Below are 55709 nucleotides of genomic sequence, written 5' to 3' on the forward strand. Positions count from 1 at the left end.
ACCGTCGGCGCCGGCGTCGTCTCGAAAATCATCGAGTAATTCGCGCAAGCGAATAGCCAAAGAAAGGGCGTCCTTCGGGACGCCCTTTTTCTATGCGTGCCCTCCATCGGATTAATCCGGACTTCATCAATCGATAAAGAAGCGACCCCATGTAAGCCTTGAGACAAAGAGCGTCGGTCCCGAACCACACCATTTGTTCTCATGTTGCAATCATATCCGCTTGAACGCATCAAATGCCCGCCCCGCGCGGGTCGATACGCCAACGGGTCAAAAGATGGGGAACACCATGTTTGGACTTCGATTCGTACAATACGGCACACGCATCCTGCACAGCAGAGACCTGGATGACATGCAGACGGCGATCCTTGGTGATGAGGAATTCGAAAGCCGCACGGGCGGATCGAAACCCCAGAAAATGGTCAAGTTGACAGCCTGCTACTCGGGCCACCCGAAAAAGCCCGCCCTCCAGCAGCGTTTGTCTTCCAAGTAGACCTTCGCCTTTTTCGATATTTGTCTCCCGGTTGGGAGAAGCACAGAAATCTTTCATGCCGGGTGACGGCACGGCTAAACTCATCATACTCCTTTAAAGGCGCGCTGCAATTTGTAGCGCGCATAACAAACGAGGCATGGTATGGTGGGTTTGGACTTGTTGGTGAACGCGGCGAATGTCTTTTACCTGATTTCCTATTCGGTCAGAGATATCTTCTGGCTGCGTGTTCTATCGGTGATCGGGGCGATGATCCTGTTGCCCTATTACTATCTGCAGCCCGCTCCACTTTGGGCTCCAATCGGTTGGAACCTGTTTTTCACAGGTATCAACTTCTTTTGGATTATTCGGCTGTTGCTTGAACGCCGCCCGGTGCCATTTACCGATACAGAACGTCATCTGTACGAAACTGCGTTGCGCACTTTCAGCGAACGTGACGCGTATAACCTTCTTAAGTCGGGCGTCTGGAAAACCGTTCCCGCCGGAACAAGGCTGTTGACGCAGGGCGACCCCGTTCCACGCCTGTCGCTGATCGTGGAGGGTGAAGTCAGCGTTGAAATGAACGGCAATCCTGTCGACACGCTGGGCGAGGGGCGTTTCCTCGGCGGCACGGCATTTCTGAGCAGGGATCAGGATTTTTCGGCACCGGTGACCGTGACGGCGCTTGGGCCGTCACGTGTCATAAGCTGGGACATGCCCGAGCTGAATGCAGAACTCCGGAAACAACCGGATCTGGCGATTTCGATAGAAGCCAGCCTCGGGCTTGAGATTTCGCGCTTTCTGCAAACGGCGCGTGTGCAGATGGCCTAGAGCGCGCTTTCTGCCGCAGCCCGAACTGCGCGGATGTTTTCGCCGTAGACTTTGGGATCGGAAACCGATCCGCCTTTGAAAACCGCAGACCCTGCGACCAGAACATCGGCGCCTGCGGCTGCCACCAGTGGCGCGGTCTGCGGATCAACGCCACCGTCGATTTCGATATGCACCAGGCGGTCGCCGATCATCTGGCGCAGCTTGCGGACCTTGCTGGTCATGTCGATGAACTTCTGGCCGCCAAAACCGGGGTTCACGGTCATCACACAGACCAGATCGGTCAGGTCCAGAAGATGTTCGACCGACTCTGCTGGTGTGCCGGGGTTCAGCGCTACACCCGCCTTCATACCTGCTGCCCGGATGGCCTGCAACGTGCGGTGCGTGTGCGGCCCTGCCTCGACATGCGCAGTCAGAATATCGGCACCTGCGTCGGCGTAAGCCTGGATATAGGGGTCGACCGGCGTGATCATCAGATGCACATCCATCACCGTCTTTACATGCGGACGAAAGGCTTTGACGGCCGGTGGGCCGAAGGTCAGGTTCGGGACGAAATGGCCATCCATCACGTCCACATGAACCCAGTCGGCGCCCTGCGCTTCGATGGCCTGAATCTCTTGCCCGAAATTGGCGAAATCGGCGGACAGGATCGACGGAGCGATCTTGATGGTGCGGTCAAAGCTCATGTTGGCCTCGTATCAGCTGAAGAGTCGCGGATGCGTATACCTGTGGGGCAGAGGGATGGATAGCCCCTGCAACCGCAGGGTCGTTACAAAACTTTCACTGCGCTGACACATATCCGTTGAATGGCATCTGTAGCTGACCGCCAACACGAATTGGGGGTAGCCTGTGCTTCGGATCAAGAAACTAACCAAACGTTTTGGCGACAATACTGCTGTGGACTCCGCGACGTTGGACGTGGACAAGCCCTGCATGATCGGGATTATCGGGCGGTCTGGTGCAGGCAAATCAACCTTGCTGCGGATGATCAACCGTCTGACGGATGCCAGCGACGGTGAAATCCTGTTCGAAGGCCGCGATGTGACCCAATTGAAGGGTCGTGACAAACGCGCGTGGCAGGCCGACTGCGCGATGATCTTCCAACAGTTCAATCTGGTGCCGCGCTTGGATGTGGTGTCGAACGTGCTGCACGGGACGCTGAACCGTCATTCGACACTGGCGACCATGTTCAACCTGTTCCCGATGGATGAAATCCATCGCGCCATCGACATTCTGGACCGTCTGGGCATCGCCGAGCACGCGCCGAAACGGGCCGAGGCCCTATCGGGCGGTCAGCAACAGCGCGTCGCCATCGCGCGGGCCCTGATGCAGGACCCCAAGATCATTCTGGCGGACGAACCCATCGCCTCGCTGGACCCGATGAACGCTCAGGTGGTGATGCAGGCGCTGCGTCGTATCCACGAAGAGGATGGCCGCACCGTCATCGCCAACTTGCACACGCTGGATACCGCGCGCCGCTACTGCGACCGCGTGGTCGGGATGCGTGACGGGCGCATCGTGTTCGACGGCCTGCCCGAGCAACTGACGACCGGCGTGGCCCGCGAAATCTATGGTGCCGATGCCAGCTTCTCGGAAGAGGCGACATCGACCGAGATCGAAACTCTGGACGCCACCCAGAAGGCCCTGATGGAAGCGGAAGCGACCGTCTGAGCCACCAACCCCCTTTCATCGCCCGGTCCGATGAAAGACCGGGGTAATCAAACTGGAGAGAGACAGATGAAAAAACTGATTGCTGTTTTGGCAGCCACCACTACGCTTGCGGCCCCGGTCATGGCTCAGGACATCAGCGAATTCCGTATCGGCATTCTGGGCGGCGAGAACGCTCAGGACCGTTTGAACAACAACGAGTGCCTGCGCGTCTACACCGAAGAGGCTCTGGGCGTTCCGGCCAAACTGTTTGCGCCTGCCGACTATAACGGTGTGATCCAAGGCCTGCTGGGCGGCACCATCGACGTGGCATGGCTGGGTGCCTCGGGTTACGCGAAAACTTACCTGAGCGATCCCGAAGCGGTCGAGCCGGTTCTGGTCAAGGTCAATACCGATGGTGGCTATGGCTACTATTCGGTTGGATTTGCCCGCAAGGACAGCGGCATCAGCTCGCTGGAAGACATGAAGGGCAAGACCTTTGGTTTTGGCGACCCGAACTCGACCTCGGGCTACCTGATCCCGTCGATTGAAATCCCTGCGGCCACCGGTGCCACCATGGATTCGGGCGACTACTTTGGTGAAGTTAAGTTCACCGGCGGTCACGAGCAGACCATCGTCGCAGTCAACAACGGCGACGTCGATGGCGGTGTGACATGGGCCGACGGTCTGGGCGAATGGGAAGACGGTTACCAGTCGGGCGCTCTGCGCCGTGCCGTGGATGCCGGTCTGGTCGATATGAACGACATGGTCGAGATCTGGAAATCCAAGCCGATCCCGGAAGGTCCGGTCGTGGTTCGCAAAGCCCTGCCTGAAGACGTCAAAGCCAAAGTGACCGAGCTGTGGGACACTCTGAGCGAGAAAGATCAGGAGTGCTTCTACGGTGTGGCCGCGGGCGAAGCCAAAAGCTTCGACCCGATCACACATGACGCCTACGAAGTCATCATCGAAGCACGCAAGCTGAAGTCCAACTAAATCAGGACGATACGCGGGGTCCGGGACAAAGCCGGACCCCGTTTTACCACTCAGGAGCATTCCATGACAGACCTGACTGCAGGGTCCTCGACCGTCGATCAGATCCGCGACGACTATACCGCGATGGCGCGACGCAAGAGGGTCTATGGTGGTATCCTTCTGATCCTGTTCGTGGCCATGATGGCCGCAGGGTTCCGCACAGCCGACAGCCGCAATGCGGGCAGTTTCATCGACGGCTGGCACCGGATTTTTGATTATCCGGCCGAGGTTTTGTCAGAGGCGTGGGAAAAGATCGCCGAGATGCCGGCGAATCTTGTCGAGTTCTTCCCGGCTCTTGTTGAGACTCTGAACATTGCGGCTGCGGCAACACTGGTCGGGACGATTCTGGGCACGTTTCTGTCACTGATGTCCACGCGGGGCATGGCCTATTGGCCGTCGCTGATCCCTCTGTTCCGCCGTATCTCGGATGTCTTCCGGGCGATCCCCGAGATCGTTATCGCGCTGGTTCTGATTTTCATTCTGGGCGGTGGCCCGGTGCCTGCAATGATCGCAATTGCGATCCACACAGCGGGCGCGTTGGGCAAGCTGTTTTCCGAGGTCAACGAAAACGTCTCGCTCAAGCCGGTCGAAGGGTTGCAATCCGTCGGTGCCAACTGGTCTCAGCGCATGTATCTGGGCGTGATCCCGCAGGTCGGACCGAACTACGTCAGCTATGCGCTGCTGCGGTTCGAGATCAATATCCGCGCTTCGGCCATCCTTGGGTTCGTGGGCGCCGGCGGTCTGGGCTATGAGTTGCGCAACGCCATGTCCTGGGGGCAGGGGCGTTATGATGAGGCTGCTGCCATCTTCATCCTTCTCTTCGTTACGATCGTGGTCGTCGACCAGCTGTCTGGCTATCTGCGCGACCGTCTGACCCACGGGTCGGAAAAAGGAGCCTCGGCATGAGCACTTTCGCTACCAATCTGACTGTCGATCAGCTCAAGGCCGAAGCAGACCGTCTGTTCAGCCGCAAACGTATTACGAATTTCGGCCTGCCCGTTTTGGTGCTTGCCTATCTGGTCTACGTTTTCTTTGCCTTCGACGTGCCAGGGCTCGCTGCGCGGGCCAATTGGGAAAATGGCAAGACGCTGGTTTCCGACAGCTACAGCTACAAAACCCATATCGAGCGGGACAACCGCTCCGGCGAAGTCTCAGCCGCGATTGAGGGCGAGCGCAAAGGCACATATCCCGAAGGTCAGGCCCCGGATTGGGTAACGCTGAGCGAGACAACGGTGATTGACCTCGAAAATGGTCATGTTGTGCGCTTTGGTCCTGAGGAGGTGGAATATGACATTCCCGGCTACGGCACTATCCGTGCGACGCCCACGCGCACCGCAGGCGTGCAGGCGGAATTACCCGACGGAGAGGTGCCGGACTGGATCAATGTGTCCAAGAACCGGCTGGCTGTGACCACTGACGCAGGGCGTTTGACTGTCACCCGGAACCGGTCGGAAGTGTTCCGCTATTTCACAGGGTGGGAGCTGTTCTGGTTCACGCTCGACAGTCCTTATTACGGACAGTCATTCCCGGATCTTGTCGGGCGCGCCGCGTCGGGTGAAGCGGGCGAAATCTTCAATGATTTCTGGACCAACAAGATGTGGCGGCATCAAGACGTGGCATGGGCAATCTTTGAAACGATCCTGATGGCGTTTCTGGGCACGCTGGGCGCGGCCATGGTCGCCCTGCCACTGGCCTTCCTTGCAACACGCAATTTCAACCCGATGAAATCCGTCCGCTTTGCGACGCGTCGTGTATTCGATTTCGTGCGCGGCGTGGATGCGTTGATCTGGACTGTCGTACTGGCCCGTGCCTTTGGTCCCGGACCGCTGACCGGCGCATTGGCTATCCTCGTGACGGATACGGGTACGTTCGGCAAGATCTTTTCGGAGGCGCTGGAAAATGTGGATCAGAAGCAGATCGAAGGTGTGCAATCGACCGGGGCCAACGCGCCGCAGCGCTATCGCTTTGGCGTGATCCCGCAGATCACGCCGGTTCTGCTCAGCCAGCTTCTCTATTTCCTCGAATCCAACACGCGCAGCGCCACTGTGATCGGCGCGATCACTGGCGGCGGTATAGGTCTGCTGCTGACGCAGGCGATCATTACGCAGAAGGACTGGGAAGAGGTCGCCTATTACATTGTCCTGATCATCCTGATGGTGATGCTGATGGACTGGCTCTCGGGCTGGTTGCGCAAGCGCCTGATTCAGGGCGAGACCGGCAAAAAGCGCAAACCGCGCGATCTGCAGGCCAAGCCGTTGCTGCTGCCGTGATTTAAAAACAAGGACGATCAAGACCATGGCGCGCCTCCGTTCCGATCAGCCGTTCATCCATCCCGATTGCCAGATCACCGACAGCACGTTCGGAGAATATGTTGAGATCGGCGCGGGCAGCCGCCTCGCCAATACCGCTTGGGGAGACTATTCCTATTGCGACCGGACCTGCGACATCGCCAACGCGCAGATCGGCAAATTCGCCAATATCGCCAGCTTTACCCGGATCGGGGCCACGGATCACCCGATGGAGAAAGCCTCGCTGCATCATTTCCTGTATCGGTCTGCTAGCTATTGGGAGGGTGAGCCGGACGACGCCGACTGGTTCGCGCATCGCGCCAGCCGGATGGCTTGTATCGGCCACGATACCTGGATCGGCCACGCCGCGCTGATCAAACCCGAAGTGACGATTGGCCATGGCGCGATCGTGGCCTCAGGCGCGGTGGTGACCAAGGACGTGCCGCCCTATACAATTGTTGGAGGGGTCACGGCCCAACCGATCCGTCGCCGCTTTCCCCAAGGTGTTGCAGACCGGATGATGGCGCTGGCTTGGTGGGATTGGGATAACGCCCGCCTGCGCAAAGCCCTGCCGGATTTTCGCGCGCTGAGCGCCGAGACCTTTCTGGAGAAATACGAATAAACCCGTCGCTTTTGTCGGCAGGGCGGCCTCCCGCACCCGCAAGTGCATCGGCTGCGCCGACCCCCTCTGGCGGCTTTGGGCCCGGCGCCGCGCAAGGCGCGGCGCTACGCCCAACGGGATGAGACCTCCGCAAGGAGGTTGAAGATGGGCGGGAGAGCCTGCGGTTTCAGTCCTCGTTCAGGGTCAGGGTGACGCGTTCCCCGGCAAAAACGGTTCTGCCATATTCCACCGGCTGCCCCTCGGGGTCGGCGTTGATGCCGACCGAGCACAGAACAGGCGCGCCTTCGGTCAGTTGCAGGTGCAGCGCCTGCACGGCGGTCGCTGCGCGGGCGGTCAGCCGAGTCGAGATACGGGTATAATCCGCAACACCGCAGCCTTGCAGCGCCTTGGTGACCGATTGGGTGTCCGACAGGACCTCAAGCAGATCGGGGAAGCGAACCGCGGGAAAGACGCTCTGGAACAGGCCAATGGGCTGCCCGTCGGCCAGCGAAAGACCGTCATAGACATGCACCGGGTCACCAGAGGCCAGGCCTAATGCCTCGGCCTCGGCCTCATCGGCGGCGCGGGTGGTCAGGGCCAGGATCTTCTTGCCGGGGATCTTGCCGCTGGCCGAGATGTTCTTGTGATACCTCACCCGCTTGCCAATCGGGTAATCGGTGGGCCGTGCGGCGACGAATACGCCTGCCCCGCGCCGGGCGTGAACAAGTCCCTGTTCGGCCATCTCTGACAGGGCACGCCGGACCGTGTGGCGATTGACGCCATGCGCGGCGGCCAACGTGGCCTCGGTCGGCAGGCGGTCTCCGGTCTGATACCGGCCTTCGGCGATGTCCGAGGTCAGGCTCAGGGCGATACTTTTCCAGATCGGCGTTTTGCTCATGTCATTAAATCTTCACGAAGTTGCAGATTGCGACTCGGAAGCCTTAAGGTTAATATTTGTCTAGTTGTATAGTTCATGTAGACAACCCGGCCAAGAGGCTTTGATGACAAATCAGACAGAAACCGCGACCGCTGCGCGCAAGGAATGGATGGGCCTGCTGGCCCGTGCGCCCGAGGATGCCGTGATGAAACTTTGGGAAGGTGTTGCAGACCGCCCGAAATTCGAATGGCTCCGTAGCCCCGAGGTGGGTGGTGTGATGGTGCGGGGGCGCACTGGCGGCACCGGCGTGTCCTTCAATCTGGGCGAAATGTCCGTCACCCGCTGTTCGCTGCTGCTTGAGGACGGCACCGTCGGGCATGGCTATGTGCAGGGCCGCTCGAAACCCAAGGCCGAGGCGGCGGCGCTGATCGACGCGCTGATGCAGACGCCAGCGGCAGACGTGATCCGGGCGCAGGTGATCAACCCGCTGATACAGCAGATGCACGCGGTTAAATCCGCCCGCGCAGCCAAAGCGGCAGCCACCAAGGTCGAGTTTTTCACTATGGTCCGGGGAGAGGATTGATGAACGCGCAAACTCAATTTTCTGGCGGGTTCCGCAATGCACCGATCGATGCCGCCCATGCTTTCCGCGCGGCCATGACTGTCATGGCGCGCCCGGGTGAAATCCGCGACTTAACGGGCAGTGAACCACCTGCGCCCCTGTCCGTGTCGGCCGGCACGCTGCTGCTGACGCTGTGCGATCCCGAAACAAAGGTGCATCTGGCTGGCGTCACCGACTCCGATGCTGTGCGTAAATGGCTGACCTTTCACACAGGTGCGCCGATTGTGTCTGCCGACCAAGCTGATTTCGCGGTTGGTACGTGGGACGCGCTGGGTCCGCTCAACGCTTATCGTATCGGAACGCCGGAATACCCGGATCGTTCAGCGACCCTGATTGTCGAGTGTGAGCAGCTTGAGCAACGCGGCGCGGTTCTGAGTGGCCCGGGGATCAAGGGCACTGCGCGGTTGTCTCTGCCGGATATCTTGGCGCTTCAGGGCAATGCGACGCTCTATCCGTTGGGGTGTGATTTCTTCTTTACCTGCGGTGACAAGGTCGCGGCCCTGCCGCGCAGCACGCAGATCAGGGCAGAGGACTAAGCGATGTATGTTGCTGTCAAAGGGGGCGAAAAAGCCATCGAGAATGCCCATGCGTGGCTGGCCGAAGAACGCCGGGGCGCGACAGATGTGGCGGAGCTGAGTCTTGCACAGATCCGCGAACAGCTGAGCCTGGCGGTGAACCGGGTCATGGCCGAAGGGTCCTTATACGACCCCGATCTTGCCGCGCTGGCCATCAAGCAGGCACGTGGTGATCTGATCGAAGCGATCTTTCTGATCCGCGCCTATCGCACGACACTGCCGCGTTTTGGCTATTCCAACCCGGTTGAAACCGGTGAGATGGCGTGCGACCGCCGGATCTCGGCCACGTTTAAGGATGCGCCCGGGGGGCAGGTTCTGGGGCCGACCTTCGATTACACACACCGTTTGCTGGACTTCAAACTGGCTGCAGATGGTGAAACACCCAAGGCACCCGAAGGCCCCGCGCGGCAGGAGCCCACGCCGCACATTACCGAATTCCTGAAGGGCGATGACATCATTCAGGATGAACCATTCAGCGATGAAACCCCGGGCGATCTGACTCGTGAACCGATGGAATTTCCGGCCAACCGGCCCCTGCGCCTGCAATCGCTGACCCGTGGGGACGAAGGCTTTGTGCTGGGCATGGCCTATTCCACCCAGCGGGGTTACGCCCGTAACCACGCCTTTGTAGGTGAACTGCGCATCGGCAAGGTCGCGGTTGAAATGGACGTCCCCGAACTGGGCTTTGCCATTGATATCGGTGAGGTTGAACTGACCGAGTGTGAGACGGTGAACCAGTTCACGGGCTCCAAGACTGAACCGCCGCAGTTTACGCGCGGCTATGGTCTGGTCTTTGGTCAATCCGAACGAAAGTCCATCGCGATGGCCCTGGTCGATCGGGCGCTGCGGTGGGAAGAGCTGGGCGAAGACAATCTGGGCGCGCCTGCGCAGGATGAAGAATTTGTTCTAAGCCACGCGGACAACATTCAGGCCACAGGTTTCCTCGAACATATCAAACTGCCCCATTACGTCGATTTCCAATCCGAGCTGGAACTGGTCCGCAAACTGCGTAGCGAGGCCGAAGAGCGCATTACCCTAAAGGAGGCCGCAGAATGAAGGCCGTTGTTTTTGATATCGGAAACGTTCTGATCCGGTGGGATCCGCATCTGGCCTGGTTGGACGAGATGGGCAGCCGCGAGGCCGTGGCCGAGTTTCTGACCCGCATCGATTTCCAGGATCGCAACCTGCGCGCCGACGGCGGCGAGATGTTCGCTGATCTGGCAGCTGAACTGGAGGACGCCGAAGACCGACGGCGTCTAAATGTTTACGTTGAACGCTATGCCACGACCGTCCCGCACAAGATCGAGGGGACCTGGCAGGTGCTCTATCGTTTGAAAGAGCAGGGCAATCCGGTTCACGCGATCACCAACTGGTCTGCCGAAACTTGGCCTGTTGGCGTAGGCGCGCATCCGGAATTGGGCGACGTTTTCGGCGTGACGGTCGTGTCCGGGCAGGAAAAGTTGTTGAAACCGCAGCCAGAGATTTTCCATCGCTTGTGTGAACGGGCCGATCTTCCCCCCGAGAACTGTATTTTCATCGACGACGGGTTGCACAACGTCGAAGGCGCGCGCGCCGTTGGCATGGATGGCATCCATTTCACCGATCCGGAAGCCTTTGAGGCCGCGCTGATTGCGCGGGGGGTGTTATGATTGAGCGCAGCGTATCTCAATCAGCTCTGTCACAGGAAAAGAATTGTCCTGAAACGTATATGATTGAAGCAAAGTATTTGCCTGAAATCAGAAATATGACCGACGGCTTAGTCGCCACCACCTCCACAATCTCCGCCTCCGGAATCACTGTCACCTCCGACCCAAATGCCTGTCGAGGTGTTGTGAGATTCCTGTCTTGGCCGGTTCAGCCGTTTTCGCGATGGCAGTCGCCAAATGTAAAAAACGAACGCGAGTGCGCCTAGGATGACAATGATTTCGCCAGTGGAAACATCAGACATAAAACAGGTCTCCGTTTGAGTTACTATGAGGAAAAACACGTCATGAGCGAGTATAACTTCGCCTATCTGGACGAGCAAACCAAGCGGATGATCCGTCGGGCGATCCTCAAAGGATTGGCCGTGCCGGGGTATCAGGTGCCCTTTGCCAGCCGCGAGATGCCGATGCCGTATGGTTGGGGTACGGGCGGCGTTCAGGTCTCGGCGGCGACGCTGACGCCCGAGGATACGTTTAAGGTGATCGATCAGGGCGCAGACGACACCACCAACGCAGTGTCGATCCGCAAGTTCTTTGAGAACACCGCGGGGGTCGCGACCACGGAAGAGACGGAAAAGGCTACGGTCATTCAGACCCGCCATCGCATCCCCGAGGCAAAGCTGCGTGAAGACCAGATCATCGTCTATCAGGTGCCGATCCCGGAACCTTTGCGCTTTCTGGAGCCGCGCGAGACCGAGACGCGCAAAATGCACAGCCTCGAGGAATATGGTCTGATGCATGTGAAACTGTATGAGGACATCAGCCAGCATGGGGCGATCTCGACCGCCTATGCCTATCCGGTGAAAGTGTCTGGCCGGTATGTGATGGACCCGTCTCCGATCCCGAAATTCGACAATCCAAAGCTTGAGATGGATGCGATTCAGCTTTTCGGTGCCGGACGTGAGCAGCGTATCTATGCGGTGCCCCCGCATACCAAGGTCGTGAGCCTCGATTTTGAGGATTACCCGTTTGAGGCCACCAAGGCCAATCATCCCTGCGACCTGTGCGGGGCCGAGGACAGCTATCTGGATGAGGTGATCATGGATGACGCAGGCAACCGGATGTTTGTCTGCTCTGACACCGATTATTGCCGGTCACGCCGCGAGGCGGGCCATGTGGGCCGACTGGCCGAGGAGGACGCGGCATGACCCCCCTGTTGCAGGTCAAAGGCATCGAAAAGCGCTATGGTGCGCAGATCGGATGCGCGGATGTGAATTTCGATCTCTACCCCGGAGAAGTGATGGGGATCGTCGGTGAAAGTGGTTCGGGCAAGTCGACCTTGCTGAACTGTTTGGCAGGACATCAGGAGCCTGATGCCGGGCAGGTGATCTTTGATACCCGCGTCGACGGGCCGGTGGATACGGTCACCATGTCCGAGCCCGAACGCCGGATGCTGAGCCGCACTGATTGGGCGTTCGTGCATCAGCACGCGCGCGACGGGCTGCGAATGTCAGTCAGCGCAGGCGGCAATATCGGTGAGCGGCTGATGGCGGTGGGCGACCGGCACTATGGCGACATTCGGGACAAGGCGATCGACTGGCTGGGCCGGGTCGAGATTGACGCCTCCCGTGTCGATGATCGCCCCAGTGCGTTTTCAGGTGGGATGCAGCAGCGCCTGCAAATCGCGCGCAATCTGGTGACAGGCCCTCGGCTGGTGTTCATGGATGAGCCGACCGGAGGACTTGACGTTTCTGTTCAGGCGCGCCTGCTGGATTTGCTGCGCGGGCTGGTGCGCGAGATGGGGCTGAGCGCCATCATCGTGACGCACGATCTGGCGGTGGTGCGTCTGTTGGCGGACCGCTTGATGGTGATGAAGAGCGGCCATGTGGTCGAGGCCGGGCTGACCGATCAGGTGCTGGACGACCCGCAACACGCCTATACGCAGTTGCTGGTGTCCAGCGTTCTGCAGGTTTGAGTATTTGGGAAAAGATGAAGCGATGATTGAACTGATCGATGTAAGCAAATGCTTCACCCTGCATAATCAGGGCAGCGCCGTGATCCCGGTAATGGAAGGTGCGTCGCTGAAGGTTGAACCGGGGGAGTGTGTTGCTTTGACGGGGGCGTCCGGTGCAGGCAAGTCGACGCTGATGCGGGTGATCTACGGCAACTATCTGGTGGCCTCTGGTCAGGTGCTGGTCGGGGGGTTGGACGTGGCCAAGGCTGAGCCGCGTCAAATCCTGTCACTGCGTCGCGACACGTTAGGCTATGTCAGTCAGTTCCTGCGGGTTGTCCCTCGGGTGCCGACGCTGGAGGTTGTGGCGGAACCTCTGCTGGCGGTGGGTTGTGACAAGGACGCGGCTCTGGGCAAGGCAGCCGGGTTGTTGAGACGGTTGAACATTCCAGAGCGTTTGTGGACTTTGAGCCCGACGACTTTTTCTGGTGGTGAACAGCAACGGGTCAATATTGCGCGCGGCTTTGCGCATGAGTATCCGGCGATGTTGCTGGATGAGCCGACGGCAAGTCTGGATGCGCAGAACCGGGAAACCGTTCTATCGCTGATCGAAGAGGCAAAGCACCGAGGCGCGGCGATTGTTGGGATTTTCCACGATCTCGACGCACGTGAGCGGATCTGTGACCGCGAGGTCAATGTCTCGGACTTCACACCGGTGTTGGTTGCATGACGCTAGCTCCGGTCATAGCTGTTGTCGGCCCCTCGGGTGTTGGCAAAGACAGCGTTATGCAAGCGTTGGTTGACGTGTCCCCGGGCGTCCAGCGCCTGCGGCGTGTGATCACCCGCCCCGAAGGCGAAGAGGGTGAGGATTTCGACCGGGTCTCGGTTGAGCAGTTCCAGCAGATGGAACGTGAAGGGGCCTTTGCGCTGAGTTGGTCTGCGCATGGGCTGTTCTACGGTGTGCCGAACACGATTGCGCAGCAGCGGCAGAAGGCCGACGCCGTTCTGGTCAACCTTTCTCGCGCGATGTTGGTGCAGGCACAGGAGGTGTTTGGCGACCTGATCGTGATTTCCCTGACTGCGGAGGCCGAGGTTCTGGCGCAGCGCCTGTCATCAAGGGGGCGGGAAAGCGCAGCGGAACAAGCACGGCGGATGGGTCGTGCCAAAGCGCCTTTACCTGACGGTTTGAACCGGGTCATCGAAGTCGACAACTCTGGCGCACTGGAAGGCACGGTTGCCGAGATTCTGTCGCAACTTCAACCGGAAAGCGCGTAGCGATGGATCAGGTGAAACCGTCCATCCTCGGCCTCACCCATCAGGGCCAGATCGGTGATCTGGAAGGGTCGCGGCAGCAACGGGGCCAGATGGGTTTGCAGCGCTTTCTGAGTCGCCCTGAGCGTTGGCTTGTCCAGCTTGCCGCTGAGCGTGATGTGAAAGCGAAACGCATCCAACACATAAGGATAGCCCCATTGGACCAGATTGGCGTCCTGTTCCGGGGTCAACCCGGCGGCGCGACGGCGGGTCAGTTCAGCTTCGGTCGCTGGGCTGCGAAAACTGTCCAATTCCTGAACGCATGCAGTGGCCAGACCATTCAATGCTTGCGTCTCGCCCAGTGGCCGCAGGGCCAGAAAGCGGCCGAGCCGGGCAATTTCGAGACCATCCAGCGTGACAATGGGTTGGTTGGTGGCAAGAGAACCGCAAGCCGCGTGCAAGGCGTGGAATGTTTGGCCCTCGCTAAGTCTGAAGGGCGGTTTAAGTGTCGCGTGCAGCCCGTATTTGCGCGGCACCTCCGTGACGGCAGCAACGTCGATGTCCCGGATCAGCGGATGCGCCACCGGCGTTCCGGTCTCCATGTCCCAACCCAGCCAACTGGTTGCAAATTTCGTCCACTCTGCCCCCGTGGGTGGCGCAAAATAGATCGCGTATCGCGTGAATGTCACTTTGGCCTCCTATTGCGTGGCCTACCACTACCTCAAACTGCGTGAAGTTCAGATGACAGAAGACTTGATCCTTGCCAATGCCACGCTTGTGTTGCCGAATGAAACCGTAACCGGCAGTGTCCGGATTGTCGGAGAGACCATCGCCGAGATCGATACCGGGAACACGGTTCCGTCTGGTGCGATTGATTGTGAGGGCGATTATGTCAGCCCCGGCCTGGTCGAGTTGCACACGGATAATCTTGAGCGTCACATTCAACCCCGTCCCAAGGTGGACTGGCCCCATGCTGCCGCGATCCTTGCGCATGATGCGGAACTTGCCAGCACAGGGATCACGACCGTGTTTGACGCCATGCGGGTGGGGTCTATCCCGTCAGGCGCGGCGCGCTATGGCAAATATGCCCGTGGTCTGTCGCAGGAACTGTGGGACCTGCGTGAACAGGATGCACTCAAGATCAGTCACTTCCTGCATCTGCGGGCCGAGGTGTGTTCCGAGACCCTGGTCGAAGAATTGGACGAGTTCGGGCCCGAGGACAGGGTTGGCCTTGTGTCCATCATGGATCACACCCCTGGCCAACGGCAGTTCCGCGATCTGGCCAAGCTTGAGGCGTATATGAAAGGCAAACATGCGATGGACGATGATACATTCCTGCAGCATGTGGCCAAGCTAAAGGGGCTTCGGGATCGAAATGGCGATGTCCACGAGGTTGAAACCGTGAAAGCCGCTCGCCGATTTGGGGCTGTTTTGGCGAGCCATGACGACACGACCGAGGATCAGGTGAAAGTGTCCGCAGGCCACGGTATTCGATTGGCAGAATTCCCGACCACGGTCGAGGCTGCGCGAGCCTGTCACGATCACGACATCATGGTCATGATGGGCGCGCCCAACATTATTCGCGGGGGTTCGCATTCGGGCAATGTTGCGGCGCGCGAGCTGGCCGAGCTTGGGCATCTGGACATCATGTCCTCGGACTATGTGCCGTCGGCGCTGTTGTTGTCGGCGGCCAAGTTGGGTGAGATGTGGGGCGATATGGCGCGCGGGATGAAGACGGTGACGCTGGCCCCGGCGCAAGCGGCCGGTTTGGAGGATCGGGGCGAGTTGCGCGCCGACGCTCGTGCTGATGTCATCCGGTTTCGGATGCGGGCGGGTGTTCCGGCCCTGAACTCGGTCTGGGCGCGTGGTCGGCGTGTGGCGTGATCAGGCGGTGTAGAACAGGTAGCGGTCCGGGGCGATTGTCTCGGGACCTTTGATCTGCTCGAAGCCGACAAGGGGCTGGCCGGAGATCAGCAGCCCGCCGGGTTGCATCACTTGCGCGATCAGCGGGCTCAGGCGCGCAGCCTCGGCAACATCTTCATGCTTGATCCCGCGCCCGAAATCGTAATGCGCCAGTGCGATCCTGTGTCCTTCAGCCGCCAGTTTCTTCAGCATCGGCTCGGCCTCGCCTTGCAAAAAATCCTCGGCCGGAGGGGTGCTGTCCGGATGGCATTGCAGGACCCGGTCCATCACCCAGATCCGACGCTCTGGCAGGATTTCACGCAGGTGATCATAGGTGCGGCCATTGCCCAGCCCCATGTCTAGCACGTCGCCTGGCTGACCGATGATCCGTTCGGCGGCCCAGTTCAGCCCGTCGCGTTGAGCCGTCAGTCGGCGCAGCATGGAATCCAGTCTGCTCATGGTTATGTCCTTATTCGTTCTTCGGTGCGACCCAGGCTGTGGCAGGTCCGTTCAGCAGTTTGCGCAGCAAGGCCTCGGTAAAGGTCCAGATCTCCTGATCATGGACCAGATGATGGGTCAATACGCCAAATGGCTCGGTATTGTCTGAACGGCCTTCGCGACGGTCCCGCAACAGATCAACTGTTTGTGCGATCAATGTGTTGGACGAGATCAGACCCCGCGTGCCGCGCCAGTCAATCGGGTCGAGATGGGTGTTGATCTGCTCGAGCCTAGGTGCGGCAAGCGGAGTTTTGCGCGGGGTCGCAGTGGACAGGATACGATACCCCACCGTCGGCAATTGTTCGACCATTTCCGGCGCGATGCGGTTCCACGGGGGCACGAACATGGGGCGCACGTTGTCCCCAAACAGGGCATCAAGGCGCTTCTTCCCCGCCTGCGCATCCCTGACCATCTCGTCCAACGGACGGTTTAGGCGAAACTCGGCTTTTTTCTCGCCGTTGGGGGCATGGTTCGTGTGCGCCCATCCATGCACCACGGGGATGAGAGATGGTTGCGTCTCGGCATATTGGGCAAGGGCTTGGCTCGCGTCGTGGGGAATGACGGCCAGATGCACGGGCAGGCCCAATCGCGCAGACAGATCAGCCAGTTGATTCAACTGCGGCGTTGGGTCGGTGGCGTCGTCGTCGCGCCACCACAGAGGCAGGGTCAGACCTGCCGCGCGCCAGTGATCCAGCTCGGTGTCCAAAGAGTGCCAGTTGGGGGTCATGCACGTTGCTCCAACAGTCGCTTGGCGATGCGTACGGTTTGGGCGGCCCCGTCAAACCCGAAATCCTGTTGTGCGCGGGGTCCATCGGCAACGACGCGCTCGACCGCTTGTGCCAAAGCGTCCCCGCTCAGGGCCTGACTTTCCAGCACTTCGATTGCGGACAGGTCTGACAGGCTCTGCCCGCGCAGACCTTGCTCGACCTCCTTGCCGTCGTCGAAGGGGACAAACACGGCAGGTGTTCCACTTTGCAGGATATCCATCGCCGTGTTGTAGCCGCACATGCTGACCGAGGCCGCCGCGTGTGGCAGCATCTGGCGAAAATCCGGTCGGACAGGTTCCAGAATGACCGAGGTTCCTTGTGCTTGCTCGGACAGCTCAGCGATGCGCGCCTTCGCATCCGTCCCGCCAACCAACAGGCGCCAGCGCCTGTTGGGCATCTGGCGGGCGGCCTCGATGGCCGCGCGAAAGATCGGTTGCCCAACGGACCCGCCACCTGCGCTGACCAGGATTTCGCCTTGACCCACCGCATCTGGGTGAGGTTGCGGCAGTGCAGGCGCGACAAAGCCGGTATAGTGCAACCGTTCCGCCAGTTGGTCTGAAACTGGCCAACTCACCGATAAGGGTGTCACGCTTTCGGTCGAATGAACCAGTATGCCGTCGTAGTACCGGTTCACGATGTCATCGGTACGCTCCGCCTTGGCGGGTTTCGAGGGCGGAGCCAGAATGTCCCGGATCGATCCGAGAAAGATTGGACGCTTGGATAGAGTCCTTGCTGTATCCAAGGCCGCATCAAACTCGGTCGACAGGGACCGACGGCCAAAGGGGTAAAGCTCGGTGATCAGGACTTCGGGTTGAAAACTCTCGACCGCTTGCACCAAGGCTGAGATACGCGCAGCGTGATCGGCCGCATCCGCTTCCAAGCCGGTTTCAGCCAGCAAACGGGTAAAGTTGGTCCCGTCCGACCGTAGGGGTGGCAGGCCAAACAACGTGATGCCAGTGCTGTCCAGTTGAGGCGCGGGCATACCGCCCGTGACGACCATCACGTCGTGGCCGTCATCCCGGAACGCTCGCCCCAGTGTCAGAGCCCGGCTGAGATGCCCTGTCCCCAGCAGGTGCGTGACGATGATCATCACTTTCATTGGGGTGCCTCGTGCTTGATCAGGCGAACGGGGTCGGGATCGGGGGTCAAGGTGTTCATATCGACGACATACAGTCGATTGCGTTTGATCTTGAAAGGGGCGGGGCCATCAAAATTCCAACCCCAAGCCTGAGCCAGAATGACGCGCATGATACCGATATGACAGACCGCGACCGTATCGCGCTTCAACTCTGACAGCCACGGGCGCAACCGGTCCCTGACATCAGCTGGGCTTTCCCCGTTTGGCGGACGAAACTCCCAACTCCAATCTTCTATATGTTTATAACCGCTTGTTGCGTCTGCGATCAGATCGACGCCACGCTGACCCTCCCAATCGCCCCAGTTCATTTCGGTCAGCGCTGCCGACGTCTGCGGGCAGCGGCCCGAGACGATCTGCGCCGTTTCGCTGGCACGCTGTAACGGGCTGGACCAGATATCAGCATCTGCCCACCCATCCGGCAGGCTATAGCCAGCCAACTCGGATCGCGCGTCATCATCCAGCGGAATGTCGCTGCGGCCCTGAATTCGTCCCGCACGGTTCCAATGAGTGTGTCCGTGGCGAAGTAGTGCAAGTCGGGTCATGACGTTTCCTTCAACAAGGGGCGGAGGCTTGTCCACAACCGCTCGGTCGCCTGCGGTAGAAGGTGACGCGTCTCCACATAGCTGCGCGCAGCGGCGCCAAGGGTGCGACGCAAGGATGAATCCGTCAGCAGGGTCTGCAAGTGATCCGCAAAGCCTTTTGCCCCGGCATCAACCGAAGGGTAGGTCGCTGGGGCCAGCACATCCCGCACTCCGGGCCGATCCTGCGCGATCACTGGCAGGCCCGCGGCTTGTGCTTCCAGATAGATCATCCCATATGCTTCGTTCACCCCGGGCCACATCAGCAGCGATGACTGTTGATAGCTGCGCTGCAAGGCCTCCCGGTCGAGCTGGCCCAGAAATCGCACCCGATGCCCGAATGGTGCCATCAACGCCTCAACCTCAGCACGTGCCGGACCGTCACCCGCGATGCTCAGGTGCCAGTCGCCTGTTAGATAGGAAAGTGCTTCGGCGAGTATCCGATATGAGGCCAATTTGTCCCCATGCCGCATCATGCCAACGGTCAGCATGGGACCTTCTCTGGCAGTGGCAGGGGGCAGCTTGGACACCGGCAAAAACGGAGGCAACTCGATAAGAGCTTGGTCGCCAAAGCGGTCTCGTTTCAGCGTGATTAGGTCGTTTGCGGTGTGATAAAAGATCACGTCCGCTGCATCGCAGGCCTGATGCGCTGCTGCTGCAAAGCCCGCCCATGGCCCGTTCAACCTGCTTGAGGCGCGGGTGCTTTCAAGTTGCACGTATGGAATGCTGCGCGCCTTGCAGACCTGAGGGCCCAGCAGATCGGGGGCTTTGTAATAGTTGTGATAAGTCACCCACAGCGCAGTATCAGCGGGCAGTTCTGCGATCAGCCGCTGCGCTTCCGCTTCCGCCGCGTGTTGCAGAGATCGCTGCAGCGCCGGGTCGCCGTTCTTGTCATAGATCCGCAGGTCCGAGACCAGATCAACCGCGTCTCCTTCGGCAGTGAGGGCGCGCATCAGGTTTCGCGCCATTTCGCGGTCGCCCGAGGGGGTTGGGCTGTTGGGGGACTTCATCGGTGCATAAAATGCAACCCTGGCCATCATACGCCATCCGAGCACATGGCGTTCAGCCGCTTGGACAGATGGGCAATGCCCGGGTCCATCCGAAACTCGGCCATGAGGCGATCATAGGCCGCGCACGCCATCTGTGTGGCTTGCTGAGGATCGGCGGCCAGCCCTTCAATGGCTGTCGCCAGCGCTGCGGGGGCGTCATCGGACAGCACGCCGTGGGTTCCGGTTTCGATGAATTCCGGGATCGCCGAAACCGGGGTCGACAGGATGGGCAGAAGCTGAGATGCGGCTTCCATCAACACATTCGGCAAACCGTCGCGGTCGCCATCTGAGGCGATCCGGCTGGGCAGGACAAACAGGTCGGCCTGACGCATCGCTTCAATCACCTCGGGTTGATCGCAAGCGCCTTTCCAGGTGATGCGGTCCGCGACGCCAGCGGCGCGCGCCTGTTCGCGCAAGGTATCGCCCAGACCACCGCCGCCGATATGGGTCCAATGCCAGTCCAGATTGTCCGGCAGCAATGCAAAGGATGCGATCAGGCGGTCGAAGCCCTTTTTCTCGACCAGCCGACCGACGGATATCATGTGAAAGCGACCGGCCGCACAGCGCAGCTTGCGCGTCGGAGGTTCGGGAAAGCGGGACAGGTCCAGGCCATGATAGATTAGGTCGACGCGTGCGGCGTTGTCAGCGAGGCTGCGCAGATGCTCGGCACCGATGGCTGTGCAGGTGGCGCCGAAAGTGGCCCCATGCGTTGCGGCGTGCAGCTTTTCGCGTTTTTCCCAATCCGGTGACGTCCAGATGTCCTTGGCATGGGCCGAAAAGCTCCACGGCAATCCGCGCATGATAGCGGCGTACCGGGTGACCGACGACGGTGTGTGCATGAAATGGGCATAAAGACCCTGCGTCTGCGCAGGCAATTCGGTTGCCAGAACACAGGCCTGCCCGAACCGGCGGATGCGATTGGGCGTCGGATCGCGCCTCAGGTCCTGGCGCCAGATCCGGTAGGCCTCGGCATAACCGGGAAGTGCTTGGGCGGTGGCTCGCGCCGCCCAGACCCGGTCAGGTTCGTCATAGAGATACTCGGGCAGATATCGGACCTGTCCTTTGAAACGGTCATGCAGCGGGTGGCGTTTCGTGTCGGTCGGGTGCCGCAGAGACCAGATGTCGAACCGATGCCCGGCATCCTGCAAAGCGACAAGTTCCTGTGCAATGAACGTTTCGGACAGTCGCGGCCAGCCTTTGACCACAACTGCCAGAGTAGGAGAATTCGAGGTCATCCGGTGGCTCGTTCCTGTTCCCGGGTCAACAGGCTGTCGATGCGGTCCGTGACATAGTCCAACCCGTCCAGCAAGCCGCTCTGGATCGCCTGGGACGGCAGGGATTGGTGCGGCAGTTCGCGTATGGCACGGATCATCGCGTCCGGTGTCAGGCCATCCCGATTTTCATCCAGCATGCGGACAAGACCCAGCCCTTCGGCGCGCGACGCGCGGATCCATTGTTCCAGCCGGGGCGTGGTGCGCGGGACGATGACGGCACGTTTGTCGAAAGAAAGAACCTCGCAGAACGTGTTGTAGCCGCCCATGCAGACAACACCTTCGGCACCAGCAAACAGCGTTTCGATCTGGGATTCGAACCCGACAGCAGTCACGCGACCATTCAAAGCGGCAACGCGGGTTTCGAATTCTTCGCGCAGTTCGCCGGACAGGAAAGGGCCATAGACCAGAACGGCGCGCGGTGACAGATCCGGGTCTTTTTCATAGGCAGACAGGACTAGGTTGACCATCGCCTTACCATCACCGCCACCACCCGGAGTGATCAGTATGTAAGGTTGTTCCGGGGGCTCACCAACCGGACCGAGATCGCGGCGCAGATAGCCCGTCCAATGAATGCGCGATTGTGCCGCCGCACTCAGCGGCAGCCCTTGCGTCGGGTCATAGATCGACTGCAAACCGTAAACCCAGATTTCGTGATAAAACCGCTCGGTCGCTTCAATGGCTTCCTTGCGCGCCCATTCGGCGGCCAGCACTTCGGGTTCGTCCAGAACGTCGCGCAGCCCAAGCACCAGTTTCGTGCCGCAGTTTTGTTGCAGGTAGTTCAACGTCGGCAGCAACTCACCCCTGAACCCCGTCGGTTCCTTGTCAACGATCAGAACGTCGGGATCGAACTGCTGAACAGCGGTTTGAATCAAACCTGACCGCAACTCGGTGACTTCTTCGATCCCCATCCCGATCGTGCGCGCGGCATAGGATCCATCGGCGCGCTTTGTGACACCGGGCAGGCGCACGTGATCGACGCGGCGGGGAAAGGTAAACCGACCAGCTACGGGCGAGCCCGTCAGGATCAGGGCCGACGCGCTTGGATCCGCCTGCGTGATTGCCCCAGCCAGAGCCCGCGACCGGCGCAAGTGGCCCAGACCAAAGGTGTCGTGGCTGTAAAACAGGATACGCGGCGCGCGGTCCGGTTTGGAATTGGTTATGCCTAGGCTCATAGTGTTGCCTGTCTTCTTGATCCCGATGCGAAATCCGCGCGTGTGCAAGCGATATCGTATATTTCCCTTCCACGCTTGCCAAAGGCGGAATTGCGCTTCTGCAAATGTTCCAAGCATTGCGATTTGGCAACAGCATATTGACGATTTCGCGACATATCGCACCAACGCTTGAAAAGGATCGCAAATGGACCGGGAACTGGCAGGGGGAGCAAATCCTGAAACTTAACCTTGTTCATATTCAATTTTTGCCAGATTGAAAACCGCTGACGTCAGGCAGTGCGCCAAGAACACGCCCATTCAGGATATTAGTGTGGCCGCTCCCGAGTGTTTGAACTGTTTGGAACGCTTGGGTAATCTGATCGTTATCGGGAAATCTGGATACAATACCCTATGAAACATACCTTTCTGGCCGCAGTCTTTCTGGCTTTGTGGGCTTTTGTTCTGGCACTTCCTGTCAGCGTTTCAGCGCAATCCTCCTTGATTCCGGGATATGGCGCGGGCAGTTCGTCTACGTCCACGCAGGAAAGCGATCTGGCTGCTGCAATTCGCGCGGCCAGCGAAGCGGGGGCAAATGTAATTGTCATCGACAGCGCCGGGCAGGTCGTGACCTCGGCTGGTGGTACGGCTGCAGATTCGGCTGGCGCCGCAAGCGAGTCGGATAATCCCATGGGGGACGGATCGCAGCTGATGAAGGCGCAGGAGCGTTTTTCGAAGTTTAGTGAGTCGATGCAGTCGCGGCTTGAGGCGCTGCCGTATTCGATGTTCGAAGTGAAATACATCCTGCGCCAAACCAGTCCCGACGGTCGTATTCAGACTTATGTCGAAGTTCTGCTGTGGAATGTCCTGTTTCTGTTGCTGGGGCGCTGGCTGTCCACTGAAATCTACGGCAAACGCATAGCGCGCAGGTGGGTCGTGGCACGGATCAAAGACGATCCGCAGGGGTATCGTGAAAAGATGCCGTTCCTGCTTTACCGGTTCGTGATGGGGATCGGTGGCACGGTGTTTGCCATGCTGATGGCTTTGATCGTCGGATATCTGTTCTTTGGCGAGGCAGGGGATATCTCGATCCAGTTTACAGTGACCGCGATTTTCACGGCATTTTTCTTGTCGCGCACAATATCTGATTTATGGCGGATGGTTCTGTCGCCCTACCTGAGCCAGTATCGACTGCCGCCCTTCTCGGATCGGGATGCCAAGTTGCTTTACTTCTGGGCGTCAGCCCTGGCGACCTATGATATTTCTGTGGTTCTGTTTTCGACCTGGGTTGCGGATTTTGGTTTGAACTACAACGTCTACGCCATGGTTTATGGCTGCCTGACAATGGTCGGCGCTTTAGGCAATATTCTGATGATCCTGTTCAATGCCCGGGCGATTTCGAATGCAATCCGGGGCGGGCGTGCGCCTGATCAGGTGTCGTGGTTGTTGCGGTTCGTTTCCTTCGGCTGGGCACCTGCACTGATTGTCTACGTTGTGTTCAGCTGGTTCCGTCTGGCCGTGGATCTTGCGTTGGAAAACCCAACCCCGCTGCCACTGATCGCAAGCAGCTATTTGATCTTCATGTCAGTCGTGGTCGCTTATGGGGCGATGAATTATCTGCTGGAACGTTACTTCGACCGGTCTCGTCAGATCGATGAGATTAATGACGCAGCCGCCGCTGATGTTGAAACTGTCGAGCTAACGGAAACTCCCGAGGCTGAGCAGCGTAAACAATACCTTCTGACGTATGAAGATTTGGCCCGTCGCGTAGCCGGAATTCTTGCTTTTGTGATCGGTGCCTACGCGCTTGTGGTGATTTGGTACCCGGATGCGGATTGGAGCCAGGATCTGCCGGTCGAACGTGCGCTGGATGTCATGGTCATCCTCTTCATCGGCTATGTCCTGTTTCATTTCTTCCGCATCTGGATCGACAGCAAAATCGCTGAAGAGGTTGACGATGGCACAGAGGCCGAGCTGGGTGACGAAGGCGGCGAAGGGGGGCAAAGCCGGCTGGCGACGCTTTTGCCATTGTTCCGGGGTGCGATTCTGGCTGTCGTTGTTGTCACCATCGTGCTGATTGTACTGATGGAGTTGGGGATCAATGTCAGCCCGCTGTTTGCAGGCGCGGGTGTTGTAGGTCTGGCTGTCGGTTTCGGCTCTCAGACGCTGGTGCGGGATATCTTTTCAGGTGCGTTCTTCCTGTTGGATGACGCGTTCCGTAAAGGTGAATATATCGACATCGGGGATGTGAAAGGCACGGTCGAGAAAATCTCGGTTCGGTCCATGCAGTTGCGTCACCATCTGGGTGCGCTGAACACCATTCCCTTTGGTGAGATCAAGGTGCTGACCAACTATTCCCGCGATTGGGTGATCATGAAACTGCCGTTGCGCGTAACTTATGACACTGATGTCGAAAAGGTGCGCAAGCTGATCAAGAAGCTGGGTCAGCAATTGCTGACCGATCCTGTAATCGGGGACAATTTCATCCAGCCGCTGAAATCTCAGGGCGTGATCGAAATGCAGGATTCAGCGATGATCATCCGGGTCAAATTCATGACCAAACCGGGCGATCAATGGCTGGTGCGTAAGAAGGTTTACCAGGATATTCGCGAGCTGTTTGCGCGAGAAGGCATCAAGTTTGCCCACCGTGAAGTCACCGTCAGATTGGCGGAAGGCAAAGAGGCCGAAGACCTGACACCGAAACAGCGCGAGGCTGTGACCGGCGCAGTGCAGGCCGCGATAGATGAGGATTATCTGGACGATATCGGACCGGGTGGCGACGACCGCTAGGGGCGCTCCCGCCGCATTGGATTGCGTCTCTGACGAGACGCCACCCAATGCGTTGGGCCGGGCCGCGCGTTCCGCGCGGCGGTTGGTTCAGTTGGCGGTGAAGGGCCAGACGGGCTCTGACGTGCCCAGTTTCGATGCGGGCAAGTCCCAGCGCATCGAGGTGCCTCCGACCGTGAGCGCGGGATTGAGCCGATGGCCAGGGCCCCAGCCGGAAGCCTCTGGGTTTGTGTTGAAGTCTGCCGTTGTCGGGATGATGGCTTTCGCCTCGGCATCGTCCTTGCCGAGCACAGCCAGAAGTTCAGCGGTGCGTGCAAGGGACAGATGGGCATGCATGATGGAGTTACCTGATGCGGCCTCGGCCAGAGCCGATAGCACAGCGGCGGCCAACAGATACCCGGTTGCGTGATCCAGAGCCTGAACCGGCAGCGGAGTTGGCTTGTCTGCGTCAGCCCACCCCATTCCCGCATGGGCAATGCCTGCGCTCATCTGAACAAGGCTGTCGAACCCACGCCGTGTCGACCACGGACCCTGCCAACCATAGGCGTCCAGAGTTACTTCTATCCGGTTCGGGGCCAACTCGTCGCGTTTGGCGCGTGTCAGACCCAACGCATCCAGCGCGCCGGGCCGATACCCGTGCACAAACACATCCGCCTGCGAAAGCAGCCCGTGCAGCCTTTCCAGACCGTCGTCTGATTTCAGGTCGAGATAGGCGCAGTGTTTTCCCAGAGAAATGTCGGGGATAACACCGGGCTCGTCCCAACCCGGCGGGTCGATCCGCAACACCTCAGCCCCGAAACCGGCCAATGTGCGTGTCGACACCGGGCCAGCCAAAACGCGGGTCAGATCGAGCACGCGCAATCCCGCCAGTGGCCGTTCAATCGTTGCCTGAGGTCTGTCGCGCAGTTTGACATAACGCGGCCCCTGCCATCCGATCAATGGATCGCGCGACACCGCGCGGCCTTGCGGATGTTCCAGCCACTCAGCCCGGCTGCGCATGGCTGCGGCCACTCCGCCCTCAGCAACGACTGCTGTTTCCAGATCTGATATTGCCCAGGATCTGACGGCTTTGGCCACGGCTTCTCGCTCTGGCGGGGCACCAAGGACTTTCAACGCAGCAGCGCGATGGCGAGGGAGGTTTGTGTGCAGCCTGATCCAGCCATCCGAGGCTTTGTAGTCGCCCGCGACCGCATCCCACAGGCTCGGCATTTCCCAACCGTCTGGTTTGAAAGAAAAGCCGAACCATAAGGATGCCAGCCGATGATCGACATTGACCTCTGGCTTCTTCGCGGACAGGTTGAGTGCTTGCATCAGATGGGTCATTTCCTGACCCACGGCCGCAAAACTGGCGGTGGCCAGTTCGGAAACGGCGAAAGCGCTTGGCAGAACGCCTGCGCCAACCCTGCGATAGCTGTCGACAGCGGGAAGAGTGGCCAGAAGGCTCATTGCTGATAGGGGTCCAGACTGTCGCGCAGCCCGTCGCCGAGGAAGTTGAACGCCAACACCACGACGATGATCGGCAGCATCGGGATAGCCGTCCATGGGTAGATCTCGATCGAGGCGAGGTTCTGCGCGTCATTCAGCATCACACCCCAGCTGACGGCAGGCGCACGCAGGCCGAGGCCAAGGAAACTGAGGGCCGTTTCGCCAAGGATCATTGCCGGGATCGACAATGTGGCCGACGCGATCAGGTGCGACATGAAATTCGGCAGCAGGTGCTTGCGGATCACCCGGCCTGAACTTGCGCCCATCATTTCGGCAGCTCTGACATATTCTTCCTCTCGCAACGACAGGAATTTCGCACGGACCGAACGCGCCAGTCCCGGCCAATCGAGGATGCCGAGGATGATCGAAATGATGAAAAATACCGCGACCGGGCTCCAATTCGAAGGCACGGCGGCGGACAGGGCCAGCCACAGCGGCAGCTCAGGCAGCGACCGCAGGATTTCGATGACCCTGTTGATGGTCCAGTCGATACGCCCGCCGAAATAGCCAGCCATTGAACCGAACAAGATGCCCAGGAAGAACGACACCGAGATACCGATCAGACCCACCGTCAGCGACAGCTGCGCGCCATAGAGAATGCGGCTGAAGATATCCCGGCCCAGCCGGTCGGACCCCCACAGAAACAGGGTGGCACCTTCCGGGGCACAGAACAGGTGCGTGTCCGATGGTATGAACCCTGCCAGCTGATACTCTGAGCTTTCGCAGAAAAACCGGATCGGGCGTGGGTCATCCGTGTCGGGAACAAACTTCCACTGGAAAGTTTCAAGATCCGCCTCGGCCACGATCGGGTAAACATGAGGGCCGATGAACTCGCCCTCGTGGAACCAGTGCACTGATTGCGGCGGGGCATAGAGGTGCTCGCCATTGCGATCATTGGGTCCATAGGGTGCAATGAACCCGGCGAAGGGCAGCATCAGATAGCACAGCAGCAGGAAGATGCCCGAGATCAGACCCAGTTTATGGGTGCGGAACTTGCGCCAGACCAGCACCCAGTTCGGTGCATCCAGATCGGCGCGTTCCAGTTGCTGGATCGACGCCTGCGGATCAAAGGGCGCATCATCGACGTAGCGGTTGTCAGGACGGTCGGTCATGCTTCGCGCCCCTCATATCGAATGCGGGGATCCAGCATCACCAGCAGGATATCCGAGATCATTGTGCCGATCAGCGTCAGCAGGGCGACGAACATCAGGATGAACGCTGACAAGAACTGGTCCTGCGTCTTCAGAGCGGTCAGCAGGGTCGGGCCGATGGTTTGCAGGCCCAGAACAACGGAAACCAGAACCGAGCCGGATACCATCGACGGCAGAAGGTTTCCGATATCCGCGACGAACGGATTGAAAGCCACGCGCAATGGGTATTTGGCCAGCATCCGCGACGGGGCCATGCCCTTTGCGATGGCGGTTTCGACATAGGGTTTGCCAAGCTCATCGAGCATATTCGCACGCAAGCGCTGCATCATGGCCGACGCGCCTGAGGTGCCGATGACAAAGGTTGGCACGATCAGGTGAATGAGAATGGACTTCAGCTTGTCCCAACTCATCGGTTGGCCTTCGAACTTAGGATCCATCAGGCCGCCGATAGGAAGGTTGAAATACTGGTGACCGTAGTAGAACAGGATCAGCGCCAGCAAGAAGTTAGGTGTTGCCAGACCCAAGTACCCCACAAAGGCCGAAGTATAGTCGATCCATGTCCGCGACCGCGCCGCGGCGATGACGCCCAGTGGTAACGCCACGGCATAGACAAACAGGATCGCGGCCAGATTGACGACAACCGTCAACCAAAGCGTATCGCCAACGATTTCCGAAACGGGGCGGTCGAATTCAAAGGACCAGCCATAATTGCCCTGAATCAACCCGGAAAACCCATGTGGGCCGGGCCAGAAGCCTATCCAGATCAGATATTGTTCCCACATGGGGCGATCCAGTGCGTATTCGGCGCGCAGGAATTCCGCCTTCGCCACGCCTGCCGATTGGCCCGAGGCCTGGAGTTCGGCAATCTGGTTGCTTAGGTAATCGCCGGGTGGAAGGTTGATGATGACGAAAACCAAAACCGAGACCACCAACAACGTCAGCAGCATCGTGAAAAAGCGATACACCGCATAGCGCAGCATGACCATTTAGCTGCTCCTGCTTAGTCGGCGAAAAAGAACTCATCCGGGCGGTGGATGCCGAAATGGGCACCGGGTTCCCATGCCCACATGGCCTGTTCCGGTACGTTGCGCAGACGGTTTGACACGACAACAGGCTGTGGTGCGCCATTCAGAATGCCGATGGCATAAAGCTGATCCGCGTGAATGTTCAGCATCTCGGTCCAGACGGATGTGCGCTCTTCTTCTGTCGAGGCGGTTTGCCATTCATGCGCCAACTCCATCAGGCGTTTGGCTTCCGGCATATCGGGGGCTTCGCCCACTTCACCGCCGGTCTGATAGAATTGTCCCCATTTCGGCCAGGCCAGGAAAACCTGATCTGTCGGGGCCAGATAGGCGGGTGAAGTGTGCGCCTGCGGAATACCGTCATCCCAACCGAACCAGACCGACGCCATCGAGTTGCCCGCAAACACACGGTTGCGCAGGATGTCCCGGTCCAATGGACGCATGACCAGCTTAACCCCAACCTCACGCCAGTTGTCGGTGACGATCTGAAGGGCGTTTTCAACCTCTTGCCGCTCACCTGCGGTTTCGATCACCAACTCCATCGGGCGGCCGTCCGGCAACAGGCGAATGCCGTTTTTGTCACGCTGATCCAGACCAGCTTCGTCCAGAAGCGCATTGGCCTGATCGATATCGTATTGGGCCCACGCCTTGGCATTGTCTTCGCTGTAGAAGGGCGAGGCGGGCAGAACCGACATTGCGCCTGGCTGCGCGAGTTTAAAATACAAAGCCTGATTGATGGTTTGCCGGTCGATCGCCAGCGACAAGGCACGCCGCACACGTACGTCACGCAACACATCGCGCCAGGCATCATCGGAAAAATTGAGGTTCGGATAAATCGCGATCTGCGACGCTACGCCGGTTTTCCACAACAGCGTTTTATATCCGCCTTGTTCCTCGCCTTTCTTCAGGATCGATGCGTCGCGGAATGCCAAGCCCCGACCTTGCAGGTCGCTTTCGCCCGCGTTGGTTTTGGCGGCGACCAGACCGGGGGCAACGATCTCCATCTCGACCACGTCGATATAGGGAAGCTGCACCCCCTTGCTGTCGACGCGGTGGTAATACGGGTTGCGCACAAAATTGTGGCGAATTTTCTTGCCCGAGCTTGCATTTAACCAGGGCTGCAGTGTGGGAAGTTCGTGGTTGTCGAACTTGTACAGGTTGTCCAGCTTGTTGTGCAGCGCGGCCCAGCTTTTGACGCGGGCATCTTCGACCTGAAATGCCAGTTCTTCGGAATCTGCGTATTTCTCGTGATATTGCTTCAGGAAGGCGGCAGGTCGGTAGATAAACGGCGGTCGCGCCTGAGCCAGCGATTGCAGGAAGTTCGGGTTGGGGTCGTCCCATTCGAAGATCACCGTGGTTTCGTCCGGGAACGTGACTGTGGGCGTTTTACCTTCGACGATCAGAAAATCTGGCGGGCCCGACGGGCTGAGCAGTTCGTTATTGGCGACATCCTCCCACCAATAGCGGAAGTCTTCCGAGGTAAAGGGCGAACCGTCCGACCACTTATGCCCTTCGCGCAGTTTCAGGGTGAACTTGCGATTGCCCTCATTTTCAAACGATGCCAGCAGGTCTGGTACAATTTCGTAATTCTGGTTGAAGCCGACCAGCCGGGCATAGCCATAGACAACCATCTGGCGGATATCTTTGGACCGCGTGACCATGGTGCGCAAGGTGCCGCCTGGAGTGCCGAATTCGCGCCCTTTGGCCGACATATCCACAATCAGCGGGTCATTCGGCAGGCGCTCTTGCACAGGCGGAAGATCGCCGCTTTCGACCTCGGCGCTCCAGAAAGCGTTTTCCTGAGGGGTCGGGATCGTTTCTGCAGTGGCGGGCAGCATCCCTGAAATAGCCAGCGAAGCAGCCAGAAGCAGGGGGTGAGTGGTCTTAAACATGGCAACGTACCTTATGGCCCGGTTCCAATTCCACCAGTGAGGGTATCACGGTGTCCGAGAAACGAAAGGCTTCATCCCAACTATCCGGTGCGCCGGCACCCAGAGAGACCAATTGCAGGTCGATCGGGCGATTGATGTCGGGTTCTGGTTGAGCGGCAATCAGCGCCTTGGTGTACGGATGGCGCGGATTGTAGAAAAGAGTTTCGGGCGGTGCCTGCTCGACGATCAGACCACGCCGCATGACGGCAACTTCATCGGCGATCCGTGCAACAACGGCCAGATCGTGCGAGATGAACAGGTAGGACAGGTTCAGGCTGTCTTGCAGGTTTTCCAGCAAGGTCAGAATCTGTTCCTGAACGGACACATCCAAGGCCGAGGTCGGTTCGTCACACACAATTAACTGCGGATCCAGCATCATGGCGCGCGCAACAGACAGGCGCTGGCGTTGCCCGCCGGAAAAGGCGTGCGGATAGCGTTTCAGCATGTCTTCAGTCAGGCCAACGCGCTGCAACATCTCGGCGGCTTTGTCGCGTTGCTCGGCAGTTGTGCCGATACGGTGGATTTCCAACGGCTCGGTCATCGCGTCCTGAATGCGCATTCGGGGGCTGAGTGAGCTGTAGGGGTCTTGAAACACCATCTGCGCCTTGCGCTGAAACGCCGTGCGCTGGGCGCGGGTCATGCTGTGCACGGTGATCGGATCCGACTCGGGTGCGGTCCGAAACAGAACTTCGCCACCGGGGTCGGGCAACTCGGCACCCAAAGCGATTCGGGCCGCTGTCGTCTTGCCCGATCCGCTTTCACCGACAATGGCCAGCGTCTTGCCGCGCGCCAGATTCAGGTCGACGCCGCGACAGGCATAGATTGCTTTTTCAGCCTGCCAGCCCTTGCTGGATCGCATGGTGTAGGTCTTGGACACGCTCTTCATCTGAAGGATCAGATCTTCGTCAGGCATCGGAATACCCACGGCATCCTGATCCGGAATTTCCGGGGCGGCATCGAACAATTGCTTTGTATAGGGATGTGCCGGGGCCGTGAGGATCGGCGCGGCCGGGCCAGCCTCCATGATGCGGCCCTTGTGCATGACAACAACCTGTTCGGCCATGTTGGCAACCACACCCAGATCGTGCGTCACCAGAATAAGCGCCATGCCGGTTTCGCGCTGCAATTCCTTGATCAGTCCCAGAACCTGCGCCTGAGTGGTCACATCTAGCGCGGTGGTCGGTTCGTCCGCGATCAGCAATTCGGGCTTGGATACCATCGCCATGGCGATCATTGCGCGTTGGCGCATACCGCCCGACAGCTCGAACGGATACGAGTCATAAGCCCGCTGCGGGTCAGAGAAACCAACGCGATCGAACTGGGTCAGAACTTGTTTGCGGGCCTCGGCCTCGGACAATCCGCGGTGCAGCCACAGAACCTCGCTGACCTGATTGCCAATCTTGTGTAGGGGTGACAACGACCGCATCGGTTCCTGAAAAATCATCGAAACCCGATTGCCGCGAATGTTGCGCAGTTCACGTTCTGATACGGCAGTCAGATCGCACATGCCTTTGGAATCATTCAGGGTAATCGAGCCGCTTCTAATTTGCGCCGTGCGGGGCAGGATGCGCAAAGCTGCGCGGCACGTAATGGTTTTCCCTGATCCCGACTCACCGACCAAAGCCAGAGTCTGCCCGGCCTCTACATCAAAGTTGACACCCGTGACCACGGAATTGCCCGTACCAAAGCCGATGCTGAGGTCTTTGACCGACAACAACGCACTCATCCGGGTTTTCCACCCGTTTGGCCGTTCAGTGACATCGGTTGATTCAACTCCCCGTGATTTTTCCGCCAGTGTCGCGCGGTTCCGCCTGTCTAGTCAAACCCGTTCTTAAGCAGAAATGTCGCGGAAATGTGAAACTTGCGGCTTCTTCGCTACACAAAGTGTTGAGAATTTGTAATCAAGGGCGGCGTCGGAGGGATCTATCCTTCCTACTGGTATCAAGGAGATATTTGCCGGTGTCCGAGAATCAAAGTCGTCTGGATCTGTTCATTGATCGCATGGTGTCGCAACGCGCCTGTCTCGATCATGCGATTGCGCATACGGCGGGCATGACGGGCCCGGTGTTTGAACTGGGCCTGGGCAACGGTCGCACCTATCACCATCTGGTGCAGCATATGGATGATCGCCCGGTCTATGTGTTCGAACGCGCAGTCGCCTCGCATCCCGATTCCACCCCGCCCGAGGATCGGGTGATCCTGGGCGATGTGCGAGAAACCCTGCCCGCGTCGGTTGATCGGTTCGGCGCATCGGCCAGCCTTATCCACGCCGACCTTGGCGGGCATAACCGTGAAAAGAACGACAAGTTCGCGCGCTTTGTGTCCCCGCTTATTGAGCCTTTGCTGGCTCCGGGCGGTTTGATGGTCTCGAGCGACCGGATGTATTTCGACGCGCTGACCGAGTTGCCCTTGCCCGACGGTGCCGTTGAAGGGCGCTGTTTCATCTATCGCCGCTGACCGGAAAGGAGCACAGGCATGATTTTCTACGATTGTTCCACTGCTCCGAACCCACGTCGCGCACGTATGTTCATTGCTGAAAAAGGGGTGGACATCGAAACCCGCAATATCTCGATTGCCGATGGTGAGCAATTGAGCGACGCCTTTCGCGCCGTGAACCCAAGGGCGACGGTCCCGGTTCTGGTGACGGATGATGGAACCGCTTTGACAGAAAATCTGGGCATCGCGGCTTATCTGGAAGCACAGTTTCCCGAACCGCCGTTGATGGGCCGAACCCCTGATGAAAAGGGCCTGGTCCTGATGTGGAATGCCATTGTCGAGCAGCAGGGTGGGGTGCCCATCGCCGAGGCCCTGCGCAACAGCCATCCGGCCTTCAAAGACCGGGCCATTCCTGGTCCGTCTGATCACGCGCAGATTCCCGAACTTGCGCAGCGTGGACGGGCGCGTGTCGCCTCGTTTTTCGAACTGCTGGAAGCGCGCTTGAAAGAAAGCCCGTATATCGCGGGCGATGTTTTCTCTCTGGCTGATATCTCGACCTTCGTTTTTGTCGATTTCGCACGCGTCATCAAAATGCGTATCCCGGAGGAAAACGCCGCTACGCTGGCGTGGTTCCAAGGTATTCAGTCCCGCCCTAGCGCAAGCCTTTAAACATGCCAGACAGGGCAGCGCATTTCAGTGGCTATTACTGTACATAAATGTCTAGACAGAAGTGAACAGTGCTATTAGCGTCTCCTCAGATTCTGTTCAGGGGAGGCCGGGATGAAATCCCAGTATCGTGTCGTTGTCATCGGGGGCGGGGTTGTTGGCGCCTCGGTTCTGTATCACCTTGCCAAGTTCGGCTGGACCGATGTGGTCATGTTGGAGCGGCGGCGCCTGGCATCAGGGTCGTCCTGGCACGCGGCAGGGGGCATCCATGCGCTGAACGCCGATCCGAATATGGCGTCGTTGCAGGCCTATACTATCGATCTGCTGAGCGAGATCGAGAAAGAGTCAGGCCAGAATATCGGCCTGCACATGACCGGCGGTCTGACTTTGGCCGGGACACCCGAACGGTGGGAGTGGCTTCAGGCGAATTACCGCATCTTCCAATCCATCGGCATTGATGACTGCGAACTGTTGAGCCCAGAAGAGGCGCAGCGCCGCTGCCCGATCATGTCCACCGAGGGCGTACTGGGCGCAATGTGGGCCGACCGTGAAGGGTACATCGACACGACCGGCACGGTGCAGGCATATGCAACGGCGGCCAGGAAACGCGGTGCAGAATATTATGAGGAAACCAAGGTCGAGGAACTGATCCAGACCGATGAGGGCTGGCAGGTTGTGACCGACAAAGGCACGATCACTTGCGAGCATGTGGTCAACGCTGCGGGCCTATGGGCCAAGCAGGTGGGGCGCATGGCTGGGGTCGAACTGCCGGTCTCGCCGCTGAAACACCACTATCTGATCACCGATACCGTACCCGAAGTGGCCCAGGCTGATTTCGAGATGCCGATGACCGTGGACCTCGAAGGGTTCACCTATATGCGGCAGGACCAGAAAGGGGTTCTGGTCGGGATTTACGAGGTTGATCACGAACACTGGGCCATGGATGGCGCGCCGTGGAATTACGGCGAGGAGCTGTTTCAGGAACAGCTGGATCGGATCGAGAACGAGCTGACCCTGGGCTTTGAACGCTACCCCTCGATCCAGAATGTCGGCATCAAGACGTGGGTGAATGGTGCGTTTACCTTTTCGCCGGATGGCAACCCTCTGGTCGGGCCGGTGCCAGGCAAGCGCGGCTATTGGTCGGCCTGTGCGGTGATGGCGGGCTTCCTGCAAGGCGGTGGCGTCGGTAAGACGCTGGCCGAATGGATGATCCATGGGGAGCCTGAGGCGGACGCATGGCCAATGGACGTGGCGCGCTATGGCGATTTCGCGCAGAACAAGCGCTACATCCGGGAAACCACGGGCCAGTTCTATTCCCGTCGCTTCGTGATGACTTACCCGAATGAGCAACTGCCCGCGGGTCGCCCGCTGAAAATGGCCCCGGCGCATGACGCGATGACAGAAGCGGGCTGCAAATGGGGCGTTAGCTGGGATCTGGAAGTCCCGCTCTACTTCGCACCCAAAGGGTTCGAGGAGACGCCGACGCTCAAACGCTCGAACGCGCATGACATCGTGGCCGAGGAATGCAAGGTGATCCGCGAAGGGGTTGGCCTGCTCGACATATCGGGCTTTTCTCGGTTCGAGGTCACAGGACCGAATGCCGAAGCGTGGCTGGACAAGGTCATGGCCTCGAAACTGCCCGCACCGGGGCGGGCGAAGCTGGCCCCGATGCTGGGAGAGAACGGTCGGCTTAAGGGCGACCTGACCGTGCTCAACTGGGGCGACGGGACGTGGTGGATCATGGGCAGCTATTACCTGCGCGCCTGGCATATGCGCTGGTTCGACGATCATATGATGGACGGCGTCAGCATTCGCGATCTGGGCGAGGAATACTGCGGTTTTGCCGTTGTCGGACCGAAATCGCAGGCCGTGGTCGAGAAACTGGCGGAACAGGATACCTCGGGGCTCAAATTCATGGGCTGTGGTGACTTCGACATCGGGCTGGTCCGCGCGCGTGTTGCACGGATGTCAGTGACCGGTGAGAAAGGCTATGAGATCAACTGCCGTTATGGTGATCACATCAAGCTGCGCCGGATGCTGCTTGAGGCCGGGGCTGACGAAGGTATTCGCGAGTGCGGCTTCAACGCTATGCTTTCGACCCGGCTTGAGAAGAGCTTTGGCATCTGGTCGGCGGAATTTACGCAGCTCTACACGCCGGGCATGACCGGGATGGATCGCTGGATCGACTGGGACAAGGACTTTGTCGGCAAGGAAGCTGCTGTTGCAGAGCGCGATGGAAATGGCCCCGCACAGGTTCAGGTGACATTGGAAGTGGAGGCTTTGGACGCAGATGCCAGCGGCTATGAGCCGATCTGGTCAGGTGAGGAGCGTGTCGGCTTTGTGACGTCGGGCGGGTTTGGTCATTATACCGGCAAGTCACTGGCGATGGCGTTGGTCAATCGGGACAAGGCGGCACCGGGAACCGAACTGTCGGTGCATGTGGTCGGCGTAGAACGCCCCGCGCGGATCGTTGCGCCATCGCCTTATGACCCTTCGGGCAAAGCGATGCGAGGCTGACGATGGTTGCACAGGACCGAGGTCGTCGACGGCGCGGACGTGGCGCAGAGGTTGCGCCTCCGCCCAGTCGCGACGTGAATTACCGTCAACTCAGGAACCCGTTTCCGCAGATGGAGGTTTTCCCGGCGGATCAGATCGCGGACATGCACAAAACGGCGCTGCGCACGCTGGAGGATTTGGGCGTCAAAACCCTGCTGCCCGAGGCGCGCAAGCTGTTCAAGCAGAGCGGTGCGCGTGTGGATGAAGACAGCGAAATGGTTTTCATCGGACGCGACATGGTCGAGGCCGCCATCGCCTCGGCCCCAAAGTCCATCCCCTGCCGTGCAGGCGCGCGGCACCGGGACTTTACGCTGGAACTGGGGAGCCTGGTGTTTCAGCCCGGGGCAGGGGCCCCCAACGCCACCGATCTTGAACGCGGGCGCCGCCCGGCGACGGGGCAGGATTACCTGGAGTTCCTGAAACTCACCCATCACTTCGACGTCTTTCAGATGATCTCGCCCCAGGTCGAGCCGCAGGATGTTCCCACCCATCTGCGGCACTACTTTACCACGCAGGCGCAGATGGGACTGACGGACAAGTTCCCGTTCTTCTTCTCGCGCGGCACGCCGCAGGTGATGGACTGCTTTGAGATGCTATCCATCGCGCGGGGCCTGTCGGATGACGAATTCCGCGCGGGTGCGCATTGCTACACCATCATCAACACCAACAGCCCGCGTACGTTGGATATCCCTATGGCGCAGGGCCTGATCGACTTTGCGCGACACGGTCAGATGTCGATCATCACGCCCTTCACGCTGATGGGTGCGATGGCACCGATCACGGTGGCGGGTGCGATCACGCTGTCTCATGCCGAGGCGCTGGCAGCCTTGACGCTGACGCAACTGGCCACCCCCGGAGCGCCGGTCTGCTATGGCACCTTCACCAGCAACGTAGACATGAAATCGGGTGCGCCTGCCTTCGGGACCCCCTCGCATTTCCAGGCGTCACTGGCCGCCGGGCAACTGGCGCGACACCTGGGCCTGCCTTGGCGGTCCGCTGCAGGTTCGGCGTCGAATATCAACGACGTTCAGGCGGCAAACGAGAACCAGTTCGGCCTGTGGGGCTGTCTGATGGCGGGTGCGACGGTCATCATCCATTCGGCGGGCTGGCTTGAGGGCGGGCTGACCGTGTCCTTCGAAAAGCTGGTCTGCGATGCCGAAGTGCTGAACATGGTGGCTGAGCTTTGTGCCGGAGCGCAGGCCGGAACTGCCGAGATCGGTTTTGACACCGCGTTGTCCGAAGTCGAACCCAGCGGGCATTTCTTTGCCTCCAGCCAAACGATGGAACGGTACAACACCGAATTCTACCAACCCCACCTGCATGACTATGCCAATTTCGGAACATGGACGGAACGGGGATCAGTGGACGCCAACCATCGGGCGACCGGCGTCTGGAAAGGCATTCTTGCGGATTTCAAACCACCGTCCCATAACGATGACGGGATCGGCGCGATGAAGGAATTCATCGCCCGGCGCACTCAGGAGGGCGGCGCGCCGCCAGAGAGCTGATGAACACGAAACCCATTTTGCATCGCGACGACCCAAAGGCGGAACCTCTGGTCGGCAATATCAAGGTCACGCGGGATGACTGGCTGAATGTGGCCATGGACGTGTTGGTCTCGGACGGGGTCGAGCAGGTTAAAGTGATGAACCTAGCCGAGCGTATGGCGGTCTCACGCTCGTCTTTCTATTGGTATTTTAAGTCCCGGCAAGAGCTGCTGGACGCCTTGCTGGCCAAGTGGCAGGCGACCAACACGGCCGCCTTGATCGCGCAGTCCGAATTGCCTGCCGACACGATCACGGCGGCGGTCTGCAATGTTCAACGATGTGTAGTGAATACGGCATTGTTCGACACGGCCCTGGATTTTGCTGTGCGTGACTGGGCGCGTAGGTCGGGCAAGGTGCGGCGGATACTGGATCAGTCCGACGCGCGCCGCCTGGCGGCATTGCGCGAGATGTTCGCGCGCTTCGATTATGAGCCGCTTGAGGCGGAAACCCGAGCGCGCGTTCTTTACTACATGCAGATCGGGTACGATCTGGCGCAGTTGAACGAAGCGACCGAGACCCGTCTGGCGCTGGTATCGCATTATCTGTTCGTCTTCACCGGGGTTGAGCCGCAACCGGAAGAAGTGTCGGAATTCAGCGCTTATGCAAAACGCTTTTGGGAAGGGAGACCCTCATGAGCCAACCAGATGCAATCATCATCGGAACAGGCGTGATCGGCGCCGCCATCGCGTTCGAGATGGCCAAGGTGGGGTGGAAGACCCTGTCGCTGGACCGGAATGCGCAGGTCGGGCACGGCTCGACCGCGGGGTCCTGCGCGATTATCCGGATGCACTATTCGACCTTTGACGGTACGGCCTTCGCTTGGGAAGGCTACCATTACTGGCGCGATTGGGCCGACTATCTGGGTCTGCCGGAAGATGCCAATCTGGCCCAGTTCCGTGAAACCGGCTGTCTGGTCATGAAAACCGAGGCGAACGGGATGCTGGAAAAGCACATGCGCAACTCGTCAGAGCTTGATTGCCCGTTCGAGGAATGGTCGGGTGAAAAAGTGGTGGAACGCTTGCCGGTGTATTCGCTGGATAGTTTTGCCCCTGCGCGTCGTATGGACGATCCCGAATTCGGTCAGCCCAACGGGCGTAAAATGACGGGCGGTGTGTACTGGCCGCAGGCGGGCTATGTCACCGACCCGGCCCTGTCGGCGCAGAACCTGATGGACGCTGCGAAACAGCATGGTGCCGAGGTGCGAACCAGCGTTGAGGTCACTGAAATTCTGACCGAGAACGGGCGCGTTTCCGGCGTCAAACTGGCCTCGGGCGAGGAAATCCATGCCAATGTTGTGGTCAACGTGGCCGGGCCGGGATCGGCCATCATCAACGAGATGGCGGGTGTACTGGACGATATGACCATCAAAACCCGGCCCTTGCGGCAAGAGGTCGTGCATGTTCCCGCGCCTGATGGGTTCGACTTTGAAAACGACGGAACCATCGTTTCGGACAGCGATATCGCCTGTTACTGCCGCCCTGAACACGGCAACCACATTCTGGTCGGCTCGGAAGACCCGGAATGTGATCCGCACCAGTGGTGCGAGGACGATCTGCATTATAACCGCGAGTTTACGGATCAATGGACCACACAGGCCATGCGGTATGCGCAGCGCGTACCCAGCCTTGGCATTCCGTCGAAAACGCGCGGCGTTGTCGACCTGTATGATGCGTCGACCGACTGGATTCCGATTTATGACAAGTCCAGCCTGCCGGGGTTCTATATGGCCTGCGGCTCGAGCGGGAACCAGTACAAGAACGCGCCGATTGCGGGCAAGATGATGGCGGCGCTGATCGCCTATTGCGAAGATGGGGCCGATCATGATGCCGAGCCTTTGCAATTCGAACTGCCGTATATCAAGCGGACCATCGACGTGGGTTTCTACTCGCGCAAGCGTCCGATCAATGAAGAAAGCAGTTTCTCGGTTCTGGGCTAGCCGCCTAACGTAAACGGTCTATGTCCAGTGGGGTTGGCAGCAAAGGTGGCCCCACGATGACCGATGGAAAGACCAACGTATTGATCCTTGGCAGCGCCCCTTCGGCGCTGGCAGCGCGGACATGGCCGCGCGCATGTTTCACGCATATCGTCGCCATCAACAACGCGTGGCGTATTCGCAAGGATTGGGACTACTTGATCCATCCTGAGGATTTCCCTGCCGACCGGCGCCCGATGGATCTGTCCAGCACTCAGCGCATTATCACCGCTGGTGATTACGTCCCCAGGCAAAATGACTATGGTGGCTTTGTCTATGCAGGCGGAACGATGGCCTTTACGGCCGGATATTGGGCGTTGTCGGCTCTAAAGCCGGATGTTCTGGCATTTTTTGGTTGCGACATGGTCTATTCCGGCACCGGTTGGACACATTTTTACGGAAACGGGTCCGCAGACCCGTTGCGCAAGGATGTGACACTGCGCTCACTTGAAGCGAAATCCGCACGACTGGGGCTTTTCGCAGCCGCTCAAGGTTGCAGGACCGTGCGGTTGTCCAACGGGCCAAGCCGGCTGGTCTTTCCGTCAGCGAGCATATCCGACCTGACGGCTGTGCCACTTCCCGAAGTTAACGGTATGCGCACCGCAATGCGTTCAGAAAGTGACCTGGGATACTATGTTGCCTCGGGGCGGTACTGGGACGTTGAACACCGGTTCGATCCTGATGCAATCGACGCGTTGGATCGGATGTGGTTGTCGGCCTATCGGGTGGGATTGATGGACGACGCGGCCTAACTTTGGTCAGGCAGCCGCAAAGGTCACCCATGCCCAGACCATCGCCACATACGTCAGGTTGTGCATCAATTGATCCAGACCCGCTGCGCGCCAGAATGCGGCCTGCGATGGCTGAAGCTGTTTCTTGTCAGAATAGCTGGCCTTAACAAAATCGATGTTGAAATGGATAATCCATTCCAGCGCGGCGATGATTAAAATGAAGGACAAAGGCGCGCCGAACACGAAAAAAACGACGACAGAGCCCACAACATGCACAGCAGCATGTTGCGCGCGTCCCAAGTGAAAATACTCACCCCGTCCGGCAAGCATTTTCGGAGTCTGGAGGTAGTAGTCAGCGAACATATGCTTGATCAGCAACAGACAAAGCATAAGAAACACTGCGCCAAAACTGGCAGTCAAAAGAACCCTCCCGATATCGATCTGCTGTCAACTTTAGGCAAAAACAATGGCATGCGTAAATGAACTAGTTCACATAAGGTTAAGAAATTTCTCAAAAGGGAAAAAAATTGCGTATCCTGTCTGGATGATATTGGTTTCATGTTGTTGAATTTGCGTGCACAACATCCAATCCGCATTGTCGGTCAACAGCAGGGGCAGGTTCCATAGAACGCACGATTTTCCGATTTATCTGGAAATACTCCAAACGTGATCAGCTGATCCTGTTGGCGGTGACGGCAACGCTGTTTCCGCTGCTCTACCTGACACTTGAGTTGCCAAAACGCATCATCAACGATGCCATCGGTTCAACCACCTCCGAGATTACGGTTTGGGGCTACACCATGTCCCAGACGAATTTCCTGGTCATTTTGTGTTTTGCCTTTCTGGCGGCTGTGCTGGGTCATGGGCTGATGAAGATGCGCATCAACACCATGAAAGGTGTGTTGAGCGAACGGATGCTGCGGCGTTTTCGCTATCAGTTGATCAGCGGGGCCTTGCGCTTTCCTCAACCCTATTTCGAGCGGGTCAGCCAAGGTGAGATGGTCTCGATGATCACCGCCGAAAGCGAGCCGATGGGTGGCCTGATGGGGGACGCGATCAGCCAGCCGGTTCTGCAGGCCGGGCAAATGATCACGATCCTGTCTTTTCTGTTTTTGCAAAGCGTTTGGTTTGGGCTGGCGGCCGTGGCGCTCATTCCGTTGCAAGCCTGGTTGATCCCCAAGCTACAGCGCCAGATCAACCTGCTGAACAAAAAACGCATTCAGGAAGTCCGGGTTCTGGCCGCACAGATTGGTGAGAACGCGGCAGGTGCCTCCACCTTACGGACCAACGGTGGCTGGCGGTATCGCCGGTCGATGATCTCGGATCAGTTGGGTCGCCTGTTTGGTATCCGTTTCGAGATCTACCAAAAGAAGTTCTTTATGAAGTTCATAAACAACTTCATCTCGCAGCTGACGCCATTCATGTTCTATCTGATTGGCGGTTTATTGGTATTGCAGGGCTCGGTCTCGCTGGGGGCGTTGGTTGCTGCATTGGCGGCATACAAGGATCTCAGCTCGCCGTGGAAAGAGCTGCTGGCCTATTACAACCAGACCCAGGACATGTCGCTGCGCTGGGATGTGGTCATTGATCGTTTTGCGCCCTCCGGAATGCAGGACGAAGCCCTGTTTGAAGGCGAGCCTGCCGAGCTGCCGCATCTGAACGGTAATGTGGTGCTGGATCATGTTTCGGTGCGTGACATGGATGGCAATCAGGTCCTGGACGATCTGGACCTGAGCTTTCCTGCCGGAAAGACAATTGCCATCGCTGCGCCGAGTGAAGAAGACCGCCGCGCCATCGGTGAGTTGCTGACGCGCGAGATTATTCCCAGCGCCGGCAAGGTTCGGATCGGTGATTTGAATCTGGCTGAGCTGCATCAGGGTATCGTCGCTGCGCGTATCGGATATGCCTCTTCCCGCCCCGTGATGTTTCAGGGAACGCTGGGCGACAACGTGATGATGCCGATGCGCTACAAACCGCTGGTGGAGTCATCGGACGACCCGGGCTTTCCCGAAACCCTGCGGGCCGGGAACAGCGCTGATCCGTTCAAGGTTGAATGGTTGGATCCATCCAGGGCTGGGTTTCAGGATGAGGCCGGTTTGCGGGATTGGTGGTTGCAGCTGATCGATGGCATGGGATCGGGCGCTTCTCTGTTCCAGCGCGGTGCGGAGCAGAGTTTTGACGCGGCCAGCCACGCTGATCTGGCAGAGAAACTGATCGAACTGCGCCCTCTTGTCCGACAAGCCGTTCAGGACGCGGGCCTTGAACAACAGGCCCTTATCTTTGACCGAAGCGTTTATAATCCCGCTTTGCCTGTTGTTGAGAACCTGCTGTTTGCAACCCCCCGCGTTCCGGTGACACAGGCTTTGCTTGCCCGGCAAAAGGTCTTTTTGGGGCAATTGCGAGAGCTGGGGCTGGACAAAACACTGATTGCGCTGACCAGTGACGTGATCGAGATGCTGCGTCAGATCTTCGGGTTTGACGGGACGGATCATCCATTGTTCCGCAAGCTCGGCCTCGATGCCAAAACCTATGAAGCGGCGGTAGAGCTGGTTGAATACACACGCAAAGAGGGCACATCCGGGCTGGATGATGAACAACTGGCCAATATGCTGGCCGTGCCCTTTGTGATCTCGGCGGAGCAGATCGGGCCTGCCTTCTCAGACGAGTTGAAGGATCGAATTCTCGAATTGCGGCGCACCCATTCCGACAAGTTGTTGGAGCGCTTGCGTGACGTTTTTGTTCCGCTGGACCCGCAAGCCTTTGCGCCCGGTCTGACAGTTCTGGAAAACGCACTGTTCGGAAAGGTCAGCCAGATCGGAGGTGCCCGTTCAGATGAGGCCCGCAAGCTGGTCGTCGACGTATTGGCCGAGAACGGCGCGCGCCCTCTGGTAACCGAGCTGATTTATGATGTCCCGGTTTCTTTGGGTGGTCAGAACCTTCCCGCGGTGTTTGCCGAACCTTTGGCCTTTACCCGCGCGGCGATCAAGAAGCCTGACATATTGATTCTGGAAAACGCCTTGGCCAGCTACGACATGAAAACGCAGGTGGCCGTGTACAAAAAACTGCGTGAGTTGTTGCCGGACACCACGGTTTTCTATCTGAATGATCAGTTCGAAAACCCGAGCGTATTCGACATGTACGTGGAAGTACGGCAAGGTCGTGTCGTCTCGGACGGAGGGCCCGTGGACGTGGAGGAAGATAGCGCAGCTTCGGCAGATTTGGCGCGAAAACTGCGCGCTCTGGAACAGACCCCTTTGTTTTCGGGTCTGGACCGCAGGCAGCTGCGCCTGCTGGCCTTTGGTGCGCGCTGGTTCGATGCCGCACCGGGGCAGGTTGTGTTTTTGAAAGACGATCAGCCGACGGACGGCGCTTATGTCGTATTGGAGGGTGAAGCCGGGCTGTATCTGCCGCAGGAACAAGGGGCAGACCAGCTGATCACCAAGGTCGGGCCCGGTGCTTTGGTGGGTGAGTTGGGGTTGATCCGAAAAGAACCACGTGCACTGAGTATGGTGGCCGAAACCCAATTGTCCTGCCTGCGGATCGGTGAGGAAGAATTCCTCGCGGTTGTGGAAAACGACGCGGCAACTGCATTCAAGCTGTTGCAGGTTATTGCTGGCTATGTGTCCAACTAGCGGTCAATTGTCTGGTACGCAGAACAGGTTATAGAGCAGGCCAATCACCTGTTCCGTGTTCCCGTCTTTCAGAGAGTAATAGATGGCCTTGCCCTCACGGCGGGTTGAGACGAGGTTTTCTTCGCGCAAGCGGGCCAGCATCTGGCTGACTGCGGCTTGGCGCAATTGAAGCAGCTCCTCCAACTGGCTGACTGATTTCTCACCATTGCCGAGATGGCACAGGATCATCAGGCGGCCTTCATGTGCCAGCGTTTTGAGATACGCAGCCGCGCGGGCGGCGTTCTCTTTCAAGTCCGGCAGAGTGTCTGTGTGGTATGCCTGAGGATCGGTTTCTTTGAGTGCCACTTTTCGACCGTTGATCTGCTTTTTATGGTACCAATATGCATCAAAGCTAAGGGTATTGTCACCCCTCGGTCGCCGGAGCACCCCCTTGGAACGCGTTGCCGTTCGCGTAGTCGCAAGGGTCCTCCTGCATTTGCAGATGCAGCCCATCGTCGTGGTATGGGTGCGCACGTGCAAGGTCCTCGTCGACGTCGATCCCAAGGCCCGGAGCGGTCGGGACGGTGACGAACCCATCTTCAATCCGGATCGAGCTTTTGATCAGTTGATCGTGGAACGGTGTCTCAATGGTTTCAAGAAGCAGCAGGTTGGGAATTGAAGCTGCCAAATGGATGTTGGCGGCCCATTCAACCGGACCTGCGTACAGATGCGGTGCCATCTGGGCGTTGAAAACTTCCGCCATGGCCGCGACCTTCTTCATCTCCCAAATCCCGCCAGCGCGGCCCAGGGCCGGTTGCAGGATTTCCGCGGCTCCGGCGCGCAGGACGGCTCCGAACTCAGCCTTGGTGGTCATCCGCTCTCCGGTGGCGACCGGGATGCGGACGTTGCGAGCGACGCGGGCCATGTCGTCGATCATGTCAGGCGGTGTCGGTTCTTCGAACCAAAGCGGTTGGTAAGGTTCCAACGCCTGCCCCAGCCGGATGGCCCCGGCGGTGTTGAACTGACCATGTGTGCCGAACAGCAGATCGGCCTTGTCACCCACAGCCTCGCGGATCGCCTTGCAGAAGGCGACGGACATGGAAATGTCGCTCATCGCAGGCATGTGGCCGCCACGTATCGTATAGGGGCCAGCTGGGTCGAATTTCACTGCGGTATAGCCGCGGCGCACCATTTCAGCCGCCGTTTCGCCCGCTTGTTCAGGAGAGGTCCAAAAATCGGTCAGGTTATGATTGGGTAGGGGGTAAAGGTAAGTATAGGCCCGGATGCGTTCGTTCATCTTACCACCCAGCAGCGCATAAACCGGGCGGTCGCGATCCTTACCCAGAATGTCCCAGCAGGCGATCTCGAGCCCCGAAAACGCGCCCATAACCGTCAGGTCCGGTCGCTGGGTGAAGCCGCTGGAATAGGCGCGGCGAAACATGAGTTCGATGTTTTCGGGATTTTCATTCAGCATATGCCGTTCGAACACGTCCCGAATGACATGCCGCATCGCCTCGGGACCGACGGACGAGGCATAGCATTCGCCCCAACCGGTGATGCCGGTATCTGTCGTCAGTTTGACCAATATCCAGTACCGCCCACCCCAGCCCGGAGAGGGCGGGGCGGTGACGATAATGTCCAGATCCTGCAGTTTCATCCCAAATCCTTTCGGTGGGTCAGGTCCTGTCGAACAGGATCACGTTGCGCTTGGCCGATCCGGTTTTGGTGTCGGCGATGGCTTCGTTGATCTGTTCCAGAGACCAACGACCCGAGATCAGTTCATCCAGTTTCAGCCGTCCCTGTTCATACAGGTCGATCATCCACGGAATATCGCGCTGGATCACCACATCGCCCATTTTCGATCCGACAACCCCCTGCCCCAAAGCCGCCAGCACAACGGGTTCATAACTGGCCATGTCACCGGAATGAGGCATCCCGATCATGATCGCCTTGCCGCCACGGCCGAGATAGCGCGGGGCCTGATCATAGGCGGGGATCGCGCCGACCGTGATCAATACCGCGTCTGCTCCACGTCCGCCAAGCGCCTTGTAAGCGGCTTTCCATGGTTGATCCAAACTGGCCAAAACGCCGTGGGTGGCGCCGAATTCCTTCGCGATCTCGAGCTTTTCTTCGGTCATGTCCACGGCCACGATCCGCCGCGCACCCGCAATTCGCGCGCCTTGAATGGCGTTCAGACCAACGCCGCCTGCGCCGATGACCACGACATCCTGACCGGGGCGCAGGTTAGCGGCGTTCACCGCAGCTCCGACTCCGGTGATCACCCCACATGAGAGCAGGCTGGCCAAGTCTTTAGGCAGAGTTTCCGGGATTTTGACGATCTGGCGATGGCTCACCACAACTTTCTCGGCAAAGGCACCACAGGCCATGGCCTGTTCAAGCGGACTGCCGTCGCTCGTCTTCAGCGGACCTTTGACCGTATCGAAAGGCGTTTCACAGTTTGTTGGATGCCCGCCTGCACATGTGGGGCATGATCCGCATGCCCGGATCAGGGTGACGACTACCGGATCGCCGATTTTGAATTCACCCGAGGCCTCTCCGACCGCGCTGACCACTCCTGCGGCTTCGTGCCCATAGACGGCGGGCAGGAACCCACCCCACGCCCCTTCGGCATAAGAGATGTCTGAATGGCAGATGGCCACGGCATCCAGCGTCACTTCGACCTCGCCTGTGCCGGGGGGTGCCAGTTGAACCTCTTCGATCACCAATGGTTCGCCAAACGCCCGGCAGACTGCGGCTTTGATTGTTTGCATGTTGTCCCTCGCTCCCGTTGAGTTCACGGTGGCGCGGGAAACGGTGGCTCGCAAGGCGGAAACCGCCATTTACATGTCGTTGTTACGCCACGACAGGCGGGGACCTGCGGAACAGCACGAACCCACCCAACATCAGAACAAGCGCCAGCAGGAAAGGCGCGCCGGGTAGATAGAGCAGGGTGTCAGGCCGGATAAACTGCGCGAACACGCTGGTCATCACCAGCGGCGAGATCACCATGGAAAGCGCGTGCAACGCAGTCAGGACGCCTTGCAACTCGCCTTGTTGCGAATCTGGTGTGGCCTTGGACATCATTGCCTGAAGCGCAGGGGTGATGACCGCGCCGACGGCGGTCAAGGGAATCAGAAGCAGCGCGATCAGGCCGTTGGTCAAAAAGGCCAGAATGGCGAAACTCAGGATTTCAAAAACCATGCCATAGATGACAGTTCCCCGCTCACCCAGAAAGCGGATGGCCGGGCGGATCACGCCACCCTGCATGATGGCCATGCCGATACCGTAGACGCCAAGTGACAGGCCGATCATCTGCGGCGACCAGCCGAACCGCTCGGTCGTGAAGTAAGACCATATCGCAGGATAGACGTAGATCGAAACCGAATACAGAAAATAGACCCACAGCATTGGCCGAATACCCGGCAACGCGGCAATGGCGCGCAGCGAATTCACAGGGTTCGCGCGCCGCAGGTTGAATGCACGCCGGTTTTCGTCGGTCACTGTTTCGGGCATCACGAAATAGCCGATGCAAAAGGTCAGTGCCGCCAACCCTGCTGCAGCCCAAAACGGCGCGCGGGTCCCATACTCGCTCAGCAACCCGCCGACCACGGGGCCCAGGACGAATCCTACGCCAAAGGCCGCGCCGAGAAGGCCGAAATTGGCGGCCTTATCTTTGGGATCGGACACATCCGCCATGAACGCCGCTGCTGTCGAATGGGTGGCTGCCGTGATGCCGCCAACGATACGGCCGACCAGCAACAGCCAGATGCTGCCCGCCACAGCCATGACGACATAGTCCAGCGCCATAACGAACAGCGACACAAGCAATACGGTTCGACGCCCATAAGCATCGGACAGGTTTCCCAGAATGGGACCGAAAACAAATTGCATCGCGGCAAACGCAGTGCTCAGCACGCCGCCCCAGATCGCAGCATTGGCCAATGTGCCGCCCTGAACCTCGACAATCAGTTGCGGCATGATTGGCATCACAAGGCCAATGCCCATGGCGTCGATCATGACGATGCTGAGGATGAAGAAAAAAGGCAGACGCATGGGACCCGAAGAAATGAACCGTGAGCGGTAACCTAGGTGGGCTCGGTGTGGGAGGGAAGAGAGAGTTCGCTCTTGTCCCCACTGCCGTTGCGACACTTCAGTCCAGTTTGCGTGCCAGTTCGCTCAGCAACTCCGCCAATTCCTGTGGGTGTGAAAAAAAGGGGGAATGAGAACTGTTGATCGTGCGCCGAAGATTTTCGGGGACACAGGCGCTCATCTCTGCCTGGTACTCGGTTGGAACCGTGCGGTCGTCAGTGGTGCGGATATAGGCCTTGGGCATGTTGGCAAAATTTGAGCTGATCGGCAGCGGCGTTTCCTGCGGGCGAATGGCCTGAGGACACAGGCGCGCATAGGCGTAGGGCAGGATTTCGTCCGGGCAATCGTGATAAAACAGCTTGGGAATGGCGTCTACGGACACGGTATAAGACAACCCGTCAGAAGATTTCTCAACCGCGTGGGCAATGGTTTGCTGCGGCCCTTGTCTGCGCATCTCGGCCATCGACAGACCATCTTTCGGGACATAGGCGCACAGGTAAATCAGGGCGCGCATCGCATCGGGTCGTGCCTCGGCGGCTGCGCTGATCGGAAAGCCACCCCAGGAATGGCCCACGACAATCGCGTCGCGCGTGCAGGCGTTCAATATAGAATCACGGCAACTTTCTAGCGTAACCTCTGCCACCGGAGTAGGGTCGGCACCGTGGCTGGGCATGTCGATGGCGCGAACGGTGTGGCCCAAGGCTTCGAGTGCGGGGATCAGGTCGCGCCAGCACCAAGCGCCGTGGCAGGAACCGTGGACTAACAGGAAGGACGCCATTGCTGTTCTCCTTCAGACATGCCCGATTTCACTCAGAAAACCAGTCAGGATCGCTGCGTATTCTTCGGGTTTTTCAACGCAGGGCAAATGCCCCGCGCGGCGCATCAGTTGGAACCGGGACCCCGGGATCAAATCAACCGTTTCGCGTACCAGATCGGGCGGGGTCGAGCCGTCTTCGCTGCCCGCTATCCCAAGCGTGGGCAGCCGCAGGCCGCTTGTGGGGGTGTAGAAATCGGTACCGGCAATCGCCGCACAACACCCCAGATACCCTTCAACCGGCTGACTGACCATCATATTTCGCCATGGCAGGTGGTTTTGGGCGCTGCGGAAGTCACGAGAAAACCACCGTTCCATCGTGGCATCGGCCAAAGCTTCGATCCCACCGTTGCGCACCGCCTGAATGCGTTCATGCCAGACTGAGGGCGTTGCGATTTTGGCGGCGGTGTTCGACAGAACCAACGCGCGGATCTGATCCATGCGTTTGACCGCTAGCCCTTGCGCGATCATTCCACCAATAGACAGGCCGACAAACACGCAGTCACGCACCTGCAAGTGATCCAGCAGCGCCTCGGCATCTCGGATCAGCGCTCCCATCGCGTACGGCGCAGGCGGGACCGAGGACTGTCCGTGACCGCGTTTGTCATACCGGATGATGCGCAGCCCTTCCGGCAGATGTGGCAGCACCGCGTCCCACAGGTGCAGGTCGGTTCCAAGGGAGTTTGCAAACACCAGGGGTGCACCATCCGTCGGTCCGTCGATGCGGTAGTTCAGCTTCACGTCGCCCAGATCAGCGATCTTCATGACACGGGTCCTTGTCGTCATGCGTTCCGGGTGCAACTTGCACCGCTTTGGTACGGCTGTCAGGTCAGGAATTCCAACGCCTTAGCAAAAATCCGCGGATCGACATTCCCGCCCGAGGCGACAACGATCACGTCGTCGCCCTCGATCTCATCGCCCCGGAACAGGGCCGAGGCCAGTGCCACCGCACCGCCCGGTTCCAATACGATCTTAAGGCGCAGAAAGGCAAGCGCCATGGCGCGCATAGCCTCGTCCTCTGTGACCGAGAGCCCCGGTCCACACAACCTGCGCAGGATCGGAAAAGTGATGTCACCGGGTTGTGGTGTCAGGATGGCATCGCAAATGTTGCCCGCAGCTGCGTTGTTGTTTTGAATCTGACCCGTTGCCAGCGATCGTTTGACGTCATCGAACCCTTCCGGCTCACACGGTCGGGGCCGCAGGTTCGGAGCGTGTTTTTCCAACGCCAACGCAATGCCGGAGGTCAGACCTCCACCGCCGCAACAGATCAGAACATCCGCCTGAGAAACGCCAAGTTCCTTAGCCTGTTTGGCGATTTCCAGCCCGGTGGCGCCTTGCCCGGCAATGACTTGCGGTTCGTCATAGGGGCGGATCAGGGTCAGGCTGCGTTCGGCTGCGATGGCTTCACCAATCTCCTCCCGACTTTCATTGGCGCGATCGTACAAAACGACCTCACCCCCAATCGCGCGGGTATTGTCGATCTTCAATTGCGGCGCGTCCGACGGCATGACGATGACCGAGGTGACGCCATGTTTTGCTGCAGCCATCGCGACGCCCTGCGCGTGGTTGCCCGAAGAATAGGCGATCACGCCACGCTGGCGCTTGGCTTCATCCATCGCCGAAATGGCCGACCACGCCCCGCGAAACTTGAAACTGCCTGTGTGTTGCAGGCATTCCGGTTTAACCCATATCCGGCGCCCCGCGATCGTGTCGAGAAAAGGCGAAGACAGGATCGGGGTTTCACGGGCATGTCCTTTCAGCCGTTCAGCGGCGGCTTCGATCATCTCAATTGTGCTCATGCGGCGTTCTTCAATACCTTCTGTATCAGGTCCAGTGACTGAGGTTCGTTCAGGAATGGAACATGTCCGCGATCCGGCACTTCGACCGAGATCAGGCCCGGATGGCGCACCTGCATCTCGGCCAGAGTGTCCGCGCCCAGAACATCCGAATTTGCCCCGCGGATCACACCGGTGGGAATGTTGCGCAAGGCCTCAAAAAACATCCACAAATCGGGTGTTGCCCCGGTTGCCGCCTGCTCGATCAGAGCCTTGCGAAGCGCGGGATCGTACCGCAACCCAAGTCCATCCCCCTTCATTTCATACTGAAACTCGGCCTGCTTGCGCCAGGTTTCCAGTGAAACCCCGGGAAACTGCGGCTCCATCACGTGTTTCAGTGCGACAGCGGCTTCGTCATAGGTTTTCGCGGTCGGCTGTGTGCCCACATAGGCCATGATCTTGGCGATCCCTGACGGCTCGATGACCGGACCGACGTCATTCAGGATCACACCGGCCAGACGTTCGGGATGGCTTGCAGCCAGCGCCATCGCGATCAGCCCACCCCGCGAAGTGCCCAGTATGACGGCTTTCTCAATACCCAGAACATCCAGCAGCTCAATCGCGTCATGAGATTCGCGAAAGATGTTGTAGTTCATGAAGTCGGGATCGTAGTCCGAACGCCCGCGCCCCCTGTAATCCATCGCAATCATGCGCAAATCGGTGGCATGAGGGGCAAAGAACGAAAAGTCGCGGCTGTTCCGGGTGAGACCGGTCAGACACAAAAGCGGGGTGCCGGTACCGGTTTCTTCGTAGTAGATGCGCCTGCCATCCGTCGTTGTGAAGTCTGACATCAAAGGCCTGCCAGTTTGGGAATCGTGGTCAAATCCGACAACACATGTGCCGGGGTCCACGGCAGGCGATCCATCGGTTCGCCGATCCGGTTGACCCATGCGGTGACAAAGCCATAGCCGCTGGCCCCGGCAGCGTCCCAGCCGTTCGAACTGACGAACAACACCTCATCACGGGCGCAGTTGAACCTTTGTTGCACTAGATCGTAGACACTGACATGTGGCTTGAAGACACCAACGCTTTCGACTGACAGGACATCGTCCAATACGTCGCCGATCCCGGCAGACTGTACCGCGCCATCCAACATTGGGGGGGATCCATTTGACAGAATGGCTGTTTGCAACCCGCCATCCTTGAGGGCTTTCAACATAGAAGGGACTTCGGGATAGGCCTGCAATTCCCAATAGAGATCAAGCAGGCGCTGGCGCAGTTCGGGATCACCCTGCAGGCCCGTGGCCTCAAGCGCCCAGTCCAGCCCGTCCTGCGTGACGTCCCAGAAATCCGCATGTGCATCTGTCACGGCGCGTAGCCATGTGTATTGCAATTGCTTCAGACGCCAATGTCCCGCAACCGTGGGCCACTTTTCCTTCAGGGCTTCAAATCCGGGCTCGTCTGCCGCCTGCCGGGCAGCTGCCGCGACGTCGAATAGTGTTCCGTAGGCGTCGAACACACAGGTTGTGATCACCATATGATCCTCCTCTGATTGCGTGCAGGTTGGCACAACGATGTCAGGGGTAAAAGAGCCAAGGGTTTACAACATTGTGTCAACCTCTAGGGTTGACCGCTTAACCCCTAAGAACGGCCGGAGGCCACGATGACCGAAATCAAACAAGGCGACACGGTTCGCATCCACTACACCGGCACGCTGCTGGACGGCAAAGTCTTTGACAGCTCGGACGGGCGCGATCCGCTGGAATTCGTAGTTGGATCGGGGCAGATCATTCCCGGTTTGGATAGCGCCATGCCCGGTCTGTCGGCTGGCGACAAGAAGCGGGTCGAGATTGCCTGCGTGGATGCCTATGGTCCAATCAATCCGGCAATGCGTCAGGAAATCCCGCGTGAGGGTATTCCGGATGACATCCCGTTGGAGCCTGGAACGCAGTTGCAGATGCAGACGCCGGACGGGCAGGCCTTGCCTGTCACTGTGGTGGGTGCAAACGAAGCCACCGTGACGCTGGATGGAAATCACCCGCTGGCCGGTCAGGATCTGATTTTCGAGATCGAAGTGGTTTCAATCAACTGAGAAGCGATGCGGGCCGGTTACTCGGCCCGTGTTTCAGCCTATCAGAGATTCAATCGCGGCACGCACAGGTGGCTGCGTAAAGAAGACAAACACCAGCAACAGTGTCGTCAACGTCAGCAACAGCACTCTGGCCCGCTGGCTGAGAAAACCGGTCTTGCGCCGAGTTTGTGTGGCGCGTGCGTTGTTTGCAATGATTTGATCTAGCTTGCTCATATCGATTTCCTGCCGCGCAAAGATGGTGAAATCTTGGCAGCGGCAGGGAAAGATATGGTCACATAGCTTCTGGTTGGGGCATTCCCAGAACGTGGAAACCACCGTCAACGCGGATGATTTCACCGGATGTGCAGGACCCTGCGTCCGATGTCAGATAAACAGCGGTGCCGCCGACGGCCTCAAGCGTCGCATTCGAACGCATCGGCGCGTTCTGATCGCAGAACTTGTAGGTCTTGCGCGCGCCGCCAATGGCCGCACCGGCGAGGGTTTTCATCGGTCCCGGCGAGATTGCGTTCACGCGAATGCCATCGGGTCCTAAATCATTGGCCAGATAGCGTGTTGCCGATTCCAGCGCCGCCTTGGCAACGCCCATCACGTTATAGTTCGGAACAACCCGGTTTGATCCCTGGTAGGTCAGGGTCAACAAAGAGCCGCCGTTGTCCTTCATCATCGGATAGGCGCGGCGGGCGACTTCGATAAAGGAATAAGCCGAAACGTCCATCGAGTGTTTGAAGTTCGCCCGGGTGGTGTTCAGGAACCGGCCCGTCAGCTCGTTCTTGTCCGAATAGGCGATCGCATGGACGACGAAGTCGATGGTTGGCCAACGCTTGCCCAACTCGTTGAATGCACGGTCCAACGATTCGTCGTCGGTTACATCTGCATCGACCATGAAGTCGCTGCCAAGGCTCTGGGCCAAGGGTTCCAGACGTTTACCAAACGCTTCGCCCTGATAGGTGAATGCCAGCTCTGCGCCAGCTTCGTGCATCGCTTTGGCAATGCCCCACGCAATCGAGCGGTCATTGGCCACGCCCATGATCAGGCCGCGTTTACCCTTAAGAAGATCCGACATCACATTCACCCGTTATACTTGGACAGAACCATGGACCCGTTCGTGCCGCCAAAGCCGAAGCTGTTGGTCATGACACTGTCCAATCCTGCATTTTCAACCACTTGAGTTGCAATTTCACCGGGCAGGATGCCTTCGGCGAGCGTGTCGACATTGATCGACGGCGTAATAAAATCATTGTCCAGCATCAGCAGGCAGAAGATCGCCTCAAGTGCGCCCGCTGCGCCCTGTGCGTGGCCCGTCATCGACTTGGTCGAGGAAATTGGTGGCACACTGCCTTCTCCGAAGATGCGGCGTACGGCTTCAACCTCGCCGACATCGCCGACCGGGGTCGAGGTGCCGTGGGCGTTGATGTAGCCGACCTTACGGCCTTCGGGCAATGTGGACAGGGCCAAACGCATCGCTCGCTCGCCACCTTCACCGGAGGGGGCCACCATGTCATGTCCGTCTGACGTCGCCGCATAGCCGGTCACTTCGGCGTAAATCTTGGCGCCACGGGCCAGAGCGTGCTCCAGCTCTTCCAGAACAACGATGCCGCCGCCGCCGGAAATCACGAAACCGTCGCGGTTTTCGTCGAATGCGCGCGAGGCTTTTTCGGGAGTGTCATTGTACTTCGAGGACATCGCGCCCATTGCGTCGAACAGGCAGGACAGGGTCCAGTCCAGTTCTTCGCCGCCGCCTGCAAACATTACGTCCTGTTTGCCCAGCATGATCTGTTCCGCCGCGTTGCCGATGCAATGCAGCGAAGTAGAACAGGCCGAGGTGATCGAATAGTTGATGCCCTTGATCTTGAATGCCGTCGCCAGATTCGCAGAAATTGTCGAGCACATGCATTTCGGCACAGCAAACGGCCCGATCCGCTTGGTCGCACCGGTTTTCAGAACCGTCTGATGCGCTGTCAGCATGGCGCTGGTCGACGGACCGCCCGATCCTGCGACCAGACCGGTACGCGGGTTGACGACCTGACCCTCGGTCAGACCGGCGTCAGAGATCGCCTGGCTCATGGCAATATGAGCATACGCGGCACCGGGCCCCATGAAGCGTAGGGTACGTTTGTCCACATGCTCGGAGACGTCGATCTTGAGCGTTCCGGCGATCTGGCTGCGAAAGCCGTGTTCGACCATCTGCTCGTTGGCCTCGATCCCGGATTTGCCTGCTTTGAGCGAGGCCAGAACCTCTTCGGCATTGTTCCCGATGGAGGAGACAACCCCCAGACCGGTGACGACGACGCGACGCATATGCGTACTCCTGTATTTCGTTTTCAGTGACGTGCCCGATAGCTGGCGTCAGCTTTCCGACAGTGCAACCTTCATGTCTTTGACCTGATAAATCACTTCGCCATCGGCTTCGACCCGGCCATCCGCCACACCCATGGTCAGGCGGCGGGTTTGTACGGCTTTGGTAAAGTCTACATAATACGTCAGCATTTTGCGGTCAGGGCGGACCATTCCTGTCAGTTTGACCTCGCCTACGCCGAGGGCATAGCCTCGACCTTGCCAGCCGCGCCAGCCCAGGTTGAAGCCGGTCAACTGCCACAGTCCGTCCAGACCAAGGCATCCCGGCATGATCGGGTTTCCGGGAAAATGACAGTCAAAGAACCAAAGGTCAGGCGTGATGTCGAATTCGGCCACGACATGGCCCTTGCCATGCGCACCGCCATCGCCCGAGATGTCGGTGATCCGGTCCATCATCAGCATCGGCGGGGCGGGCAATTGCGCGTTGCCGGGGCCGAACAATTCGCCGCGGGCGCATTTCAGCAGATCATCTTTGTCAAAACTGCTTGGGAACTGGGCCATTCTGCCGCCTTTCCTGCCGGGGGTCTGTCTTTATATCTGGCCTCGTCTAGCAC

General features: G+C 58.9%; 55 protein-coding genes. 26 read left to right on the top strand and 29 right to left on the bottom strand.

Annotated elements, in window-relative coordinates; genetic code table 11:
• Positions 1-286: 286 nt before the first annotated feature.
• Positions 287-490 (top strand): hypothetical protein, encoded by a 204-nt coding sequence (locus ACR0LF_RS13855; protein ID WP_480580866.1) that lies wholly within the window; start codon positions 287-289, stop codon positions 488-490.
• Between the two features lie 141 nt (positions 491-631).
• On the top strand, positions 632-1297 hold the full coding sequence (locus ACR0LF_RS13860) for a Crp/Fnr family transcriptional regulator (RefSeq protein WP_480580864.1): 666 nt from the start codon (positions 632-634) through the stop codon (positions 1295-1297).
• On the opposite strand, the gene rpe is transcribed toward ACR0LF_RS13860, so the two are convergent.
• Positions 1294-1980 carry a ribulose-phosphate 3-epimerase gene (gene rpe, locus ACR0LF_RS13865; protein ID WP_480580862.1) on the bottom strand — a complete coding sequence of 229 codons (687 nt, stop codon included), beginning with the start codon at positions 1978-1980 and terminating at the stop codon, positions 1294-1296. The genes ACR0LF_RS13860 and rpe overlap by 4 nt on opposite strands.
• Before the next feature lie 163 nt (positions 1981-2143).
• On the opposite strand from rpe, the gene phnC reads away from it, so the two are divergent.
• The 5 genes from phnC (at position 2144) to ACR0LF_RS13890 (ending at position 6883) form a co-directional block, all read left to right on the top strand.
• Positions 2144-2965 (top strand): phosphonate ABC transporter ATP-binding protein, encoded by an 822-nt coding sequence (gene phnC / locus ACR0LF_RS13870; protein WP_480580860.1) that lies wholly within the window; start codon positions 2144-2146, stop codon positions 2963-2965.
• A gap of 66 nt (positions 2966-3031) precedes the next feature.
• The gene (gene phnD / locus ACR0LF_RS13875; RefSeq protein WP_480580858.1) at positions 3032-3934 is read left to right on the top strand and encodes a phosphonate ABC transporter substrate-binding protein; all 903 of its coding nucleotides are present in this window, start codon (positions 3032-3034) and stop codon (positions 3932-3934) included.
• A 63-nt stretch (positions 3935-3997) separates the two neighbouring features.
• On the top strand, positions 3998-4879 hold the full coding sequence (phnE, locus tag ACR0LF_RS13880) for a phosphonate ABC transporter, permease protein PhnE (RefSeq protein ID WP_480580856.1): 882 nt from the start codon (positions 3998-4000) through the stop codon (positions 4877-4879).
• Complete coding sequence (gene phnE / locus ACR0LF_RS13885) at positions 4876-6243, top strand: phosphonate ABC transporter, permease protein PhnE (protein ID WP_480580854.1); 1368 nt, start codon at positions 4876-4878, stop codon at positions 6241-6243. The genes phnE (ACR0LF_RS13880) and phnE (ACR0LF_RS13885) overlap by 4 nt, the downstream gene beginning before the upstream one ends.
• A 25-nt stretch (positions 6244-6268) precedes the next feature.
• Positions 6269-6883: an LbetaH domain-containing protein gene (locus ACR0LF_RS13890; protein ID WP_480580853.1), complete on the top strand. Its 615-nt coding sequence runs from the start codon at positions 6269-6271 to the stop codon at positions 6881-6883.
• Positions 6884-7049: 166 nt separating this feature from the next.
• Here the strand turns inward: ACR0LF_RS13890 and phnF are convergent, their stop codons facing one another.
• Complete coding sequence (gene phnF / locus ACR0LF_RS13895) at positions 7050-7760, bottom strand: phosphonate metabolism transcriptional regulator PhnF (protein ID WP_480580851.1); 711 nt, start codon at positions 7758-7760, stop codon at positions 7050-7052.
• Between the two features lie 103 nt (positions 7761-7863).
• Here phnF and phnG point away from each other — a divergent pair, with 103 nt between their 5' ends.
• The 8 genes from phnG (at position 7864) to phnN (ending at position 13805) form a co-directional block, all read left to right on the top strand.
• Entirely contained in the window at positions 7864-8322 is a 459-nt protein-coding gene (gene phnG / locus ACR0LF_RS13900) for a phosphonate C-P lyase system protein PhnG (RefSeq protein ID WP_480580849.1), read from the top strand.
• Positions 8322-8897: a phosphonate C-P lyase system protein PhnH gene (gene phnH / locus ACR0LF_RS13905; RefSeq protein ID WP_480580847.1), complete on the top strand. Its 576-nt coding sequence runs from the start codon at positions 8322-8324 to the stop codon at positions 8895-8897. The genes phnG and phnH overlap by 1 nt, the downstream gene beginning before the upstream one ends.
• Before the next feature lie 3 nt (positions 8898-8900).
• Positions 8901-9992, top strand: coding sequence for a carbon-phosphorus lyase complex subunit (locus ACR0LF_RS13910; protein ID WP_480580845.1), 1092 nt, complete (start codon positions 8901-8903; stop codon positions 9990-9992).
• A complete protein-coding gene (locus ACR0LF_RS13915) occupies positions 9989-10585 on the top strand; it encodes an HAD family hydrolase (protein WP_480580843.1) in 597 nt (198 codons plus the stop codon). Before ACR0LF_RS13910 ends, ACR0LF_RS13915 begins: the two co-directional genes overlap by 4 nt.
• A gap of 341 nt (positions 10586-10926) precedes the next feature.
• The gene (locus ACR0LF_RS13920) at positions 10927-11787 is read left to right on the top strand and encodes an alpha-D-ribose 1-methylphosphonate 5-phosphate C-P-lyase PhnJ (protein ID WP_480580841.1); all 861 of its coding nucleotides are present in this window, start codon (positions 10927-10929) and stop codon (positions 11785-11787) included.
• Complete coding sequence (gene phnK / locus ACR0LF_RS13925; protein WP_480580839.1) at positions 11784-12554, top strand: phosphonate C-P lyase system protein PhnK; 771 nt, start codon at positions 11784-11786, stop codon at positions 12552-12554. Before ACR0LF_RS13920 ends, phnK begins: the two co-directional genes overlap by 4 nt.
• A 22-nt stretch (positions 12555-12576) precedes the next feature.
• Positions 12577-13260: a phosphonate C-P lyase system protein PhnL gene (gene phnL, locus ACR0LF_RS13930; protein WP_480580837.1), complete on the top strand. Its 684-nt coding sequence runs from the start codon at positions 12577-12579 to the stop codon at positions 13258-13260.
• A complete protein-coding gene (phnN, locus tag ACR0LF_RS13935; protein ID WP_480580835.1) occupies positions 13257-13805 on the top strand; it encodes a phosphonate metabolism protein/1,5-bisphosphokinase (PRPP-forming) PhnN in 549 nt (182 codons plus the stop codon). The genes phnL and phnN overlap by 4 nt, the downstream gene beginning before the upstream one ends.
• Here phnN and ACR0LF_RS13940 read toward each other — a convergent pair.
• Entirely contained in the window at positions 13787-14470 is a 684-nt protein-coding gene (locus ACR0LF_RS13940; protein ID WP_480580833.1) for a DUF1045 domain-containing protein, read from the bottom strand. The genes phnN and ACR0LF_RS13940 overlap by 19 nt on opposite strands.
• Before the next feature lie 52 nt (positions 14471-14522).
• Between ACR0LF_RS13940 and ACR0LF_RS13945 the strand changes: the two genes are divergently transcribed.
• Entirely contained in the window at positions 14523-15665 is a 1143-nt protein-coding gene (locus ACR0LF_RS13945) for an alpha-D-ribose 1-methylphosphonate 5-triphosphate diphosphatase (protein WP_480580831.1), read from the top strand.
• Here ACR0LF_RS13945 and ACR0LF_RS13950 read toward each other — a convergent pair whose 3' ends face one another.
• The 7 genes from ACR0LF_RS13950 to ACR0LF_RS13980 are packed head-to-tail and all read right to left on the bottom strand — an operon-like array spanning position 15666 to position 22159.
• Positions 15666-16142: a class I SAM-dependent methyltransferase gene (locus ACR0LF_RS13950; protein WP_480580829.1), complete on the bottom strand. Its 477-nt coding sequence runs from the start codon at positions 16140-16142 to the stop codon at positions 15666-15668.
• A 10-nt stretch (positions 16143-16152) separates the two neighbouring features.
• The gene (locus tag ACR0LF_RS13955; RefSeq protein ID WP_480580827.1) at positions 16153-16908 is read right to left on the bottom strand and encodes a polysaccharide deacetylase family protein; all 756 of its coding nucleotides are present in this window, start codon (positions 16906-16908) and stop codon (positions 16153-16155) included.
• The gene (locus ACR0LF_RS13960; protein WP_480580826.1) at positions 16905-18047 is read right to left on the bottom strand and encodes a glycosyltransferase family protein; all 1143 of its coding nucleotides are present in this window, start codon (positions 18045-18047) and stop codon (positions 16905-16907) included. Before ACR0LF_RS13960 ends, ACR0LF_RS13955 begins: the two co-directional genes overlap by 4 nt.
• Positions 18044-18628 (bottom strand): histidine phosphatase family protein, encoded by a 585-nt coding sequence (locus ACR0LF_RS13965; protein ID WP_480580824.1) that lies wholly within the window; start codon positions 18626-18628, stop codon positions 18044-18046. Before ACR0LF_RS13965 ends, ACR0LF_RS13960 begins: the two co-directional genes overlap by 4 nt.
• On the bottom strand, positions 18625-19701 hold the full coding sequence (locus ACR0LF_RS13970; protein WP_480580822.1) for a glycosyltransferase family 4 protein: 1077 nt from the start codon (positions 19699-19701) through the stop codon (positions 18625-18627). The genes ACR0LF_RS13965 and ACR0LF_RS13970 overlap by 4 nt, the downstream gene beginning before the upstream one ends.
• A complete protein-coding gene (locus tag ACR0LF_RS13975) occupies positions 19701-20948 on the bottom strand; it encodes a glycosyltransferase family 4 protein (protein ID WP_480580820.1) in 1248 nt (415 codons plus the stop codon). Before ACR0LF_RS13975 ends, ACR0LF_RS13970 begins: the two co-directional genes overlap by 1 nt.
• Positions 20945-22159 (bottom strand): glycosyltransferase family protein, encoded by a 1215-nt coding sequence (locus ACR0LF_RS13980; RefSeq protein ID WP_480580819.1) that lies wholly within the window; start codon positions 22157-22159, stop codon positions 20945-20947. The genes ACR0LF_RS13975 and ACR0LF_RS13980 overlap by 4 nt, the downstream gene beginning before the upstream one ends.
• A 390-nt stretch (positions 22160-22549) precedes the next feature.
• Here ACR0LF_RS13980 and ACR0LF_RS13985 point away from each other — a divergent pair, with 390 nt between their 5' ends.
• The gene (locus tag ACR0LF_RS13985) at positions 22550-24925 is read left to right on the top strand and encodes a mechanosensitive ion channel domain-containing protein (protein WP_480580817.1); all 2376 of its coding nucleotides are present in this window, start codon (positions 22550-22552) and stop codon (positions 24923-24925) included.
• 87 nt (positions 24926-25012) lie between these two features.
• On the opposite strand, the gene ACR0LF_RS13990 is transcribed toward ACR0LF_RS13985, so the two are convergent.
• From ACR0LF_RS13990 to ACR0LF_RS14010, 5 genes are read right to left on the bottom strand one after another with little or no spacing between them, the layout of a single operon-like run.
• Complete coding sequence (locus ACR0LF_RS13990; protein ID WP_480580816.1) at positions 25013-26368, bottom strand: CoA transferase; 1356 nt, start codon at positions 26366-26368, stop codon at positions 25013-25015.
• Positions 26365-27519: an ABC transporter permease gene (locus ACR0LF_RS13995; protein ID WP_480580812.1), complete on the bottom strand. Its 1155-nt coding sequence runs from the start codon at positions 27517-27519 to the stop codon at positions 26365-26367. The genes ACR0LF_RS13990 and ACR0LF_RS13995 overlap by 4 nt, the downstream gene beginning before the upstream one ends.
• Positions 27516-28544 carry an ABC transporter permease gene (locus ACR0LF_RS14000; RefSeq protein WP_480580811.1) on the bottom strand — a complete coding sequence of 343 codons (1029 nt, stop codon included), beginning with the start codon at positions 28542-28544 and terminating at the stop codon, positions 27516-27518. Before ACR0LF_RS14000 ends, ACR0LF_RS13995 begins: the two co-directional genes overlap by 4 nt.
• Positions 28545-28558: 14 nt before the next feature.
• On the bottom strand, positions 28559-30472 hold the full coding sequence (locus ACR0LF_RS14005) for an ABC transporter substrate-binding protein (RefSeq protein WP_480580809.1): 1914 nt from the start codon (positions 30470-30472) through the stop codon (positions 28559-28561).
• A complete protein-coding gene (locus ACR0LF_RS14010; protein WP_480580806.1) occupies positions 30465-32237 on the bottom strand; it encodes an ABC transporter ATP-binding protein in 1773 nt (590 codons plus the stop codon). The genes ACR0LF_RS14005 and ACR0LF_RS14010 overlap by 8 nt, the downstream gene beginning before the upstream one ends.
• Before the next feature lie 233 nt (positions 32238-32470).
• Here ACR0LF_RS14010 and ACR0LF_RS14015 point away from each other — a divergent pair, with 233 nt between their 5' ends.
• The 7 genes from ACR0LF_RS14015 to ACR0LF_RS14045 all read left to right on the top strand — a co-directional run bounded on the left by ACR0LF_RS14015 (position 32471) and on the right by ACR0LF_RS14045 (position 40440).
• Positions 32471-32968 (top strand): class I SAM-dependent methyltransferase, encoded by a 498-nt coding sequence (locus tag ACR0LF_RS14015; RefSeq protein WP_480580804.1) that lies wholly within the window; start codon positions 32471-32473, stop codon positions 32966-32968.
• An 18-nt stretch (positions 32969-32986) separates the two neighbouring features.
• The gene (locus tag ACR0LF_RS14020) at positions 32987-33616 is read left to right on the top strand and encodes a glutathione S-transferase family protein (protein ID WP_480580802.1); all 630 of its coding nucleotides are present in this window, start codon (positions 32987-32989) and stop codon (positions 33614-33616) included.
• Between the two features lie 111 nt (positions 33617-33727).
• Positions 33728-36130, top strand: coding sequence for a GcvT family protein (locus ACR0LF_RS14025; RefSeq protein ID WP_480580800.1), 2403 nt, complete (start codon positions 33728-33730; stop codon positions 36128-36130).
• A 2-nt stretch (positions 36131-36132) separates the two neighbouring features.
• Positions 36133-37677, top strand: coding sequence for a trimethylamine methyltransferase family protein (locus ACR0LF_RS14030; RefSeq protein ID WP_480580799.1), 1545 nt, complete (start codon positions 36133-36135; stop codon positions 37675-37677).
• Positions 37677-38351, top strand: coding sequence for a TetR/AcrR family transcriptional regulator (locus ACR0LF_RS14035; RefSeq protein ID WP_480580797.1), 675 nt, complete (start codon positions 37677-37679; stop codon positions 38349-38351). Before ACR0LF_RS14030 ends, ACR0LF_RS14035 begins: the two co-directional genes overlap by 1 nt.
• On the top strand, positions 38348-39652 hold the full coding sequence (locus tag ACR0LF_RS14040; protein WP_480580796.1) for an NAD(P)/FAD-dependent oxidoreductase: 1305 nt from the start codon (positions 38348-38350) through the stop codon (positions 39650-39652). The genes ACR0LF_RS14035 and ACR0LF_RS14040 overlap by 4 nt, the downstream gene beginning before the upstream one ends.
• A gap of 56 nt (positions 39653-39708) precedes the next feature.
• Positions 39709-40440, top strand: coding sequence for a hypothetical protein (locus ACR0LF_RS14045; protein WP_480580794.1), 732 nt, complete (start codon positions 39709-39711; stop codon positions 40438-40440).
• A gap of 6 nt (positions 40441-40446) precedes the next feature.
• Here the strand turns inward: ACR0LF_RS14045 and ACR0LF_RS14050 are convergent, their stop codons facing one another.
• On the bottom strand, positions 40447-40809 hold the full coding sequence (locus ACR0LF_RS14050; RefSeq protein ID WP_480580876.1) for a DUF3307 domain-containing protein: 363 nt from the start codon (positions 40807-40809) through the stop codon (positions 40447-40449).
• A 245-nt stretch (positions 40810-41054) separates the two neighbouring features.
• Here ACR0LF_RS14050 and ACR0LF_RS14055 point away from each other — a divergent pair, with 245 nt between their 5' ends.
• Entirely contained in the window at positions 41055-44051 is a 2997-nt protein-coding gene (locus ACR0LF_RS14055) for a cyclic nucleotide-binding domain-containing protein (protein ID WP_480580874.1), read from the top strand.
• 3 nt (positions 44052-44054) lie between these two features.
• Here ACR0LF_RS14055 and ACR0LF_RS14060 read toward each other — a convergent pair whose 3' ends face one another.
• The 9 genes from ACR0LF_RS14060 to ACR0LF_RS14100 all read right to left on the bottom strand — a co-directional run bounded on the left by ACR0LF_RS14060 (position 44055) and on the right by ACR0LF_RS14100 (position 52245).
• Entirely contained in the window at positions 44055-44342 is a 288-nt protein-coding gene (locus ACR0LF_RS14060) for an ArsR/SmtB family transcription factor (RefSeq protein WP_480580872.1), read from the bottom strand.
• A 112-nt stretch (positions 44343-44454) separates the two neighbouring features.
• Entirely contained in the window at positions 44455-45687 is a 1233-nt protein-coding gene (locus ACR0LF_RS14065) for a mandelate racemase/muconate lactonizing enzyme family protein (RefSeq protein WP_480580793.1), read from the bottom strand.
• 19 nt (positions 45688-45706) lie between these two features.
• Positions 45707-46801: a Zn-dependent alcohol dehydrogenase gene (locus ACR0LF_RS14070; protein WP_480580791.1), complete on the bottom strand. Its 1095-nt coding sequence runs from the start codon at positions 46799-46801 to the stop codon at positions 45707-45709.
• 82 nt (positions 46802-46883) lie between these two features.
• A complete protein-coding gene (locus ACR0LF_RS14075) occupies positions 46884-48083 on the bottom strand; it encodes a TCR/Tet family MFS transporter (RefSeq protein ID WP_480580789.1) in 1200 nt (399 codons plus the stop codon).
• Positions 48084-48180: 97 nt separating this feature from the next.
• Positions 48181-48897 (bottom strand): alpha/beta fold hydrolase, encoded by a 717-nt coding sequence (locus ACR0LF_RS14080; protein ID WP_480580787.1) that lies wholly within the window; start codon positions 48895-48897, stop codon positions 48181-48183.
• 12 nt (positions 48898-48909) lie between these two features.
• Entirely contained in the window at positions 48910-49698 is a 789-nt protein-coding gene (pcaD, locus tag ACR0LF_RS14085; protein WP_480580785.1) for a 3-oxoadipate enol-lactonase, read from the bottom strand.
• 59 nt (positions 49699-49757) lie between these two features.
• Positions 49758-50732, bottom strand: coding sequence for a threonine ammonia-lyase (locus tag ACR0LF_RS14090; protein WP_480580783.1), 975 nt, complete (start codon positions 50730-50732; stop codon positions 49758-49760).
• Positions 50729-51559, bottom strand: coding sequence for an alpha/beta fold hydrolase (locus ACR0LF_RS14095; RefSeq protein WP_480580781.1), 831 nt, complete (start codon positions 51557-51559; stop codon positions 50729-50731). The genes ACR0LF_RS14090 and ACR0LF_RS14095 overlap by 4 nt, the downstream gene beginning before the upstream one ends.
• The gene (locus tag ACR0LF_RS14100) at positions 51559-52245 is read right to left on the bottom strand and encodes a haloacid dehalogenase type II (RefSeq protein WP_480580779.1); all 687 of its coding nucleotides are present in this window, start codon (positions 52243-52245) and stop codon (positions 51559-51561) included. Before ACR0LF_RS14100 ends, ACR0LF_RS14095 begins: the two co-directional genes overlap by 1 nt.
• Before the next feature lie 126 nt (positions 52246-52371).
• Between ACR0LF_RS14100 and ACR0LF_RS14105 the strand changes: the two genes are divergently transcribed.
• The gene (locus tag ACR0LF_RS14105) at positions 52372-52800 is read left to right on the top strand and encodes an FKBP-type peptidyl-prolyl cis-trans isomerase (RefSeq protein ID WP_480580778.1); all 429 of its coding nucleotides are present in this window, start codon (positions 52372-52374) and stop codon (positions 52798-52800) included.
• A 33-nt stretch (positions 52801-52833) separates the two neighbouring features.
• Here ACR0LF_RS14105 and ACR0LF_RS14110 read toward each other — a convergent pair whose 3' ends face one another.
• The 4 genes from ACR0LF_RS14110 to fabA are packed head-to-tail and all read right to left on the bottom strand — an operon-like array spanning position 52834 to position 55656.
• Entirely contained in the window at positions 52834-53013 is a 180-nt protein-coding gene (locus ACR0LF_RS14110; protein ID WP_480580776.1) for a hypothetical protein, read from the bottom strand.
• 58 nt (positions 53014-53071) lie between these two features.
• Positions 53072-53863, bottom strand: a complete 792-nt coding sequence (locus tag ACR0LF_RS14115) for an enoyl-ACP reductase FabI (RefSeq protein WP_480580773.1) — start codon at positions 53861-53863, stop codon at positions 53072-53074.
• Positions 53864-53868: 5 nt separating this feature from the next.
• On the bottom strand, positions 53869-55098 hold the full coding sequence (fabB, locus tag ACR0LF_RS14120) for a beta-ketoacyl-ACP synthase I (RefSeq protein ID WP_480580772.1): 1230 nt from the start codon (positions 55096-55098) through the stop codon (positions 53869-53871).
• 48 nt (positions 55099-55146) lie between these two features.
• Positions 55147-55656 (bottom strand): bifunctional 3-hydroxydecanoyl-ACP dehydratase/trans-2-decenoyl-ACP isomerase, encoded by a 510-nt coding sequence (gene fabA, locus ACR0LF_RS14125; RefSeq protein ID WP_093964585.1) that lies wholly within the window; start codon positions 55654-55656, stop codon positions 55147-55149.
• Between the last annotated feature and the right edge of the window lie 53 nt (positions 55657-55709).

It is taken from the genome of Ruegeria sp. E8, assembly GCF_056533985.1.

What these genes read in the sequence shown, in the direction of transcription:
- ACR0LF_RS14050 (WP_480580876.1), bottom strand. Translation starts at nt 40,809, where the DNA reads ATGCTTTGTCTGTTGCTGATCAAGCATATGTTCGCTGACTACTACCTC.
- ACR0LF_RS13955 (WP_480580827.1), bottom strand. Translation starts at nt 16,908, where the DNA reads ATGACCCCCAACTGGCACTCTTTGGACACCGAGCTGGATCACTGGCGC.
- ACR0LF_RS14065 (WP_480580793.1), bottom strand. Translation starts at nt 45,687, where the DNA reads ATGAAACTGCAGGATCTGGACATTATCGTCACCGCCCCGCCCTCTCCG.
- ACR0LF_RS13965 (WP_480580824.1), bottom strand. Translation starts at nt 18,628, where the DNA reads ATGACCCGACTTGCACTACTTCGCCACGGACACACTCATTGGAACCGT.
- ACR0LF_RS14080 (WP_480580787.1), bottom strand. Translation starts at nt 48,897, where the DNA reads ATGGCGTCCTTCCTGTTAGTCCACGGTTCCTGCCACGGCGCTTGGTGC.
- phnE (WP_480580854.1), top strand. Translation starts at nt 4,876, where the DNA reads ATGAGCACTTTCGCTACCAATCTGACTGTCGATCAGCTCAAGGCCGAA.
- phnD (WP_480580858.1), top strand. Translation starts at nt 3,032, where the DNA reads ATGAAAAAACTGATTGCTGTTTTGGCAGCCACCACTACGCTTGCGGCC.
- ACR0LF_RS13890 (WP_480580853.1), top strand. Translation starts at nt 6,269, where the DNA reads ATGGCGCGCCTCCGTTCCGATCAGCCGTTCATCCATCCCGATTGCCAG.
- ACR0LF_RS14025 (WP_480580800.1), top strand. Translation starts at nt 33,728, where the DNA reads ATGAAATCCCAGTATCGTGTCGTTGTCATCGGGGGCGGGGTTGTTGGC.
- ACR0LF_RS14045 (WP_480580794.1), top strand. Translation starts at nt 39,709, where the DNA reads ATGACCGATGGAAAGACCAACGTATTGATCCTTGGCAGCGCCCCTTCG.
- ACR0LF_RS13985 (WP_480580817.1), top strand. Translation starts at nt 22,550, where the DNA reads ATGAAACATACCTTTCTGGCCGCAGTCTTTCTGGCTTTGTGGGCTTTT.
- ACR0LF_RS13990 (WP_480580816.1), bottom strand. Translation starts at nt 26,368, where the DNA reads ATGAGCCTTCTGGCCACTCTTCCCGCTGTCGACAGCTATCGCAGGGTT.
- ACR0LF_RS14000 (WP_480580811.1), bottom strand. Translation starts at nt 28,544, where the DNA reads ATGGTCATGCTGCGCTATGCGGTGTATCGCTTTTTCACGATGCTGCTG.
- ACR0LF_RS13915 (WP_480580843.1), top strand. Translation starts at nt 9,989, where the DNA reads ATGAAGGCCGTTGTTTTTGATATCGGAAACGTTCTGATCCGGTGGGAT.
- ACR0LF_RS14100 (WP_480580779.1), bottom strand. Translation starts at nt 52,245, where the DNA reads ATGGTGATCACAACCTGTGTGTTCGACGCCTACGGAACACTATTCGAC.
- ACR0LF_RS13910 (WP_480580845.1), top strand. Translation starts at nt 8,901, where the DNA reads ATGTATGTTGCTGTCAAAGGGGGCGAAAAAGCCATCGAGAATGCCCAT.
- ACR0LF_RS13975 (WP_480580820.1), bottom strand. Translation starts at nt 20,948, where the DNA reads ATGACCTCGAATTCTCCTACTCTGGCAGTTGTGGTCAAAGGCTGGCCG.
- ACR0LF_RS13995 (WP_480580812.1), bottom strand. Translation starts at nt 27,519, where the DNA reads ATGACCGACCGTCCTGACAACCGCTACGTCGATGATGCGCCCTTTGAT.
- fabA (WP_093964585.1), bottom strand. Translation starts at nt 55,656, where the DNA reads ATGGCCCAGTTCCCAAGCAGTTTTGACAAAGATGATCTGCTGAAATGC.
- pcaD (WP_480580785.1), bottom strand. Translation starts at nt 49,698, where the DNA reads ATGAAGATCGCTGATCTGGGCGACGTGAAGCTGAACTACCGCATCGAC.
- ACR0LF_RS14115 (WP_480580773.1), bottom strand. Translation starts at nt 53,863, where the DNA reads ATGTCGGATCTTCTTAAGGGTAAACGCGGCCTGATCATGGGCGTGGCC.
- ACR0LF_RS13970 (WP_480580822.1), bottom strand. Translation starts at nt 19,701, where the DNA reads ATGGCCAGGGTTGCATTTTATGCACCGATGAAGTCCCCCAACAGCCCA.
- ACR0LF_RS13920 (WP_480580841.1), top strand. Translation starts at nt 10,927, where the DNA reads ATGAGCGAGTATAACTTCGCCTATCTGGACGAGCAAACCAAGCGGATG.
- fabB (WP_480580772.1), bottom strand. Translation starts at nt 55,098, where the DNA reads ATGCGTCGCGTCGTCGTCACCGGTCTGGGGGTTGTCTCCTCCATCGGG.
- ACR0LF_RS14110 (WP_480580776.1), bottom strand. Translation starts at nt 53,013, where the DNA reads ATGAGCAAGCTAGATCAAATCATTGCAAACAACGCACGCGCCACACAA.
- ACR0LF_RS14005 (WP_480580809.1), bottom strand. Translation starts at nt 30,472, where the DNA reads ATGTTTAAGACCACTCACCCCCTGCTTCTGGCTGCTTCGCTGGCTATT.
- ACR0LF_RS14040 (WP_480580796.1), top strand. Translation starts at nt 38,348, where the DNA reads ATGAGCCAACCAGATGCAATCATCATCGGAACAGGCGTGATCGGCGCC.
- ACR0LF_RS14035 (WP_480580797.1), top strand. Translation starts at nt 37,677, where the DNA reads ATGAACACGAAACCCATTTTGCATCGCGACGACCCAAAGGCGGAACCT.
- phnH (WP_480580847.1), top strand. Translation starts at nt 8,322, where the DNA reads ATGAACGCGCAAACTCAATTTTCTGGCGGGTTCCGCAATGCACCGATC.
- ACR0LF_RS13960 (WP_480580826.1), bottom strand. Translation starts at nt 18,047, where the DNA reads ATGAAAGTGATGATCATCGTCACGCACCTGCTGGGGACAGGGCATCTC.
- ACR0LF_RS14105 (WP_480580778.1), top strand. Translation starts at nt 52,372, where the DNA reads ATGACCGAAATCAAACAAGGCGACACGGTTCGCATCCACTACACCGGC.
- phnL (WP_480580837.1), top strand. Translation starts at nt 12,577, where the DNA reads ATGATTGAACTGATCGATGTAAGCAAATGCTTCACCCTGCATAATCAG.
- ACR0LF_RS14075 (WP_480580789.1), bottom strand. Translation starts at nt 48,083, where the DNA reads ATGCGTCTGCCTTTTTTCTTCATCCTCAGCATCGTCATGATCGACGCC.
- ACR0LF_RS14010 (WP_480580806.1), bottom strand. Translation starts at nt 32,237, where the DNA reads ATGAGTGCGTTGTTGTCGGTCAAAGACCTCAGCATCGGCTTTGGTACG.
- ACR0LF_RS14090 (WP_480580783.1), bottom strand. Translation starts at nt 50,732, where the DNA reads ATGAGCACAATTGAGATGATCGAAGCCGCCGCTGAACGGCTGAAAGGA.
- ACR0LF_RS14020 (WP_480580802.1), top strand. Translation starts at nt 32,987, where the DNA reads ATGATTTTCTACGATTGTTCCACTGCTCCGAACCCACGTCGCGCACGT.
- phnK (WP_480580839.1), top strand. Translation starts at nt 11,784, where the DNA reads ATGACCCCCCTGTTGCAGGTCAAAGGCATCGAAAAGCGCTATGGTGCG.
- ACR0LF_RS14095 (WP_480580781.1), bottom strand. Translation starts at nt 51,559, where the DNA reads ATGTCAGACTTCACAACGACGGATGGCAGGCGCATCTACTACGAAGAA.
- ACR0LF_RS13945 (WP_480580831.1), top strand. Translation starts at nt 14,523, where the DNA reads ATGACAGAAGACTTGATCCTTGCCAATGCCACGCTTGTGTTGCCGAAT.
- ACR0LF_RS14030 (WP_480580799.1), top strand. Translation starts at nt 36,133, where the DNA reads ATGGTTGCACAGGACCGAGGTCGTCGACGGCGCGGACGTGGCGCAGAG.
- ACR0LF_RS13860 (WP_480580864.1), top strand. Translation starts at nt 632, where the DNA reads ATGGTGGGTTTGGACTTGTTGGTGAACGCGGCGAATGTCTTTTACCTG.
- phnE (WP_480580856.1), top strand. Translation starts at nt 3,998, where the DNA reads ATGACAGACCTGACTGCAGGGTCCTCGACCGTCGATCAGATCCGCGAC.
- phnF (WP_480580851.1), bottom strand. Translation starts at nt 7,760, where the DNA reads ATGAGCAAAACGCCGATCTGGAAAAGTATCGCCCTGAGCCTGACCTCG.
- phnG (WP_480580849.1), top strand. Translation starts at nt 7,864, where the DNA reads ATGACAAATCAGACAGAAACCGCGACCGCTGCGCGCAAGGAATGGATG.
- ACR0LF_RS13855 (WP_480580866.1), top strand. Translation starts at nt 287, where the DNA reads ATGTTTGGACTTCGATTCGTACAATACGGCACACGCATCCTGCACAGC.
- ACR0LF_RS14070 (WP_480580791.1), bottom strand. Translation starts at nt 46,801, where the DNA reads ATGCAAACAATCAAAGCCGCAGTCTGCCGGGCGTTTGGCGAACCATTG.
- ACR0LF_RS13950 (WP_480580829.1), bottom strand. Translation starts at nt 16,142, where the DNA reads ATGAGCAGACTGGATTCCATGCTGCGCCGACTGACGGCTCAACGCGAC.
- phnN (WP_480580835.1), top strand. Translation starts at nt 13,257, where the DNA reads ATGACGCTAGCTCCGGTCATAGCTGTTGTCGGCCCCTCGGGTGTTGGC.
- ACR0LF_RS13980 (WP_480580819.1), bottom strand. Translation starts at nt 22,159, where the DNA reads ATGAGCCTAGGCATAACCAATTCCAAACCGGACCGCGCGCCGCGTATC.
- rpe (WP_480580862.1), bottom strand. Translation starts at nt 1,980, where the DNA reads ATGAGCTTTGACCGCACCATCAAGATCGCTCCGTCGATCCTGTCCGCC.